Raw genomic sequence first — 57,671 nt, forward strand, 5'->3', positions numbered from 1 at the left:
GCATCGGGCGTTTTGAGACTGAAACAGGTGTAAACCTATTTCAGGACTAGACACTTCAATCGATAAGTGCAGCGTACTTACTCGTTCACATTCATGAACTTCTTCGCCCACTCAACATAGTCTCCGGGTTGTGTGTAAGTGTGGGTAAGTTCAGTCGCGTTCATGTCGCTGGTGCTGCTTAGAATCTGGCGCTGTTCTCTCAGGCAGTCATAGGTTGCCTTGATCGATGCGAAGTAAGCCGCATGGCCGTCTACGCAGATCCGTACGCCCATCTTTGCAAGACGTTCGTTGTCATGCAGTGCAGGGTTTCCGTAAGTGACCAGCATCAATGGAACGGTTACCCCTTCGGATATCTGTTCCAGATGCTCGAAATCACGCACGCCTACAATAGTAATGCCGTCAGCGCCTGCACTTTGATATTGCTGAACACGGCTGATGGTTTCCTGTACGGGAATGATCGCGGCATTGGTGCGAGCGAAGATCGACAGTTCAGGATCGACACGGGCTTCCAGTGCTGCGCGGATCTTGCCTACGCCTTCTGCGGTGGAAATCAGGTCGGTGGACTTGCGGCCAAACTGGGCGGGCAGCAGCGTGTCTTCAATGGTCAGTGCCGCAACGCCTGCGCGCTCCAGCTCAGTGATGGTGCGCATGACATTGAGCGCGTTGCCATAACCGTGGTCGGCGTCTGCAATGAACGGAAGCTCTGCGACGCGGCCGATGCGAGTGGCCTGCTCAACGAATTCGCTCAGGGTGATAAGTGCGAAGTCGGGCGCTGCCAATACTTGCAGGGAGGCGACGGAGCCGCCGAGGATACCCACTTCAAAGCCCAGGTCCGCTGCGATTCGTGCAGACATGGGGTCGAAAACCGAGGCCGTGTGATAGCAGGAACTTGAAGAGGTGAGTGCGCGAAAGTTGCGGCGCAGATCTTGATGGGAAGCCTTAGGCATAATCGCTCCAAATGTGATTGGATCAGCTCAGCGTTACCGAGGCCGATGGTTTTTCAATGCACGGTTGGTCTGCCCGTGCATTCTTTTCGTCCGAAAATCAATGCAGTAGTCATCGTGGTTTTTAAGAAAGGGTGCAACTTGAAACAGGCAAGTTGAACTTGGCGCCAGTAGCTGAAAAAAAGTGCTATCAGCAGGCCAAATCCATTAAAGGCAGCATGCTACCACAGCATAAATGAAAAGATTATGCCGAATATGCGCATGGTTATGCGGATTCTGAAACGGGGATTACAAGGTTAAAGGCCTGTGTTAGAGCCTGTTGGAAGATGACGGACGGGCGTCCGTCATCTTCCTTATCCGACTCAGGCGGCTTTGGCTTGAGCCTGGTTCAGCGAACGGTTCAGGGCGCTGAACAGTGCGCGGAAGCTGGCGGTGGTGATGTTCTCGTCAATACCCACGCCATGGACAGCACGATCACCGTTGACGCGAAGTTCGATGTAGGCAGCGGCTTTGGCCGTTGTGCCGGAACCGATGGCGTGTTCGTTGTAATCCATGATTTCCACGCTGACTGGCAGGCCGGCAACCAGTGCTTCCAGAGCACCTTTGCCCTTGCCACGCCAGTGTTGGGTTTCGCCATCGACATGCACTTCGGCATCGACCGAGCTGTTGCCGTTTTCTTCCTGCAGCTTATGGCTGATCAGGGCGTAAGGCGTGTTGGCTTGCAGGTACTCGCGACGCAGCAGCGAGTGGATCTGCTCGGCGGTCATTTCCAGGCCCAGACGGTCGGTTTCACCCTGAACCACCTGGCTGAACTCGATCTGCATGCGACGTGGCAGGGAGATGCCGTATTCCTGTTCCAGCAGGTAAGTAATGCCGCCTTTGCCCGACTGGCTGTTGACGCGAATCACCGCCTCGTAGCTGCGACCGATATCGGCCGGGTCGATTGGCAGGTAAGGCACTTCCCACAGGGCGTCGTCTTTCTGCTGGGCGAAGCCCTTGCGGATAGCGTCCTGGTGCGAGCCGGAGAACGCGGTGTGAACCAGGTCGCCGACATAAGGAGCGCGTGGGTGAACCGGGATCTGGTTGCACTCTTCAACGACCTTGCGCACGCCGTCGATGTCCGAGAAGTCCAGGCCAGGGTTGATGCCCTGGGTGTAGAGGTTCAAGGCGACGGTGACCAGATCCACGTTACCGGTACGCTCGCCGTTGCCGAACAGGCAGCCTTCGACACGGTCTGCACCGGCCATCAGGCCCAGCTCGGTGGCGGCAACGCCGGTGCCACGGTCGTTGTGGGTGTGCAGGCTGATGAGAACGCTGTCACGACGGGTGATGTTGCGACCGAACCACTCGATCTGGTCGGCATAGACGTTCGGAGTGGCGACTTCAACGGTGGCTGGCAGGTTGAGGATCACCTTGTTCTCTGGTGTCGGGTTCCACACCTCGATCACGGCATCGCAGACTTCCTTGGCGAACTCCAGTTCGGTGGCGCTGAAGGTCTCTGGCGAGTATTCGAAGGTCCACTGGGTTTCTGGCTGCTGGGCTGCGTATTTGACGAACAGCTTGGCGGCGTTCACGGCGATTTCTTTCACGCCGGCCTTGTCCTGGTTGAAGACGATGCGACGGAAGGAAGGGCTGGTGGCGTTGTACAGGTGAACGATGGCTTTTTTCGCGCCGCGCAGGGATTCGAACGTACGCGCGATCAGGTCTTCACGGGCCTGGGTCAGCACCTGAATGGTGGTGTCATCCGGGATGTGGCCGTCTTCGATCAGGGTGCGCACGAAGTCGAAGTCGGTTTGCGATGCCGCCGGGAACGAAGCTTCGATTTCCTTGACGCCGACCTTGACCAGCGTTTTCCAGAAGCGCAGTTTCTTGACCGAATCCATTGGCTCGATCAGCGATTGGTTACCGTCGCGCAAGTCCGAGCTGCACCAGATCGGCGTCGTAGTAATGGCTTTGGAAGGCCAGGTACGATCAGGCAGGTCGATGGTCGGGAACGCACGGTACTTCTTCGATGGATCTTTGAGCATGGTCATTTGATAAGTCCTTTGTACGGAATAGGCCGAAAAGAGGCGGCCAGCCATTGACGCGCAAGACAGGGGGCGAGGCACCGCAATCTAGCCTGGCAGTCGGGAACTGACCAGGCGAAGACACCGATGTTGGCGCAATAGAATGAGGGTTTGAGCGTTTTTCATGAAGCCAACCGTAACGATTGAGGTGAAAGTTGGCAAGCACCTGGAAAAAATTGAGATAAGTTCTCGAATTTCGGTTTGTGGCGAGTTTTTATCGCTGTTTAAAGGCGTTTATTGCTTGGTTATTGTGCGAGTTGAAAAGCGTGTGCAAACACCTTCGCGAATGAATTCGCTCCCACACGGTCGCCGTAGGAGCGAATTCATTCGCGAAAAAGGGTTACGGCTGAAACGCGCCAATGAATATCGCCGGGTCTACCCGCGCATCGTTCAGGCTGACGTTCCAGTGCAGGTGTGGGCCGGTGGCGCGGCCAGTGGAGCCGACTTTACCCAGCAGCCCGCCGCGTGGCACGAGGTCGCCGGTCTTCACGTCGATCTTCGACAGGTGGCAGAACATGCTGATAAGGCCTTGGCCGTGATCGACATACACCGTGTTGCCATTGAAGAAGAAATTACCGGTCAGGATCACCTTGCCTGCTGCCGGAGATTTGATCGGCGTGCCTGTAGGCACCGCGAAGTCCAGGCCTGAGTGCGGGTTGCGTTCTTCACCATTGAAGAAACGGCGCACACCAAACTTGCTCGACAGCGGCCCGTTTACCGGTTTGTCGAAGATCAGGTTGCTCGGCGTACCGGGGCTGAACACCGCATAGCCGCCCAGCAGTTTTGGCGTTTCGCTGTTGATGCGCTTGGTATCCTCGGGGTTCGGGTTGACCTGGCGCTTGTTCTGCAGAGTGATGTGCTGCTCCGGGTATTTCTTGCTGCCAACCGTAAAGCTCAGGTTGCGTCCGCCCGTCGTCAGTTGTTGTGTGCCGGGTTTGACCGTCAGCGGCAGGCCGACAATCGCCAGCCAGCGAATACCCTGCTCCTTGACCACCAGCACCGGTTTGCCCTGGAACGTGGCTTTCGGCGGCTGATTGCTGTCGCCCAGATCAATCACCGCGACGCCGCCGGGCACCGGTTTGTTGAGTGCGCGAGTGATGTAGCTATCGGCATGAGCGGGCAGGCATAGCAAAAGGGCGAGCAGCGGGGCGATAAAACGTAGCATCGATAGGTCAGTCCAGAAGAGAGAGGGTCACAGGCGTCAGGTGGTTATCCTCGACGCGCACTTGCAATTCGCCTTCGCCCAGCTTGGCCGTGAGTCGTTGGCCGGGTTGGGTTTGCGCTGCGTTTTGGATGGCATGGCCGCGTTCGTCGAGGAGGATACTGTAGCCGCGACCCAGTGTTGCCAGCGGGCTTACGACATGAAGTGTCTGAATCTGGCTTTGCAGTTGCAGTTTGCGAGTCTTGATCTGTTCTCGCATGGCGCGCGGCAAGCGTTCGGCCAGGACGTCCAGCCGCTGGCGCAGGAAGGCCAGGGTGCGTCCTGGGTGCTGGGCGGCGAGACGACTGTCCATGTTCGCAAGGCGCACTTGCCGTTTTTGCATGCCTTGCTCAAAGGCGCGACGCAGGCGCATGTCCAGATCGTCCAGACGCTGGGCTTGCTGACGCAAGCGCTCACCGGGATGGCGCAGGCGGCGAGCAATACCGTCCAGGCGCAACCGCTCGCGCATGAGTCGATCCTGCATGCGGCTTATCAGCCGACGATTGAGGTTTTCTACCCGGCGATGCAGGTCGCTGGAGTCTGGCGCCAGCAACTCCGCAGCGGCGGAAGGGGTTGGCGCACGCACGTCGGCGACGAAGTCACTGATGGAAACATCGGTTTCATGCCCCACTGCACTGACGATAGGCGTCACGCAGGCATCGATTGCACGGGCCACGGCCTCTTCGTTGAAGCACCACAGGTCTTCCAGCGAGCCGCCGCCTCGGGCGAGGATCAAGGCATCGAAGCCTCTGGAGTCGGCCAGCTTGAGTGCCCGGACAATCTGCGCAATCGCTTCGCGGCCCTGGACCGCCGTCGGAATCAGGGTCAGCTCGACTTGCGGCGCGCGACGACGGAACACGCTGATGATGTCGCGTATCACGGCGCCCGTAGGCGAACTGATGATGCCAATGCGTTGCGGGTGCAGCGGCAGCGCGATCTTGCGCTCGGCGCTGAACAACCCTTCGTCGCTGAGCTTGGTTTTGAGTGCATCGAAAGCCAGCCGCAGAGCGCCATCGCCCGCAGGCTCGACAGTATCGAGGATCAGTTGATAGTCGCCGCGCCCTTCAAAGAGGGAAACCTTGCCGTGGACCTTGACCTGCAAGCCATCCTTGAGCGCCTGTCGTACACGCGCCGCGCTCTGGCGAAACAGCGCGCAGCGGACTTGCGCACCGGAGTCCTTGAGCGTGAAGTAGACATGGCCCGATGCCGGACGCGACAGGTTGGATATCTCGCCCTCGACCCAGATGCTGCTGAACACATCCTCCAGCAGCACGCGGGCGCGGCCGTTGAGCTGGCTGACAGTAAGGACTTCCCGGTCCAGGCCGAGTCTTGCGAAGGGATCTTTAATCATGGCGGCATCATAAAGGGATTTGCCCGGCAATCACCACTGGCGGTTTTCAGGTAGCGCAGCTATATAAGCAGCGCGTGGTGAATTCAGGGAGAGTCGTGTGGCGGGCGTCGAGTTGAGCATGTGGTTCAGCCAGCTGGGCTTTGCGCCGCTGGATCTGCTGTGGATCGAGCTGGCGGTGGTGGCGGCCTATGTGGTGTTCGGCGTTGCCGGTTTTGGCACGGCGCTGGTTGCCGGGCCTGTCCTGATTCATTTCATGCCGCTGTCGCGGATCATTCCTTTATTGGTGATGCTGGATTTCCTGGCAGCGTTTGGCAATCTGCTGCCTTCCCGGCAATCGGTGGTCCGTTCCGAGTTGCTTCGTCTGCTGCCCTGCATGGCGGTTGGGTGTACCTTGGGTGTGCTGTTTCTGCTCAATCTGAAATCCGATGTGCTGCTTTTATTGATGGGGTTGTTCGTCACCGCGTATGCGCTTTACAGCCTTGCGGTGAAGGTGCGACCGACGCAACTGGCGGCGGGCTGGGCGATACCGATGGGCACGATCGGTGGTTTGTTCGGCGCCTTGTTTGGCAGTGGCGGCTTTCTCTATGCGATTTACCTTAATAGTCGCCTGACTTCCAAGGAACAGGCGCGTGCCACGCAAAGCGCGCTGATCAGTTGCAGCACCATCGTGCGCCTTGGGCTGTTCCTGCTGGCCGGGGTTTATGCCGAAATCCCGTTGCTGCTTCTGGCAGCCTGTTTATTGCCTGCCATGTTGCTGGGCTCATGGATCGGCAGATCCCTGGTGATGAAGCTGTCACGCGAAGCCTTTGTGCGGCTGGTGACCTGGCTGGTGCTGGTCAGTGGCCTGGCGCTGATCGGCCGTTACATTGCCGGTTGATGAGCCGAGGGTTGGGGCTGACCTGTTAAACTGCCGCCCCCCGATCAGCTTTCAGCGACACATTGCCATGAACACCCAAAGCATCATCGTTCCGCAAATCTCCAGTTTTCCCGGGCATGAGGCGCGGGCGCGCCTGATTCTGCGCTGGCTGGTCAAGCTCAATGTGGTCGAGCCGGAACTGAGCACCAGCGGGCGGACCTACAACAAGATGGCCTATGCCATTGCTCCGGGCGCAAGAAGGGTGGTGCAGCACCCCGACGCCTTGCCGTTCGGGCAGGCCGTCAACGGGCTGGAAATCGTGACCAGGCGCTGTATCTTCACGCCGCTGAACAACTTTGCCGAAGAAGCTGGCTGCCCTGAGTGCCGTCGGGAGATCGGTGAGGCGCTGTTCGATAGCCTGGAAGACTGGATGCCCGGCCATACCGATAACTTCATCTGCCCCGAATGCCGCCATGAAGACGATATCAACGGCTTTCTGTTCCTGGATGCCTGCGGTTTTTCCAACCTGGGATTCATCTTCAATAACTGGCTTGATGCTTCGTTCACTCAGAGCTTTCTCGACGACTTCGCCGAACGTCTGGACCGCCCGGTTTCCTTCGTCAAAGTCCGACTATAAGTTCGTTTGATATTAGGCTGAGGTTTGCATTGAGCCTGCGCGGGTGTGTAGGTATAATGGCGCGCTTCCAATTTTCCCGCCCGGGAGCCCCCGCGATGCTGCGTATCAGTCAAGAAGCCCTAACATTCGACGACATTCTCCTTGTGCCCGGTTATTCCGAGGTGCTGCCCAACGAAGTCAGTCTGAAAACCCGTTTGACCCGTGGCATTGAACTGAATATCCCTTTGGTTTCCGCTGCAATGGATACTGTCACCGAAGCCCGTCTGGCCATCGCCATGGCTCAGGAAGGTGGTATCGGTATCATCCACAAGAACATGACCATCGAGCAACAGGCTGCTGAAGTTCGCAAGGTCAAGAAGTTCGAGGCCGGTGTCGTCAAGGACCCGATCACCATCGAGGCTGACGCCACGGTACGTGACCTGTTCGAGCTGACGCGCCTGCACAACATCTCTGGCGTACCTGTCCTGCATGATGGCGACCTGGTCGGCATCGTGACTTCCCGTGACGTACGCTTTGAAAACCGTCTGGATATCCCTGTTCGCGAAGTGATGACGCCTAAAGAGCGTCTGGTCACCGTACGCGAAGGCGCAGACAAGAACGAAGTGCGCGATCTGCTGCACAAGCACCGTCTTGAAAAGGTCCTGATCGTCGACGCCAAGTTCGCGCTCAAGGGCATGATGACCGTCAAGGACATCGAAAAGGCCAAGGCCTACCCGCTGGCGAGCAAGGACGACCAGGGTCGTCTGCGTGTCGGCGCTGCTGTCGGTACTGGCAAGGACACTGGCGATCGCGTTTCGGCGCTGGTTGCTGCCGGTGTTGACGTCGTAGTTGTCGATACTGCTCACGGTCACTCCAAAGGCGTGATCGACCGCGTTCGCTGGGTCAAGGAAAACTTCCCTGAAGTGCAGGTCATCGGCGGCAACATCGCCACCGGCGCTGCTGCCAAGGCTCTGGCTGCTGCCGGCGCCGACGCAGTCAAGGTCGGTATCGGTCCTGGCTCGATCTGCACCACCCGTATCGTTGCTGGCGTAGGCGTGCCGCAAATCAGCGCTATCGCCAACGTTGCCGCTGCCCTTGAAGGCACTGGCGTTCCCCTGATCGCCGACGGCGGCATCCGTTTCTCGGGTGACCTGTCCAAGGCCATCGTTGCCGGCGCAAGCTGCGTGATGATGGGGTCGATGTTTGCCGGTACTGAAGAAGCTCCGGGCGAAATCGAACTGTTCCAGGGCCGCTCCTACAAGGCTTATCGCGGCATGGGCTCGCTGGGCGCCATGTCCCAGGCGCAAGGTTCTTCGGACCGTTACTTCCAGGATTCGTCCGCAGGTGCCGAGAAGCTGGTACCGGAAGGTATCGAAGGCCGTGTGGCCTACAAGGGTTCGCTGTCGGCAATCATCCATCAACTGATGGGCGGCCTGCGTTCTTCCATGGGCTACACCGGTAGCGCCGATATCGAAGAAATGCGCACCAAGCCCGAGTTCGTACGCATCACCGGCGCTGGCATGGCTGAGTCCCACGTCCATGACGTGCAGATCACCAAAGAAGCGCCGAACTATCGTGTCGGCTAAGGCCGACAGCTGATAGCTTCAAGCTTTAAGCTACAAGCGGTAGTTGCGCTTATGCAGCTACCGCAGATTCCGATAACTTGCAGCTTGCAGCTTAAAGCTCGCAACTGCTCATCAGAGCTCCTTCCATGGCCCTCGATATTCACGCCCACCGTATCCTGATCCTCGATTTCGGCTCCCAGTACACTCAACTGATTGCTCGCCGCGTGCGTGAAATCGGTGTGTATTGCGAACTGCATCCGTTCGACATGGACGATGAAGCGATTCGCGAATTCGCCCCGCGTGGGATCATCCTCGCTGGCGGCCCCGAGTCCGTGCACGAAGCCAACAGCCCGCGTGCTCCGCAAGCCGTGTTTGACCTGGGCGTGCCGGTCTTCGGTATCTGCTACGGCATGCAGACCATGGCCGAGCAGTTGGGTGGCCGCGTTGAAGGCTCCGACCTGCGCGAGTTCGGTTACGCCCGTGTCGACGTGGTCGGCAAGAGCCGCGTACTCGACGGCATCGAAGACCATGTCGATGCTGATGGCGTCCTGGGCCTCGATGTCTGGATGAGCCACGGCGACAAGGTCACCGAAATCCCGGACGGCTTCCACGTCCTGGCCAGCACCCCGAGCTGCCCTATCGCCGGCATGGCTGACGATACCCGTGGCTACTACGGCGTGCAGTTCCACCCGGAAGTGACCCACACCAAGCAGGGCGGTCGCATCCTGTCGCGTTTCATCCTCGATATCTGTGGTTGTGAAGCGCTGTGGACCCCGTCGCACATTGCTGAAGACGCGATTGCCAGCATCCGCGCCCAGGTCGGTACCGACAACGTTCTGCTGGGCCTGTCCGGCGGCGTCGACTCCTCTGTGGTCGCAGCTTTGCTGCACAAGGCCATTGGCGATCAACTGACCTGCGTCTTCGTCGACAACGGCTTGCTGCGTCTGCACGAAGGCGAGCAGGTCATGGCCATGTTCGCCGAGAACATGGGCGTCAAGGTGATCCGCGCCAACGCCGAAGAGCAGTTCCTGAACAATCTGGCTGGCGAAAGCGACCCGGAGAAGAAGCGCAAGATCATCGGTCGTACCTTCATCGACGTGTTCGATGCCGAGTCCTGCAAGCTCGACAACATCAAGTACCTGGCGCAAGGCACCATCTACCCGGACGTCATCGAGTCGGCTGGCGCGAAAAGCGGCAAGGCTCACGTCATCAAGTCGCACCACAACGTGGGCGGCCTGCCGGAAGAAATGAACCTCAAGCTGGTTGAACCCCTGCGCGAGCTGTTCAAGGACGAAGTCCGCCGCCTCGGCCTGGAACTCGGCCTGCCCTACGACATGGTCTACCGCCACCCATTCCCGGGCCCGGGCCTGGGCGTGCGCATCCTGGGTGAAGTGAAAAAGGAATACGCCGACCTGCTGCGTCGTGCCGACCACATCTTCATCGAAGAACTGCGCAAGGCCGACTGGTACCACAAAGTCAGCCAGGCATTCGTCGTCTTCCAGCCTGTCAAATCGGTTGGCGTCGTAGGCGATGGCCGCCGCTACGCCTGGGTCGTCGCCCTGCGCGCCGTAGAAACCATCGACTTCATGACCGCACGTTGGGCACACCTGCCTTACGAACTGCTGGAAACCGTCAGCGGGCGGATCATCAATGAGATCGAGGGGATTTCGCGGGTGACTTACGATGTTTCGAGTAAGCCGCCGGCTACGATTGAGTGGGAGTGATCCCGCGTCCGGTGTAGACCGGTAGCGCTCGCAAGAAACATCCTGAAGCCCGCTTAACTGCGGGCTTTTGGCTTCTTGGGTCTCGCAAATTCAGATAGCAGGTTTTTTTGTCGTGGCACGAGCGCCAGCTGCGCCCTGTCCGATCAGCAAATTAAACCGCCTGCACCCTGGCCAGTTGCTCGCCTTCAAGCCAGGTGCTGATGTCGCTGGCGCGCATGGGTTTGGAGAACAGGTAGCCTTGGGCCCAGGCGCAGCCGAGGTTTTTCAGGGCGTCGAGTTCTGCGGCGGTTTCCACGCCTTCGACGATGCATTCCAGCTTCATGTCCTGGCACAGGGCAATCAGTGACTTGACGATCTTGAAGCTGGCCGGGTTTAGGTGGATGTTGGTGACGAAGGTGCGGTCCACCTTCAGTTTGGTCAGCGACAGCGCGTGGATCTGGCTCAGGCTGGAATAGCCGGTGCCGAAGTCGTCGAGGGAAATGCCGCAGCCCAGTTCGCGAAACCGGCTGATTGCTCGCTGGGTCTGCAGCAGGTCCTGGATGACCGCAGTTTCGGTGATTTCCAGATCGAGGCAGGCCGGGTCGAAACGGCTGCTTTTGATCAGCTCGACGATCTGCTGGGCGGCTTCCTCCGAACCACAGTCGTGGGCGGACAGGTTGAATGACAGGCGGATACCCGCAGGCCAGCTCGCGGCTGTGTCCAGCGCCTTGCTCAGCAACGGCACCGTTAGGCGATTGACCATGCCGACGCGCTCGGCAATCGGGATGAACTCACTGGGCGGCACGTTACCCAACTCCGGGCTTTCCCAGCGTGCCAGGGCCTCGAACGCGACGGTTTGCTGGCTGTGAACATCCACAATGGGCTGGAACACCACGTGAAACTCCTCATCCAGATCGGCCCTGCGCAGGGCCTGTTCGGTTAGCCCTTCGCGATTGAGCTGCTGGCGATGGGCTGCGCTGAACAGGCAGACCGTGCCGGGGCGGTGGCGCTTGCTCTGATACAGGGCATAGTCGGCGTATTCATACACTTGCGTTGCGTCGGATGCCTGATCCGGGAAGGTCGCGATGCCCAGTGACGCACTAATCTGGATAGGGATGTCCACCAGCAGAAACGGCTCGCGCATGCTGGCGCAGATTCTGTCGCCAAACTCCCGCAACTGATCGTCGCTCATGGCCTGAGTGATGATCAGGCCGAACTCGTCGCCTCCCAGCCGGGCCAGGTGTACATCTTCGTCGAGCAGCCCGGTCAGGCGCTGGCCAACCTGACAGAGCAGTTTGTCACCAATGCTATGACCATACAGATCGTTGACCGGCTTGAAGCCATCCAGGTCGATCAGCCCCACGGCAAGGCGAATCTCCTGCTCGCGGGCGCGGGACAGCAGCGTATCGAGGCGGGAAAAGAACTGCCGCCGATTGGCCAGTCCGGTCAGGCTGTCCTGATTGGCCAGGTGAAGGTTTTCCTCGCTGAGTTTTGCCGTCTGCGCCTGCATGTTCACCAGCCGGGTGAAGTCGGCGTACTGCGCCTTGAGAATGATCAGCATGGCGATGGACACCAGCAGGACGTCAATCGCAGTGGCAATAAAGGTAATGATATTGGTGGACGCGAAGAACACCACGAACGCCGTGTTGACCACTGCTGTGGTGGCCAGGGCTGCTGGCAGCAGGTGCATCATGCAAAAAATGCAGCCGATGACGGTGATCGCCATATAAAAGGCGACATGCGCCTGGGCATAGCTGTCGCCATAGGGAAACAGCGCCAGCGACCAGGCGGTGAACGCCACGGCGACAAACGGCGCGAGCATATTGGTGCGCTTCAGCGCCGCCAGCATCTGCTCCGGGCTGCGCGTCCGCCCGCGCGTGCGCATCCATTCCGCCGCACGAATCACGCCGAACAACGTCATGATCAACGGGCAATACACCACCAGCCAGCGCGGCGCGACCGCAAAGTGGGTGCCCGCCAGCATCAGGGTGTTGATCAGCAGGATGAAATACATCATGGGCAATTGGCGAGACAGCGCGATGTATTGCGCCTTGACCAGCCCAGGATTGTCCTTGGGCACAGACATCAACGCTCGCACGCCGAGCAGTGTTTTCTTCATCAGACGACGCTCTGAAAATACAACCAGATAAATAACCGAACGGATTATCCTTTCCAGACCGGATCGAGCAGGGCTAGAAACTGCTCTCATGGGATCGTGTCGGCCAATCCTCTGATTTCTACAATCGTTACGACTAGTGGCACTTTGATTTCGTTCCGCCGGCCGGTCGTAATAGTTGTAAGCGGGGCAGGCACCGTCGAACAGCATCGACAATTAATGGCCAGTGGGCTGTCATCTGCGACGATTGGCGCTTTTCCGAAGGTGAGACGGTTTTTAACTTTTGGCTTAAGACGGTGCCTGTGGGGTTTTGGTTTGGAGGTCAAGAACTTCAATCTCAACAATACATGGCCCCCTAAATCTCCCTCCCAGCCGCACTATCAAACTGCAACCTCGCCTCTTCAACCTCCGGCAATTTCAGCAGTGTCCATTTGTGCAGCTCACGAAATGGCTGTTGCAGGCTTTGGCCTAGCGGGGTGATTTCGTATTGCACTGCCACGGGCGAAAGCGAGATGACCTGTCGGGAAACCAGTCCATTACGCTCCAGTCGTCTCAGGCATTGTGTGAGCGCCTTTTGGGTCACGCCTTCCAGTCGGCGTTTGATGGCGTTGAAGCGGTGTGGCTCTTCATCCAGAACAGCCAGAACCATCATGGACCACTTGTCTGCGATCTGATCAAACAGTGCGCGACTGGGGCAGTCCGACGAAAAACATTGTGGCTGTATTTCGAGCATCAGGTTTCCTCAGGTATACCTAGGCGACTCAAGGTGCCTAATTGACATTAAGTTTACAAAATATACTTATATGCCTTCCGAAATCAATGGATTCAACTTCGATGTCAAACCTTGATACCAGCGTTTTATTCCGTCCTTTTTCCATCGGCTCTCTGGAGTTGAAAAACAGGATTGTCATGGCTCCGATGACGCGCCTCTTCGCTCCGGAGGGCATACCGGGTGAGGCGAGTGCTGCCTATTATCGCCGTCGGGTGGAAGGGGGCGTTGGGTTGGTTCTGTCGGAAGGCACGGTCATTGATCGCCCGGCGTCACGTAATGAGGCCAGCATTCCTTTTTTCCATGGTGACGCGGCGTTGGCCGGATGGAAGAACGTGATCGATTCGGTTAAAGGTGCGGGTGGTCGCATGGGGCCGCAACTCTGGCACACCGGTGCAGTACGTAGCGACAGAGGTTGGGAGCCGGATGCGCCCGTTGAAAGCCCGTCTGGCCTCAATACGCCAAGTGATCCGCGCGGTGTGGCGATGAGCGAAGAGGATATTGCCGATACGGTGGCTGCGTATGCCAAGGCCGCTGCAAATGCCAAACGCCTGGGCTTCGACACCGTCGAGATTCATGGGGCTCATGGTTACCTGATCGATCAGTTCTTCTGGGCGGGCACCAATCAGCGTACCGACCGTTATGGCGGCCCGACCATCAAAGAGCGCTCGCGCTTTGCCAGCGAGATCGTTGCTGCCGTTCGTGATGCGGTCGGCCCCGAATTCCCGATCATCATGCGCGTCAGCCAGTGGAAGCAGCAGGATTTTGGCGTGCGTGTCGCCGAGACACCAGCGTTGATGGAAGACTGGCTGCTTCCGCTGGTCGAGGCCGGTGTCGACGTGCTGCACTGTTCGCAACGCCGCTTCTGGGAGCCTGAGTTCCCCGAGATTGATGGCGAAAACGGATTGAACTGCGCGGGCTGGGCCAAGAAGGTGACCGGGGCCGCTAGCATCAGTGTGGGTTCGGTTGGTCTGGACAACGATGTAACCAATGCCTTTGCCGGCAAGGGTTCGGCCCCTGCGCTTGCGAGTCTGGACCGGCTTGTCGAGCGCATGGAGCGCGAAGAGTTTGACCTGATCGCTGTAGGCCGTGTACTGCTGAGTGATCCGGACTGGGCGTCGAAGGTAGAAAGTGGAGAACTCGCAACGTTGGGCGGATTCAACCCCGCTTCTTTAGCCGAGTTGGTTTAAGCGTCTTGTGATGCAGCTCCCGTGTTACGGGAGTTGCTCTGCAATCGTTCGATACTCGTGAATAGGAAATGTCGGCATGCTCAAGCCCGCTTGAATACGGGCTTTTTTTCACCCCCGAATTATCTGGAAAGTCCCTGTGATGGCACGTTAATCTCATCTACCCATACCCACACAGTACCCCCTGAAAGGAATCACCATGTCTGAACGCTTCCAGTTCGGTTGTGCCTGTTGCAGTCCCCATATGTTGCCGACTTATCAGCACGATCACAGTCAGTGGCAGGACTTGCTCGCTGAAGTGGCCCAGCAGAAAGGCCCAAAAGGGTTGCCGCAGGCTGTGATCTTTCATGGCGGACATATTTATCCGGACCCTGAGCACCCCGAGCATCCTGTCGAGGCTATCGGGATCGCCAACGGTAAGGTGATCGAGAGCGGTATGCTTCATGGTGTGCGTGAGGCGATGAAAAAGTACGAGCCGGTTGAGCGGCAGCTCACGGGTGATGAGACTCTGTTGCCGGGCCTGATCGATCCGCATGCGCACCTGATCTCGAGCGCGCTCATGACCACCTGGACGGATTTGTCGCCGTTTAACGGGCAGGACCTGAATACGGATTACAGCATTGAAGTGGTCAAGGAGCGGCTCCGCAAAGCCGTCAAGGCGGCGAGCGAGTTAGCACAGCCGTGGGTGACCGGTTATGGCGTCGATCCTTCGTTGATGACGGTCTGGAAAGACATCGATGCCAAGTTCCTCGATGAGATCAGCGCCGGTACCAAGGTCCAGATTTTTCTGCTCAACGCCTCTGGTCACATCAGCTATGCCAACACTCTTGCGCTGAAGGCGGCCGGGCTCGACAAGGAATACCCGACAGGGGTCCTGACCGAGCAGCAATCCCAACTGATGATAAAAGCAATGCCGGCTACTACACCTCAGCAGATCTTCGACGGACTGAAGATCGTGTTTCGGCAGGCGAACGAGCGTGGCATCACAACCGTGTTCGATGCGAGCGTCGGTCTGATTGCAGGGACGGTTGAGGTCCCACTGATGAAAGGGCTGGCGGCGACCTCGGCGATGACGCTCCGGGTAGGCGGCGCGCTGTACGGTAATAGCAACGACTTTATGACCTGGATCGATTGCTACAAGCCCGAGTTGTCGAGTGACGGAAACAGCCTGTTTACATTGCGTGCGATCAAGCTGATCGCCGACGGCTCGAACCAGGGGTTGACCGGGTTGCAGAGCCAGCCATACCACTGCTGCGAAGAGCATTCTGTGCCAGGCGTCGGTGCCTACGGACTGTTCAACTACGATCCGGTGAGGAAACTGGCGGACGTGATGGCGTTGGCGAACTCGGCGGGCTGGCCGATTCTGACGCACGCCAACGGCGACGAAGGCATCGCCAACGTGCTGGCTGCCTATCAGATGGCACTCAGCAAGGTGCCGCCTCCGCCAGCACCCAAGCGGCCTTTCCCGACTGAACCTGCCTGGGCCGGGCAACGCCACCGGATCGAACACGCTTCGTTGCTTCACGATGATGCAATCGGCCTGATGAAGCGGATGGCGATCTCGCCAAGCTTTCTGATCGGTCACGTCGGTTACTGGGGTAAGGCGTTCAGGGACACGATTCTCGGTGCCGAGCGTGCATTGCTGCTGGACCGTTGCGCCTCGGCGTTGAAAGCGGGCCTGCGAATCAGCCTGCACAGCGACCATTTCGTCACGCCGTTCGGCCCGCTGCGTTATATGGAACAGTCGATCGGGCGTGTGATGGAGGCCTTGAAGGACAAGACTCCGGTGAACGAGGATGACAATGTGCTGAACCCGGATGAGCGTCTTAATGTGCATCAGGCGTTGCGTGCAGTGACGATCGATGCGGCCTGGCAATGCCATCTTGATCATCAGGTCGGCTCGCTGTTGCCGGGCAAGCAGGCCGATCTCGTGATCCTGGCGAAAAACCCGTTGCAGTGGCCGATGATTCACGCCAAGGGAATGCGCGACATCGGGGTACGGGAGACTTGGGTAAACGGCAGCCAGGTGTTTCCAGTCCTGCTGTGATGCCCATGTTGCTCCTGTAACCAGATGACCAAAAGAAAGCCCCTGAACTCAGGGGCTTTCCTGCATCTGGCAGATCAATACTTCCACGTCACCGAAGCCGTCAGATTCCGTGGCGCGCCATAGTTGGTGGAGCCTGCCGACTGATACAGCGACAGCAAGTATTTGCGGTCGGTGACGTTGTTCATGTTCAGCGATGTGCTCCAGTGCTCGTCGATGTCGTAGCTGGCCATCAGGTCCACCAGGGCGTAGGCCTCCTGGCTGACATTTTTGTTGGTGTCCAGCTCGGTTGAGCTTTGCCATTGAAGGCGGGTGCCGACTTTGGCCTTGGGCAGGCCGGGCAGGCGATAAGTCAGGCTGCCGCGCAAGGTATGAGTAGGGATGTACTTGCGAGCCTCCTCGCCATCGTCGTCTTCGATCCGCACAAAGTTATAGCCGCCAGCCAGTTCGAGGCCGGTCAGTACTTCGCCGGAGGCTCCCAGTTCGATGCCCCTGCTTTTGACGTTCGTTCCGCGATAGACGTATTGGCCACCCACGATTTCCCCGGTGAGTTCGGCGACGTTTTGCTGGTCTGTCTTGAATACCGCAGCAGTTACGGTCAGTCGTTCATCGAGCAGGCGACCTTTCACACCGGCTTCCATGCTTTTGCCTTCAAGTGGCAGGATCACTCCACCACTGGTGCTACGCACGTATTGAGGTTTGAAGATCTCCGTCCAACTGGTGTACAGGCTCCACTGTGGCGTGAGGTCATAAACCAGGCCGGTGTAGGGCGTTACCTTGCCGTGTACTCGGGTGTTGTGTGGCGAACCGTAGCCAGCCCCTTCGCCATCGGCGCTGAGCATGCGTGCCCCGGCGATCCAGTGCAGTTCATCGACAAGGCTGAAGCGCGCCCCGGCGAACAGGCTTTTCTGGCGGTCGGTGAACAGTTGTGTATTGAGGTCGTCGGTGTAGTTCAGTGCCGGTTGCACCACGTTGCCGGCCAGTGCATCGGAGAGGCTGACAAGCTGGTTGCCCGATGCATCTCTGTAGTGCCCGCGTTCGTCATGATGGGTGCGCCCGTAATTGGCGCCCACGGTCAATTCATGTTCCCGTCCGAGGAGTTTGAATGGGCCGGACAGCCGCGCTTCACCCGTCACCTGATGTTCCGTGCTGGTGGTGCGGTTGATATAGGCATAAGCATCGGTAGCCGTTGCCGGGATGGCGTACAGCATTTTGGTATTGGAGTCCTGGCTCATTCCTGCCAGGGTGACAGTGCTTGCCCAGCCATTGTCGAAAGCGTGTGTCAGCTCGATGAAAGCGCGTTTGGTATGGACGTCCCAGTAGGTCCACGGCTGGCCGACGCTGGAACTGCGGCTGCTGTAGTGAATACGGTTGCCCGCGTAATCGGCGATAGGCAAGGCTCCCCAGGTGCTGCCATTGGAGTAGCTGTTCTGTTGGGTAAAGCCCACGGTCAGGGTATCGGCATCGGACAGGTCAAAGGCCAGCAAACCTGCTGCCACGTTGACTTCGTGGCTGTACTGATCGAGGTAGGAGTTACCTTTGTCGTGGGAGGTGATGAAGCGTCCGCGAACGTTGCCGCTGTCTGTCAGGGGGCCGGATACATCCAGGCCCAGTCGGCGGTTGTCCCAGGAGCCGATGCTGCTGTCGATTCTGGCCTGGAAGGTATCGGTAGGCCGTTTGCGGACCAGATTGACGGTAGCCGACGGGTCACCCGTGCCGCTCATGAGCCCGTTGGCGCCATGCAGCACGTCGACCTGCTCGAATTCCGTCATGTCTTGATCGCCGACCAGCACGCCGCCCGAAAATGGCAGGCTCATGCCATCGTATTCAAAGTTTTCGATCTTGAAGCCTCGCGAGGTAAAGGCGGTGCGATCGGTTTCGAACTGTTCGACGGTGACGGATGGTGCGTTGCGCAACGCCTCTTTCACGCTGTTGAGTTTGAAGTCGTCCATTTGCTCGCGGGTTACTACGGTGATCGCCTGTGGTGTGTCCTTGTCGCTCAGGCCCAGGCGCGTAGTGCTGGAGACGGGTTTGCCCTGATAGCCTTGGCTCGGGCTGTCGTCTTGCATGGCGCGATACTGAATCTGGGTAGGACCAAGGATCACTTCGTTGCCCGCACTTTTATTGTCTGACGGGACAAGGTAAACCGTGACCGCGTCAGTGCGAGCGAAGCTGTAGCCACTGCCTTGCAGTAACTTCGTCAATGCTTCCTCGGCTGAATAACTGCCGATGACTGCGCTACTGCGCAAGGTCGCGTCCAGGTTGCCGTCGAGCAGCACGTTCTGCCCGGATTGTCGGCTGAATATCAACAGTGCCTGACGTAGCTGTTGCGCAGGAATATTGAGCGACAGCTTTTCTACAGTGCTTGCAGCGGCCTGACCTGATGCTCCGTGAGCCTGAACGGTACCGACGAGTAAAGCACACGCGAGTGCTGCGCCAAGGGCATTACGCTGCCAGCGGGGATCGGTTTTCAGGCTCGGGTTTGGTGTTTTGGCCATTCAGGTCGCTTCCTATGAAGTGCGCGCAGATATGCGAATATCAATCAGTCCCGTTAAGACGGATGAGCAATCGCGATTCCTGAAGGTGTCTTGAATTATTTATGCGCGAAGTTTCAGGCGGGGTAGATCAGCGTGACCAAGTCGGTGTAGCGAGTCGTACGCACCGACAGAGCTCTGGCAAGGACATCCAGCATCTGATCGGGCCTGTTCAGGTTGAGGATCAGGCTGACCCGGCGTGCAGCGAGTCGCTTGTCCATGATGAAGATTTTCCCTTCTCGCCATCGCTGCAATTCATCGACAACGGTGAGCAGCGGGGTGTCGAAGAATGCCAGGCGGCCATCGCGCCAGGCCAGTATTTGCTCCAGCTCGGCGTGTTGAATCGTACCGGTCTGGTTGGGGCTGAAGCGTACGGAAAAGCCTTCTTCCAGGTCTGTCTGTTGAGTGGCCGTGACGACCCGTACGTTCTTTCGAGTGACTGCCAGCCGGGCGCTTGCCTTGTCGCATGCCAGGCAGAATTCGCCTTCACGAGCGAGCACCTGGCCAGCTTCCGTATTGATCCGAAACTCAATGGCAGCAGGCACCACGCTGAAAAACGCTTCGCCCTGCAGCAGTTCCACTGAGCGTCTGGAGGATGAAAAGTCCAGATTCAGGGCTGTATCTGCGGCAAGGTCCACGGTCGAGCCATCTGGCAAGTTCACCTGACGACGCTCGCCCACGGCGGTACGCACATCTGCAAAGGGTGAGCCTGTTCCCTTGAGCCAGAAGGAGGTCGCACCCGCCGTGACGGCCACAGCGCTGGCGGCGACCCCAAGACCGACGAAGCGACGCCGGGACAGTTGAGTGCGCGCCACGGGCGGTTCAGGTTTCAGCAAGAGTGCCGATGCGGCCCATAGACTTTCCAGCTCGGCATAGGCCTGAGCATGCTGAGCAGAGGTCTCTATCCACCTTGCCAGTTCCTCGCGCTCGGCCTGAGTTGGCGATCCGCCATTCATCAACGCAAACCAGACGCTGGCCTGATGGCTTATATCATCAGGCTGACGTGCGGATTGATCGAGCAAGGGCGGTTCGGGATTCATTGGATAATCAATTCAACTGGAAAGAGTACTGGCGGGTGATTGTAATCCAGCCTGTTCACATGCGTTGGCTGTTACGACAGATACAGGCTCACTTGGACATGCCAAGCTTCAGTAAGTCCAGTGCCTTGACCATACGGCTATAGGCCGTTTTCGGAGAAATGCCGAGGCGTTCGCCAATCTCGGCATAGGTCATGCCTTCGACCCGTACCATCAGGAAAACCTCGCGACAAGGCGCAGGCATGCGTTGAATCACCTCGTTCAAGGTTGCCAGTTGCTGGTTGGCGATGGCTGCCTGTTCAAGGGTTGGCGTTCTTTGCCCGACGCTGCTCATTTCCTGGCTTTCCAGCGGCTCGCTTTTACGATGTTCCTGGCGTCTGGTGTGATCGATAAACAGGTTTCTGGCGCTGGAAAACAGATAGGCGCGGAAGTTTTCTATCCGTGTACGACCCATCTGCTCGGAGAGGCGAATGAACGTGTCCTGCGTCAGGTCGGCAGCGGTCTCTTTGCAACGCAAGCGGCGATCCAGGTATTCCTGGATTTCTGCGCGATGGGCGAGATACAGCGCCTTGAGATCTGAACCGGACATAAAGCCACCTTGGCTGACATGCAAGCGAGCGCGGGAAAATATCACAAACGAGAATCGTTTGTGTTGAGGCTTGGTATCAAAGTGCATTTTCAGCCGGCAGAGATGATGGATGGCGATCAAAGTCGAGCCATGGCGCCCCTAAAAAGGGCGGATACAACCGCTGAGTTCTATCCGCCTCTTGTTCATTTACCTCGGCACCTTCTAGCTGACATCCTTCATTCCCATCAATTTCAGCGCATCGACCAGTTGGCCCAGATTGTCAAAAGGGCGGCCGCTGATGGCCTGCCATCTAGGGCGTTCGATAAAGAACTTGCCGCGGCTGGTCTTGATGGCCGTTCGCACGATAGCGCCATCCGAGGCGCGGTGGATCAATAGCGGGCTGCCTGTATTTCTATTGATGACAAACATTCCCGGAATGATCAGGCGATTTTCTATCGTTGGTTGTGGATACACCTTGTTGATTGCCATCTGCATTCTGAAGTCGCTTTTGACGAAAGTGGGCAGCCTGCCGATCTCGCCATTCATGACCTGGCCCGGGTCAATCGAAAAGCCTTCGGGCTGGCCCAGGCTGACGTCCTCGGCTCTTATGCCTATGACCCCTTCCAGTTCGCTGATGCCGGGCACCCCTTCATAGGTATTGGCGTGTGCATTGCCGACCAGCGCCAGCCATTTGCCTTTAGGGCCTAGGTTCGGTGCATCGGCCTGGATGGTGGTGTGAGCGAAGTAGTTCATCATTTTGATACGCAGCAGCCCATCGGAGTCGTTCATGCCGACAATTCGATAACTGGCCATGCAGTCGAGGGGCTGGATACGGATGTGGTTTTCATTGGCGGCATTCACCAGTTCGAGAAAGGTGTACTGCCCCATGGGGTCTGTGTGATGACCTGTGTCCAGGTTTCGCAGGTAGGTTTTCAGATTGCCCGGCATGTTCCCCGATTCGGCAAACGTTTTCAGGTCCTGCAAATGGAAGTCGTTGAGCAGATGTTCCATATACAGCGTTCTGACATTAAGTTTTTTCAACAGGCGCATGTTATCGATCAGGAATTTCTTGCTGCCTAATTCGGCGTGGCTTTCCCCGATAACCAGGCCAGGAGCATTGGCCAGGATTTTCTGCAGTGTGGATTTACAGGTGTCGGTGGCTTCAAGCCGTGGCATCTCAGGCCTTTGCGGCAACTTTGTCTGACTGAAGAACTGGAAGGCATCCGTACGCAATCGCTCTCTCAGTGCCCTGAAATCAATATAGGGGTCTGTCCATGAATGAAGCCTGGCCCAATCCCCCTGCAAGACCTTGCGGTCTCCACCATTGGCTGCAACGGCGAGATCCTGCTTCATGTTTTCGGGGACGTCGTAGGCGCTGGCCCTGATTGGGTAATTGACTCGCGATGACCTCAGGCTTGATACCACGGGGCCTCCGCCTCTAAGGCCATTGGTCTTGAGCGTTTCCCACTGGCCGGCCGCATTGATGCGTATCGGGACATTGCGGTAGAACGAGAAAGGATTGTTCGGGTCGATAATGGCCCAGCCGTTCATCTCGTTAATGAAGCGAACGCGGTAAGTCTCGCCCTTGATCGAAACGTAGGTACTGCCGTCAGTCAGTTGATAGATACCCTGCATGCGGCCACTTTGCGCCACGGGAGAGCCGACAAGCGAGACCGTGCTCTTGAAGTCTTCAGGCAGCTCCGGCGCCTTGGCCGGTATCACTGCTGAAGCCTCTGTGATTGCAGGGGCAATGCCTGGCTCGACCTCGGTTGCAACAGGCAATGTTGCTTCGTGAGCGATAACCGGGTGTTCTGCTTCCGGAAAACCGCCGATCAGGAACAGGCTGTTGAACAGCACGTCCACTCCGCTGGTGATGGCCCCGATGACACCTGCCTTGCGCTCGGCAGTGGTGTGGCCGTTGACCGCCTGATCGATGTTCAGCCCCATGTCCGCCAGCCCGGCACCCACCACGGCCAGCGCAACAGGCCAGTCAATAGCCGCCAGTGGGCCGATGACATGGGAGAACGCATTGAGATAACCGATCCACATCTGCTTTCGCAGGTCAGAATTGGAGCGCATGGACAGATTGGCATCGGCGTTCATGCGGGTGCGTGCGCTGTCCCGAAGCCAGGTGAATGCATCCATGCCCAGGTCGCGGTCATTTTGATTGATCAATGAGGTGCTGGCAGTGGGCAGCAGATCCATCAGATGGTTGAGGCCGACGTCGTTGCTGATTTCGTTGCGCATTGAAAGCGGGAAATGCGAGAGCAATCGCGCCCGGTCACCGACTTTCGTTGTTTCGCTGACGAGCCAGGTTTTCAAGTGCTCCGGTGTATCGAAAACATGAATGGGGGTGATTTCCCCGGGGATATAGATAATTTGTCGGCCCTTGGGCGTCACGATGCGCAGGATATCGCTGGCTTCATGACCGCCGAGGTCAAAGGCCGTGACACGTACCCCGGCAGGCGCGCTGGTTGTAGCGGTCAGCATCGACAACTGGATCGGTGTGTGAATATTGTTCGCGACAGCCTGAATGATCGACTGGGTGTCCTGGGCGGATAAATGACCGTTGTGCCGATCTTCCAGGACCTTGGACAGGAAGTTGGCTTTGCTGAGGGTACGGAAGTCCTCGGCGCAGTTCTGCCAGAAGCTGGCAAGTTTTGCCTTGTATTGCGTACTGAAATCGATAGCCCACAAATCGCTCATGACATCTGAAACAAGCATTTTTATTTCAGTGTGCTCATCGTAGACATCGGCCTGCGGGCCGGCTGTGTAAAAGCCACTCATCGTTTGCAGTTCGTCTGCATAGTCCTGATCCTCTGCGTTGAAGCGATGCAGGATCAGTTGCGGCAGGGTCATTGACTCGATTGGCGAACCATAATGCTGCCAGCCACTGAAGGTGACATGGCTGCTCACCGCCGTGGTGAAGCGGTGCCAGTAGACGGTGTCTGGAGAAATCGTCAGGCCGGTGTGTTTGCGCAGGATATTCCTGGCGGTTTCCAGGGCCTGCTGGCGCATGTCGGGGCAGCTTTCTGCAAGGCGTCGGGCGATGCTTTTCAGCGTCATCCGGTCCTGGGAAAAGGGCGGGGCGGATGCGGGGGTGTTGTTCTGGTTCACAGGTTTTATCTCGTGTATGGAATCCTCCAAGCGTGTCGTGAATCGTGAGAACGTGAGCGCTAGATAGTTAGTGCGGTATTGATGCCCTTATCTTTCCCTAAACGCAGGTGTATCGTATTCGCCCCTCGCACCCACTCTCAGGTGCATCCCGCAGTCGTTCTTGAGGTTTTTTCCCCTATGTCCTTTACCCGTCGACAAATTCTCGGAGGTCTTGCCGGTCTTGCCGTGGTTGGTTTGGGCGCAGGTGGTGCTTCGCGTTACTGGCTGGGACGGCGTGGGCCGGGAGAGGGGCATGATTTCGAGCTGATTGCCGCGCCGCTGGATGTCGAACTGGTCGCAGGGCACAAGACGCCAGCCTGGGCGTTCGGTGGTTCTGCGCCGGGCACCGAGTTGCGGGTACGTCAGGGCGATTGGCTGCGCTTGCGCTTTATTAACCAGTTGCCTGTGGAAACCACCATTCACTGGCATGGCATCCGGTTGCCGCTGGAAATGGACGGCGTGCCTTATGTTTCGCAGTTGCCGGTCAAGCCGGGCGAGTATTTCGATTACAAGTTCCGTGTGCCGGATGCAGGCAGTTACTGGTATCACCCGCATGTCAGCAGCAGCGAAGAGCTGGGCCGCGGTCTGGTGGGGCCGCTGATTATCGAAGAGCGCGAGCCCACGGGCTTCCTGCATGAGCGCACGGTCAGCCTGAAGAGCTGGCATGTGGACGAAGAGGGGGCTTTCACAGAGTTCAGTGTCTTGCGCGAAGCCGCCCGTGAAGGCACGGCGGGACGGCTTTCGACCTTGAACGGCATTCCCCAGGCGGTTATCGATCTGCCTGCCGGGCAGATTACCCGGGTTCGCCTGCTTAACCTCGACAACACGGTGACCTATCGTCTCAACCTGCCGGACGCTGAGGCGCAGATCTATGCGCTGGATGGCAACCCGGTGACGCCGCGTCCTTTCGGCGAGGATTACTGGCTAGGGCCGGGGATGCGCATCTGTCTGGCAATCAAGGCACCGCCTGCGGGCGAGGAAATCGCCTTGCGCAACGGGCCGGTGCGGTTGGGGACTTTCCGTTCGGTCGCCAATAACGACGCGCCGGGCCAATGGCCGCCAGAGTTGCCTGCCAATCCGATTGCCGAGCCGGATCTGGAAAATGCCGAGAAGATCAACTTCAACTTCGAGTGGGTCGGCTCCATGTCGGTCAACACCGACAATGGCAAGCCGCCAAGCCTCTGGCAGATCAATGGCGAGGCCTGGGACATCACCGACAAGACCTGTGCAGACCGGCCTATTGCCAAGCTGGTGTTGGGCAAGAGTTACATCTTCGAGCTGAAGAACATGACTCAGTACCAGCACCCGATCCATCTGCATGGCATGAGTTTCAAGGTGATCGCGTCCAATCGGCGCAAAATCATTCCTTATTTCACCGATACCTTTCTGCTGGGCCGAAATGAGCGGGCGCGGGTGGCGTTGGTCGCGGATAATCCTGGCGTGTGGATGTTCCACTGCCATGTGATCGATCACATGGAAACCGGCCTTATGGCAGCGATAGAGGTTTCTTGATGCGGCAACCGCAAATCATTGATCGCAGTCGCGATCAGGACTTCATGCGCGAGGCGCTGGCGTTGGCCGCCGAGGGCGCGCTATTGGGCGAGGTGCCCGTTGGCGCGGTGCTGGTGCTGGATGGTCAGATCATTGGTCGCGGCTACAACTGCCCGATCAGCGGCAGCGACCCTAGTGCCCATGCCGAGATGGTCGCCATTCGCGATGCGGCCAAAGCGGTCAGCAACTATCGCCTGCCCGGCAGCACGCTGTACGTGACGCTGGAGCCTTGCAGCATGTGCGCGGGCCTGATCGTTCATTCCCGTGTGGCCCGCGTTGTTTACGGTGCGCTGGAACCCAAGGCAGGTATTGTGCAAAGCCAGGGGCAGTTTTTCACTCAAGGGTTTCTCAACCATCGCGTGTTGTTCGAGGGCGGTGTCCTGGGGGAGGAGTGCGGGGCGATGTTGAGCGAGTTTTTCAGGATGCGTCGGGCGGCCAGCAAGGGTTAGCGCCGATCAGAGTGCGGGGTTCTGCTTCTGCTCATCCGGCTGTGTAGCCTGCGTGGGTTTGGTCTTGTCTACGGCGGGGACATGCAGATTGCCTTCGGCTACCTGATTGCCTTCGAGTTGTGGCTGTGTGACCCAGGTCAGAATGTCGTAGTAGCGGCGAATGTTGGCGACGAAATGCACTGGCTCGCCGCCTCGGGCATAGCCATAGCGGGTCTTGCTGTACCACTTCTTCTGAGAAAGACGAGGCAGCATCTTTTTGACGTCCAGCCACTTGTTGGGGTCCAGCCCCTCGTTTTCGGCCAGTTTGCGCGCATCTTCCAGATGACCGCCGCCAATGTTGTAGGACGCGAGCGCCAGCCATGTGCGATCCGGCTCTTGTATCTTCTCGTCCAGTTGATCCTTTACATAGGCGAAGTACTTGGCTCCGCCCTGAATGCTTTGTTTCGCGTCGAGCCGGTTGGTAACGCCCATGGCTTGTGCGGTGTTCTGAGTCAGCATCATCAGGCCGCGAACCCCGGTCTTGGAGGTCACAGTGGGTTGCCACAATGACTCCTGATAACCGATGGCCGCCAGCAGCCTCCAGTCGACCTGCTCTTTCTTGGCCGAGGCCTGGAAGTGTTTCTCGTATTTGGGCAGGCGTTCCTGCAGGTGCTGGGCGAAGGTATAGGCGCCGACATAGCCCAATACATCGACGTGACCGTAATAGCGGTCTTTCAGTCGTTGCAGGGTGCCGTTCTTTTCAACCTTGTCCAGGTAGGCGTTGATTTCGTTCAGCAGGCTGTTGTCTTCGCCCGGAGCCACGGCCCAGCGCTGTTCACGGGCTTCGCCGAGATCAAAGGCCACGCGCACGTTGGGGAAGTAGACCTGGTTCATGGCCAGCTCGTTGGAATCGACCAGGGTCAGGTCGATCTGGCCCTCATCGACCATGCGCAGCAGGTCGACCACTTCCACGGCGTCCGACTCTTCATATTCCAGGCCGGGGTTCTGTGCCTTGAGGGCGGCCAGTTGTTCAGCATGGCTGCTGCCCTTGAGGACCATGATGCGTTTGCCTGCCAGATCGCCTGCGTCGGTGGGACGTGACTGGCCGTTGCGGTAGACAACCTGCGGCGTGACCTCAAGATAAGGATGAGAGAAGCGGGCCTGCTGCTTGCGCTCCTGAGTATCGATCAGGCCGGCTGCCGCCAGTACCGGGCCGCCAGGCTTGTTGATCTGCTCGAAAATATCGTCGAGGTTGTCAGCCGTTTCGATCTTGAGTTCGACCCCCAGATCGTCGGCAAAACGCTTGACCAGCTCGTATTCGAAGCCGGTTTCACCGTTGCGATCCTGGAAATAAGTGGCGGGGCTGTTACGGGTTACAACGCGCAGGACGCCATCCTCCTTGACTCGCTCCAGTGTGCTGGGTTTATCCACACAGGCGCTGAGCATCAGGAAGAGTCCGGTTGCGACGAGCCATTTGGCGCAACGAGGGCGGAAATCTGCTAGGGAGAACATCGGTGCAGTATACGCAAAGCACCGGTGCCGCCATATCTCGACAGCAAGGCTTGCGTCTGATAGGAGAGGGCTTTTTGGCAAAAAAGGAGGTGTTTTCTGCAAAGAAGCGACATTCGGGCGCATTCCTTGTCGCCGTTTTGGGTGCTCAAAGGGTCGGTTTAGGCTAGAATGCGTGGCCTCAAAGCACACCCCCTTCCCGAGGCTGTCCCGAAGATGTTGATCCTGCGCGGTGCTCCTGCCCTTTCTGCCTTCCGCCACAGCAAATTACTAGAACAACTGAAACAAAAAGTTTCAGCTGTCAGTGGCTTGTACGCTGAATTCGCTCACTTCGCTGAAGTCACTGGCGTTCTGTCCAGCGAAGAACAGCAGGTTCTCGATCGCCTCCTGAAATACGGCCCGAGTGTGCCGGTTCAAGAGCCGAACGGTCGTCTGTTCCTGGTGTTGCCACGTTTCGGCACTATTTCGCCCTGGTCGAGCAAGGCCAGCGATATTGCCCGTAACTGTGGTCTGACCAAAATCCAGCGTCTGGAACGCGGTATTGCCTTCTATGTAGAAGGCCAGTTCAGCGATGCCGAGGCTCAGGCCATCGCCGACAGCCTGCACGACCGCATGACCCAGCTGGTTCTGGACAATCACGAGCAGGCCGCCAGCCTGTTCAGCCATGCCGAACCCAAGCCGCTGACTGCCGTGGATATCCTCGGTGGCGGTCGCGCTGCGCTGGAAAAAGCCAACGTCGAGCTGGGCCTGGCCCTGGCTGAAGACGAAATCGATTATCTGGTCACCAGCTTCAACGGGCTGGGGCGCAACCCTCACGACATCGAACTGATGATGTTCGCCCAGGCCAACTCCGAGCATTGCCGTCACAAGATCTTCAACGCCAGTTGGGATATCGACGGCGAAAGCCAGGAAAAAAGCCTGTTCGGCATGATCAAGAACACCTACCAGATGCACAGCGAAGGCGTTCTGTCTGCTTATAAGGACAACGCCTCGGTGATCGTCGGCAATGTTGCCGGTCGTTTCTTCCCGGACCCTGAAACCCGCCAGTACGGTGCGGTGCAGGAGCCTGTGCATATCCTGATGAAGGTCGAGACTCACAACCACCCGACCGCGATTGCTCCGTTCCCTGGTGCATCGACCGGTTCCGGCGGCGAGATTCGCGACGAAGGCGCAACCGGTCGTGGTGCCAAGCCAAAGGCCGGCCTGACCGGTTTCACCGTTTCCAACCTGCAGATCCCCGGTTTCGTGCAGCCATGGGAAGTGCCTTACGGCAAGCCCGAGCGCATCGTGACCGCGCTGGACATCATGATCGAAGGCCCGCTGGGTGGCGCGGCGTTCAACAATGAATTCGGTCGTCCGGCCCTGACCGGTTATTTCCGTACCTTCGAGCAGTCGATCAGCACGCCGCACGGCGATGAAGTTCGTGGTTACCACAAGCCGATCATGCTGGCTGGCGGTATGGGTAACATCCGCGAAGATCACGTCCAGAAGGGCGAGATCACTGTCGGCGCCAAGCTGATCGTGCTGGGTGGCCCGGCCATGCTGATCGGTCTGGGTGGCGGTGCTGCTTCCTCCATGGCGACCGGCACCAGTTCCGCCGATCTGGATTTCGCTTCCGTTCAGCGTGAAAACCCTGAAATGGAGCGTCGTTGCCAGGAAGTCATCGACCGTTGCTGGCAACTGGGTGACAAGAACCCGATCAGCTTCATCCATGACGTGGGTGCCGGTGGTCTGTCCAACGCCTTCCCTGAGCTGGTCAACGATGGCGGCCGTGGCGGTCGTTTCGAGCTGCGTAATGTCCCTAATGACGAGCCGGGCATGGCCCCGCTGGAAATCTGGAGCAACGAGTCCCAGGAACGTTACGTCCTGGCCGTTTCTGCCGAAGATTTCGAGCGTTTCAAGGCGATCTGTGAGCGCGAGCGTTGCCCGTTCGCCGTCGTGGGTGAAGCCACTGCCGAGCCTCAACTGACCGTTACCGACAGCCACTTCGGCAACAATCCTGTGGACATGCCGCTGGAAGTGCTGCTGGGCAAAGCCCCGCGCATGCACCGTTCGGTCGAGCGCGAAGCTGAACTGGGCGACGACTTCGATCCGAGCACGCTGAGCATCGACGAGAGCGTGGAGCGTGTTCTGCGTCACCCGGCAGTAGCCAGCAAGAACTTCCTGATCACCATCGGCGACCGCAGCATCACTGGTCTGGTGGCTCGCGATCAGATGGTCGGCCCATGGCAAGTGCCAGTGGCTGACTGCGCCGTGACGGCCACCAGCTTTGACGTCAACACCGGCGAAGCCATGGCAATGGGCGAGCGCACTCCGCTGGCATTGCTGGACGCCCCGGCTTCCGGTCGCATGGCCATTGGTGAAACCCTCACCAACATCGCCGCTTCGCGTATTGAAAAGCTGTCCGACATCAAACTGTCGGCCAACTGGATGTCGGCTGCTGGCCATCCGGGTGAAGATGCGCGTCTGTACGACACCGTCAAGGCCGTGGGCATGGAACTGTGCCCTGAGCTGGGCCTGACCATTCCGGTGGGCAAGGACTCCATGTCCATGAAAACCCGCTGGAGCGATGAGGGCACCGAGAAGAGCGTGACCTCGCCGCTGTCGCTGATCGTGACCGGCTTCGCGCCTGTTACCGATATCCGCAAGACCCTGACTCCAGAGCTGCGTATGGACAAGGGCGAAACCGACCTGATCCTGATCGACCTGGGTCGTGGCCAGAACCGTATGGGCGCTTCGATTCTTGCCCAGGTTTACGGCAAGCTCGGCAGCTCTGCGCCGGACGTTGATGACGCTGAAGACCTCAAGGCTTTCTTCGCCGTTATCCAGGGCCTGAATGCTGATGGCCACCTGCTGGCTTACCACGACCGTTCCGATGGTGGCCTGCTGACCACCGTGCTGGAAATGGCGTTCGCCGGTCATTGCGGCTTGAACCTGTACCTCGACAGCCTGGCTGAAACCTCGGCCGAGCTGGCTGCGATCCTGTTCAACGAAGAGTTGGGTGCTGTCATCCAGGTTCGTCAGGATGCAACTCCACTGGTGCTGGCTCAGTTCAGCGCTGCCGGTCTGGAAGACTGCGTATCGGTCATCGGCAAGCCGGTGAACAACGACGAAGTGGTCATCAGCTTCGCGGGCGAGTCGGTATTCACCGGCCAGCGCCGTCTGCTGCAACGTCAGTGGTCCGAAACCAGCTACCAGATCCAGCGTCTGCGCGACAACGCCGAATGCGCCGATCAGGAATTCGATGCACTGCTGGAAGAAGATAACCCTGGCCTGACCGTCAAGCTGGGCTTCGACGTCAACGATGACATCGCTGCGCCGTACATCAAGAAAGGCGTTCGTCCTCAGGTTGCGGTTCTGCGTGAGCAGGGTGTCAACGGTCAGGTCGAGATGGCGGCTGCGTTCGATCGCGCCGGCTTCAATGCCATCGACGTACACATGAGCGACATCCTGGCCGGTCGTGTCGACCTGAACGACTTCAAAGGCATGGTTGCGTGCGGCGGCTTCTCTTACGGCGACGTACTGGGTGCCGGTGAAGGCTGGGCCAAATCGGCCTTGTTCAACAGCCGTGCCCGCGATGCGTTCCAGGGCTTCTTCGAGCGTACCGACAGCTTCACCCTCGGTGTGTGCAACGGTTGCCAGATGCTGTCCAACCTGCATGAGCTGATTCCGGGCAGCGAGTTCTGGCCGCACTTCGTGCGTAACCGTTCCGAGCAGTTCGAGGCCCGTGTTGCCATGGTCCAGATCCAGGAATCGCCATCGATCTTCCTGCAGGGCATGGCCGGTTCGCGTATGCCGATCGCCATCGCTCACGGTGAAGGTCATGCCGAGTTCGCCCATGACGACGCCCTGCTCGAAGCCGATATTTCCGGCACCGTTGCGCTGCGTTATGTGGACAACCACGGCAAGGTCACTGAAACCTACCCGGCCAACCCGAACGGCTCGCCGCGCGGTATTGGCGGCATGACCACTCGCGACGGTCGCGTCACCATCATGATGCCGCACCCTGAGCGTGTATTCCGTGCCGTGCAGAACTCCTGGCGTCCGGAAGAGTGGAACGAAGATGGCGCCTGGATGCGCATGTTCCGCAATGCTCGCGTCTGGGTTAACTAAACCCCGATGTACAAGCTTGCCTTCTTCGTGCCTGCAAGCCATGTAGAGCAGGTCAAGAACGCCGTATTCGCCGCTGGTGCAGGGCGAATCGGCGCTTACGATCATTGTTCATGGCAAGTGCTCGGCCAGGGCCAGTTCCGACCGCTGGATGGCAGTCAGCCATTTATCGGTCAGGGTGGCGTGGTCGAGACGGTCGAGGAATGGAAAGTCGAGATGGTCGTGGCCGATGAGTCTATTCATCAGGCAGTGATGGCTCTCAAGCAGAGCCATCCGTACGAAACGCCAGCTTATGAAGTGTGGCGGCTGGAAGCGTTCTAGAGTTACATCGTGCTTTTCGCGAATGAATTCGCTCCCACTGTAGGAGCGAATTCATTCGCGAACATGCGATTACGGCCGAATCTCGATCATCGTGCCGTCCTTCACCAGATCCCAGACCTCACGCATATCGTTGTTCTTCAGCGCGATGCAGCCATTGGTCCAGTCCAGGGTATGGAAATACCACTCCGGATATTCTTCGTCCACGGGCGTGCCGTGCAGCATGATCATGCTGCCAGGCTTGACGCCTTCACGGCGTGCGCGTGCTGAATCTGAGATGTTCGGGTAGGAAATGTGTATCGACAGGTTGTAGTTGTTGCTGGGCTTGCGCCAGTCAAGCCAGTAGAAACCTTCCGGTGTGCGCTGGTCGCCTTCCTGCAACTTTGTGCCCTTGGGGTTTCTGCCCAGGGAAATGCGGTAAGTCTTGAGCGCTTCGCCGCCGCTGATCAGTTGCAACTGGCGTGCGGATTTCAGCACCAGCACCTTGTCGATTTTCTTGTCAGCCAGGCTTTGGGTGTTGATGACCTTATGGTCGATGATTTTCTGTTCGCTGCCCTTGGGCACGATGGTCTGGGTAAAGGCCGCCTGCGACAGCGGAACGAAAGACATGCAGAAGAGAGCGAACAGCCAACGCATTGCGGTATCCCTGAAAGCACCTGAGTGCCGGATTGATTAGGTGTCCTGTATCGGGCGCGAGGCTGGCAGGGCGCTGGTATGCACTGGGTAAACCTGCTGGCGTCTGTCCGCGAAGAAGTATTCTAGGGTACGCCTGACTGTCATGAAAGCCAGGTCATGCCATGGAATATCGGCTTCGTCGAATAATTGCACCTCAAGGCTTTCGACCCCGGCGGCGAATTCTGGAGTGGCGAGTTCGGCGCGGTAGAACACATGCACCTGATTGATATGCGGTACGTCGATCAGCGCATACAGATGCAGGTCGGTCAGCGTGGCGCAGGCTTCCTCGATGGTTTCACGGCGCGCCGCCTGTTCGATGGTTTCACCGTTCTCCATGAAACCGGCCGGCAAGGTCCAGAAACCCAGGCGCGGCTCGATGGCGCGGCGGCACAGCAAGACTTTTTCGCCCTGCGTAACCAGGCAGCCCGCCACAATATTCGGGTTCTGATAATGAATGGTATGGCAATGCTCGCATACATGGCGCAGGCGGCTATCGCCCTCTGGAATGCGCAGGATGACCGGGTTACCGCACTGGCTGCAGAATTTCATGGTTTCGTTCGATCCGTTAAAGCAGACGCTATCCTGGCTTGCTGCAGGGCGGACCTGCAAGTTTCGCGATTGTATGACCGTCCTGCAAGGGGTTGGGCAGTTCGCCGCTTTGGTGCATGATGCCAAGAGTGCAACAGATCGAGATTTCCCATGCTGGATGAGCTACTTCTCCGTGTAAGCAGTCACACGCCAGATATTCTTGAGTCGGACCGACGGTTTCCCGAGGCGGCGGTATTGCTGCCGGTCACGCGCAGTGATGAACCCGAATTGATCCTGACCTTGCGCGCCAGCGGGCTTTCCACCCACGGCGGGGAAGTGGCTTTTCCGGGTGGACGACGCGATCCGGATGATCCCGATCTGATATTCACGGCCCTGCGCGAGGCCGAAGAGGAAATCGGCCTGCCGCCCGGCCTCGTCGAGATCGTCGGCCCTCTGAGCCCGCTGATTTCCAAGCATGGCATCAAGGTCACGCCTTATGTCGGCGTGATTCCCGACTTTGTCGAATACCGCCCCAATGATGCTGAAATCGCTGCGGTCTTCAGCGTGCCGCTGGAATTCTTCCGCCAGGACGCTCGCGAACATACCCACCGGATCGATTATGACGGTCGCAGTTGGTACGTGCCGAGCTATCGTTATGGCGGATACAAGATCTGGGGGCTGACGGCGATCATGATCGTCGAACTGGTCAATGTGCTGTATGACACGAAGATCAGCCTGCATCATCCGCCCGAGCGGTCCACCACCTGAGTGATCATTTATAACGAACCGCGCCTGTGAGTGCGGTCATCAGCCTGAGGAAAAACCATGAAATATCGCCTGGGAGACTCCCGTGTCCAGACCGATCCACAAAGCTGGGTCGCGCCCAATGCGGTCCTGATCGGCAAGGTCAAGCTGGAGGCCGGGGCGAGTGTCTGGTTCAATGCCGTGCTGCGGGGCGATAACGAACTGATCCATATCGGCGAAAACAGCAACGTGCAGGATGGCACGGTGATGCATACCGATATGGGCTCGCCGCTGAACATCGGCAAAGGCGTCACCATTGGTCATAACGTCATGCTGCACGGTTGCAGCGTCGACGATTACAGCCTCATCGGCATCAACTCCGTGATTCTCAACGGCGCAAAGATCGGCAAATACTGCATCATTGGCGCCAACTCGCTGATCGGCGAAGGCAAGGTCATCCCCGATGGTTCCCTTGTGATGGGCTCGCCGGGCAAGGTGGTGCGTGAACTCACCGATGTCCAGAAGAAGATGCTCGAAGCCAGCGCCGCGCATTACGTTCACAACGCCCAGCGTTACGCCCGCGACCTGGCCGTGCAGGAAGACTGATGAGCACTGAACCGATTACAGAAAAACCCGTCCGCTCGCCCTGCGTGAGCATCTGTGCGCTGGACGAAGACGATATCTGCACCGGCTGTCAGCGAACGGTCGCCGAGATCACCGGCTGGAGCCGCATGAGCAATGACGAGCGGCGGGCGGTGCTGGGGTTGTGTCATGAGCGGGCCAAGGCGAGTGGGGTGGTCTGGTCTGTTTCTCGGTAATGAATGTGCCGGTTCTGTTGCCGACAAGCCGCCTCCCTCATTCTGCTACCATTGCCACCCGTTTTTCCCAAGACATCTTTTTCCATGCTTTTCCTGATCGCCTACATCAGCAGTGTCGTGCTGATCAATTTCGCTTTTTCCACCGCCCCGCATCTGGACATCATCTGGTCGGCCTGGGGCGGGCTGGTGTTTGTCCTGCGCGATATGGTGCAGACCCGTTTCGGCCATGGCGCGATCCTCGCCATGCTGGTGGCGCTGCTGTTGTCTTACGTCACCAGCGAGCCTGCCATTGCACTGGCCAGCGCCACGGCGTTTGCGGTTTCCGAATGCATCGACTGGCTGGTGTTCAGCATTACCAAACGCCCGTTGCATGACCGGCTGTGGATCAGCTCTGCACTGAGCATCCCGCTGGACACCTTTATCTTTTTCGGCCTGATCGATGCCTTGACGGCGCCGGTGATACTGACAGCTCTTGGCTCCAAATTTGCGGGCGTGACGGCCGTCTGGCTAATCATGGCCTGGCGTATCCGCAAGAACGCTTGTCCGGGTTGAGCCCCTATTTGCAGGGCTTCGTGGTAAATTGCGCGCCTTTCTCCTTAGCGGTCGCTCGCATACGGCGGGCTGCCATCGATATCTGCTTCACGAGGACCTGAGATGACTCAAATCGGAACTCCACTGTCGCCTACCGCGACTCGCGTATTGTTTTGCGGCAGTGGCGAGCTGGGCAAGGAAGTAGTGATCGAGCTGCAACGCCTGGGCGTCGAAGTGATCGCCGTTGACCGTTATGCCGATGCGCCTGCCATGCAGGTCGCCCATCGCAGCCATGTGATCAACATGCTCGACGGTGCTGCTCTGCGTGCGGTGGTCGAGGCCGAGAAGCCGCATTTCATCGTTCCGGAAATCGAAGCCATCGCGACCGCTACCCTGGTCGAGCTTGAATCCGAAGGTTTCACCGTCATTCCAACAGCCCGTGCTGCGCAACTGACCATGAACCGTGAAGGCATTCGTCGTCTGGCTGCCGAAGAACTCAAGCTGCCGACGTCGCCGTACCACTTTGCCGATACCTTCGAGGACTACAGCAAAGCGGTCCTGGACCTGGGCTTCCCTTGCGTGGTCAAGCCGGTCATGAGTTCGTCGGGCAAGGGCCAAAGCCTGCTCAAGAGCGCCGATGATATCCAGAAGGCCTGGGATTACGCGCAGGAAGGCGGTCGTGCAGGCAAGGGCCGTGTGATCGTCGAAGGCTTTATCGATTTCGATTACGAAATCACGCTGCTGACTGTGCGTCATGTCGGCGGTACTACTTTCTGTGCGCCGGTTGGTCATCGTCAGGAGAAAGGCGACTATCAGGAGTCCTGGCAGCCACAGGCCATGAGCCCGGTTGCGCTGGCTGAGTCCGAGCGCGTTGCCAAGGCGGTGACCGAGGCGTTGGGCGGTCGTGGCATCTTTGGTGTCGAGTTGTTCATCAAGGGCGATCAGGTGTGGTTCAGCGAAGTGTCGCCGCGTCCGCATGACACCGGTCTGGTGACCCTGATTTCCCAGGACCTGTCCCAGTTTGCCCTGCATGCCCGTGCCATTCTGGGCCTGCCTGTACCGTTGATCCGCCAGTTCGGGCCATCGGCTTCGGCGGTGATTCTGGTCGAGGGTCAATCCACACAAACCGCTTTCGCCAACCTGGGTGCAGCACTGGCCGAGCCGGATACTGCATTGCGTCTGTTCGGCAAGCCAGAAGTCAACGGTCAGCGCCGCATGGGCGTAGCCCTGGCGCGTGACGAGTCCATCGAAGCCGCTCGCGCCAAGGCGACCCGTGCTTCGGCGGCGGTCAACGTCATTTTGTAAGTAGCCCCGCGTAGGAGCGAATTCATTCGCGAAGCCATTTTTCGCGAATGAATTCGCTCCTACCGGCGATCTTCAGAGTTCTCTGTCTCTCGTCTCTTTCAGGCACAGCACAGCCAGCAGGCTGATCAGCGCTGCTGCCGACACATACCCGCCAACCCAGCTCAAGCCGCCCATTGCCACCAGCTTCTGTGCAAAGAACGGGGCGACGGATGCGCCGACGATTCCGCCCAGGTTGTAGGCTGCCGATGCGCCGGTGTAACGCACCTGTGTCGGGAACAGTTCCGGCAACAGTGCGCCCATGGGGGCGAAGGTCACGCCCATCAGGAACAGCTCGATACACAGGAACAGCGCAACACCCCAGGTCGTGCCGTGGGTGAGCAGCGGCTCCATGAGAAAGCCCGAGAGAATCGCCAGTACACCGCCGACAATCAGCACCGGCTTGCGCCCAAAGCGGTCGCTTGCCCAGGCCGACAAAGGTGTGGCCGCGGCCATGAACAGCACCGCGAAGCACAGCAGGCCCAGGAAGGTTTCCCGGCTATAGCCCAGTGTGGAAACCCCGTAGCTCAGGGAAAAGACCGTCGAGATATAGAACAGCGCGTAGCACACGACCATTGAGGCGGCACCCAGCAGCATCGGTTTCCAGTGCTGGCTGAAGGTTTCCACGATCGGCATCTTGACCCGCTCATGGCGTGCAATGGCTTTGGCGAAGACCGGTGTCTCTTCCAGTTTCAGACGCACATACAGCCCGACCATGACCAGAGCGGCGCTGAGCAGAAATGGAATCCTCCAGCCCCACGAGCGAAATTGCTCGTCGCTGAGTGTCAGCGCCAGTGCCAGAAACAGGCCGTTGGCTGCCAGAAAACCAATGGATGGCCCCAGTTGCGGGAACATGCCGAACCAGGCTCGTTTGCCCTTGGGGGCATTTTCCGTTGCCAGTAGCGCAGCGCCTCCCCATTCACCGCCAAGCCCCAGCCCCTGGCCGAAACGCAGCAGGCAGAGAATGATCGGTGCCCAGGCTCCGATGGTTGCATAGCCGGGCAGCACGCCAATCAGGGTGGTGCAGACACCCATCAGCAGCAATGAAGCCACCAGCGTTGATTTGCGTCCGATACGGTCACCGAAATGGCCGAACAGTGCCGACCCTAGCGGCCGTGCGAGAAAGGCGATGCCGAAGGTCAGAAATGACGACAGCATCTGGGCGGTGCCGGAGGTCTGTGGAAAGAAAACCGGGCCGATCACCAGTGCCGCAGCCGTGGCGTAGACGTAAAAGTCGTAGAACTCGATGGCGGTGCCAATGAAGCTGGCGGTTGCAACGCGGGTTGGCGAGTTGGTGGGTGGTGTTTGGGTGTCGTCGTTTTCGCTGAGAGTAGCGGTGCTGGTCATGCGGATATCCCTGACAGTCATCTTGCCTGCGACGTGGGCCACGTAGCGGCAAATGTTCATTCTTGTGATTGTGGGCGCAGCACTGATCAGATTGGCCCGGTTGGGCTGGAGGGTAATGACAGCGCTCGTGGATGGGAGCGTGCCATAAAAGGTGCGAGTCGTTCAGGCTGAATGACTGGCCGTCTGCGCTGGGTGCGGGTAGCACGCGCTACGGCTGGCTGGGTAAGCGAAGGGATTATAGGAAGGGCTGTGCTCGCGAAACAAGTAGTAACATCGGGCTGTCTGAAAACTGCTGTGCTCGGTCAGGCTGTGTTTTCACGCAGCCTGAGCATTACGCTTTTCTCAGGTAAAAACCAGGCTTGGAGCGTTCTGCCACATCAGCACCCGCTTCACGCGATTATCCTCGGTTTCCAGGATTTCCAGCCGGTACGGGCCGATTTTCAGGCAGACCGGACCTTCGGGAATGGTTTCCAGCGCTTCGGTCACCAGGCCGTTAAGGGTCTTGGGGCCATCGGAAGGCAGGTGCCAGCCGAGGCTCTTGTTCAGTTCGCGAATCGACGCAGCGCCTTCCACTTCAAGGCGTCCGTCCGTCTGGCGCGTGACATGGGGATTGTTGAGGCTTTGTTCGTTCTCGAACTCGCCGACGATCTCTTCGAGGATGTCTTCCAGGCTGACAATGCCCAGCACTTCGCCATATTCGTCCACCACCACACCCAGCCGACGCTGCTGCTTGTGGAAGTTGAGCAGTTGCAACTGCAATGGCGTGCTTTCGGGCACAAAGTAAGGTTCGTAGCAGACAGCCAGCAATTGCTCCTTGGTCAGTTCGCCCTTGGGCAGCAGATGGCTGATCTGACGGGTATTGAGAACCCCCTGAACCTGATTGATATCGTTGTGATAGACCGGCAGGCGGGTGTGTCGCGAAATGATCAGGCGTTCGATGATCTGCTCGATGGGGTCGTCGAGGTTGACGCCGTCCACTTCGTTGCGCGGTATCAGAATGTCATTGACCGTGATGCTGTCCAGGGCATGAATGCCGGAGATGACATTGGCGCGTGGGTGATATTCCTGAACGCCATCGTGGCTGTGTTTCTGCGATTCGTCGTCCAGGTCTTTATCCTGGCTCGGCACTTTATGTACGCCGAAAAGGCGCAGCAGGTATTTTGCAATCGCGCTGAAGACGCAGGTCAGCGGCCAGACGATCTTCATCGGGATATGCAGCGTCCCGTTACCGAGCAACAGAGTGGCGACGGGGTAGCGGGCTGCGAGGCGGCGCGGGATGAATTCGGCAAATACCAGCATGGCGCCAGCGGTGATGAGCCAGGCAACGGTTGGGCCGTTATCGAACCAGCCATTGACTGCAATCAGCGTGGCGATGACGGTGATCAGGGTCTTGATCAGCGTATTGCTCAGAATCAGGCTGTTGAGCTCGAAGGCCAGTTCCGGAAAGGTCGCCGCCTCACTGGAGCGGCTGCCGGCGCGCAACGTCTTGAGCAGGTGATGAGCCGTCTCGACAGCGGTCAGCAGACCGGACCAGAGCATCAGCAGGGTCAGCACACCCAGAAGTGGGCCGAGGGGCAGATTATCCATGATCGACGCCCGTCAGATATGCAGAATGAATTCGCGTACCAGCTTGCTGCCGAAATAGGCCAGCATCAGCAGGCAGAAGCCGCCCAGGGTCCAGCGAATAGCTTTATGCCCACGCCAGCCGAGGCGGTTGCGACCCCACAGCAAGACGCTGAAAACCACCCAGGCCAGACAGGCGAGCAGGGTCTTGTGTACCAGATGCTGGGCAAACAGGTTCTCGACGAACAGCCAGCCGGAGATCAGCGACAGCGACAGCAGTGTCCAGCCGGCCCACAGGAAACCGAACAGCAGGCTTTCCATGGTTTGCAGGGGCGGGAAGTTCTTGATCAGGCCCGAAGGGTGCTTGTGCTTGAGCTGATGATCCTGCACCAGCAGCAGCAACGCCTGGAACACTGCGATGGTGAACATGCCGTAAGCCAGGATGGAAAGCAGGATATGGCTGAGAATGCCCGGCTCTTCAATGATCGGCTGCACCGTGCCGCTGGGGGCGTACTGGGCGAGCAGGGCAGTTATCATGCCCAGCGGGAACAGCAGCACCAGCAGGTTTTCCACGGGTATTCGCGTGGTGGCGATCAGGGTCAGAGCGATGACCGACACGGCGATCAGGCTGGCGGAGTTGAAAAAGTCCAGTCCCAGGCCTGCCGGGTGCATCAGTTGGGAATAAAGGCCGATGGCATGGGCAATGACGGCCAGGGTGCCGAGCAGTACAAGCAGCCGCTTGTCGGGTTTGGTGGTCTGATTCAGGCGTACGCCCTGATAGACGGTCGCAGCGGCATAGAGGCTGGCGGCGGCGAGGCTTGAAAGCAGACTGGGTGTTAGAGGGAACATAGATCCTGAAGGACGAGCCCGAAAGACGCTGAGTTTGGCATAGAACCGACATTTCACGAAAGACTACATAAGCAGTCAGCGTGGTGTCAGTTCCGCGGAGTCTTCGCTATAATCCGCGACCTGCTCAAGCCGCAGGCTCGCCGAGCGCCATTATTATTGCGGGCCGGGCCGCACCAACCGGGGTTCGACCAGAGCCTGAAAGGATCGCGCATGTTTGAAAACCTTACCGACCGCCTCTCGCAGACGCTGCGCCACGTAACTGGCAAGGCCAAGCTGACCGAGGACAACATCAAAGATACCTTGCGCGAAGTGCGCATGGCTTTGCTTGAAGCCGATGTCGCCCTGCCGGTGGTCAAGGACTTCGTCAATAGCGTCAAGGAACGCGCCGTAGGCACCGAGGTGTCGCGCAGCCTGACGCCAGGCCAGGCATTCGTGAAGATCGTTCAGGCCGAACTCGAAAGCCTGATGGGCGCCGCCAACGAAGATCTGGTGCTCAACGTCACGCCGCCGGCTGTCGTGCTGATGGCGGGTTTGCAGGGTGCGGGTAAAACCACCACCGCCGGCAAACTTGCGCGCTTCCTCAAGGAGCGCAAGAAGAAAACCGTCATGGTCGTGTCGGTTGACGTTTATCGTCCGGCGGCCATCAAGCAGCTGGAAACCCTGGCCAACGATATCGGCGTGACGTTCTTCGCTTCCGATATAAGCCAGAAGCCTGTGGATATCGCCCAGGCTGCCATCCGCGAAGCGAAGCTCAAGTTCATCGACGTCGTGATCGTCGATACCGCCGGTCGCCTGCACGTCGATGCAGAGATGATGGGCGAGATCCAGGCATTGCATGCCGTGGTGAAACCGGCAGAAACCCTGTTCGTGGTCGATGCCATGACCGGTCAGGATGCTGCCAACACCGCCAAGGCCTTCGGCGATGCGCTGCCATTGACCGGTGTGGTTCTCACCAAGGTCGATGGTGATGCGCGTGGCGGTGCCGCACTGTCGGTGCGGGCGATTACCGGCAAGCCGATCAAGTTCATCGGTATGGGCGAGAAGAGCGAAGCTCTGGAACCGTTCCACCCGGATCGTATCGCGTCGCGAATTCTCGGCATGGGCGACGTACTCAGCCTGATCGAACAGGCCGAGCAGACGCTCGATAAAGAGAAAGCCGACAAGCTGGCCAAGAAGCTCAAGAAGGGCAAGGGCTTCGATCTCGAAGACTTCCGCGACCAGTTGCAACAGATGAAGAACATGGGCGGCCTTGGCGGCCTCATGGACAAGCTGCCGAGTATCGGTGGCATGAACCTCTCGCAAATGGGCAATGCCCAGGGTGCTGCCGAGAAGCAGTTCAAGCAGATGGAAGCCATCATCAACTCGATGACGCCGGCCGAGCGCCGCGACCCTGATCTGATCAGCGGTTCGCGCAAGCGCCGTATCGCCATCGGTTCGGGAACCCAGGTTCAGGATATCGGGCGTCTGATCAAGCAGCATAAACAGATGCAGAAGATGATGAAGAAATTCTCCGCCAAGGGCGGTATGGCAAAAATGATGCGCGGCATGGGTGGAATGTTCCCTGGCGGCGGCATGCCAAAAATGTGATTGTGTCGCGCGCAAGAAACTTTGCGCGCATTCATTCTGGAGGCCTGGCCTCCAGCAATCCCGCGTTCTGCGGGACTCAACCGCTGTCTTACGACAGTTTCATTGCAAATCTGGATGGCATGCCGACAGGCGCCGGAAAAAGACATTTGCAAAAGTCGGGATATTCCTTAGAATATGCGGCCTTTCGGGCACCCATGCCCGCTGTGCATCTTAGATTTGCAGCACCGACTACAGGAACGATGTTCAATGCTAACCATCCGTCTTGCCCTTGGCGGCTCCAAAAAGCGCCCGTTTTACCACCTGACCGTAACCGACAGCCGCAACGCTCGTGACGGCTCCCACAAAGAACAAATCGGTTTCTTCAACCCGATTGCTCGTGGTCAGGAAGTTCGTCTGTCCGTCAACGAAGAACGCCTGAACTACTGGCTGGGCGTTGGTGCTCAGACTTCCGAGCGCGTTGCTCAGTTGATCAAAGAGCACAACAAGGCTAAGGCTGCGGCCTGAAACCTATGAACGCGACGCCTGCATCTGCCGACGATCTGATCGTCATAGGCAAGATTTTCTCGGTTCATGGCGTTCGCGGCGAAGTGAAGGTTTATTCCTTTACGGATCCGATTGATAACCTGCTGGACTACACGACCTGGACGCTGCGGCGCGAAGGGAAAGTGGAAAAACAGGTAGAGCTGGTCAGCGGACGCTTGCAAGGCAAGTTCCTGGTCGCAAGGCTCAAGGGTCTCGATGATCGCGACGAAGCGCGTCTTCTGTCCGGTTGCGAAATCTGCGTGCCGCGTAACCTGTTCCCTGATCTGGACGATGGCGAGTACTACTGGTACCAGCTTGAAGGCCTGAAGGTCATCGACACGCTTGGGCAATTGCTCGGCAAGATCGATCACCTGCTTGAAACCGGCTCGAACGATGTAATGGTGGTCAAGCCCTGCGCGGGCAGTCTGGATGATCGCGAGCGCCTGTTGCCCTATACGGAGCAATGTGTGCTGGCAATCGACCTGGATGCCGGCGAGATGAAGGTGGATTGGGATGCGGACTTCTGAATGCCATGGCTAGCATGCGCATAGAAGTCATCAGTTTGTTCCCTGAGATGTTTTCCGCCATCAGCGAATACGGCATTACCAGCCGTGCGGTGAAACAGGGGCTCTTGCAGCTCACTTGTTGGAATCCGCGGGACTACACCACTGATCGTCATCACACTGTGGATGATCGCCCATTTGGCGGTGGTCCGGGCATGGTGATGAAGATCAAGCCCCTTGAGGATGCTCTGGTTCAGGCCAGGCAGGCAGCGGGGGATGCGGCGAAGGTGATTTACCTGTCGCCACAAGGCCGCAAGCTGGATCAGTCTGCGGTACGCGAACTGGCGCAGGAGGAAGCGATTATCCTCATCGCCGGTCGTTATGAAGGCATTGACGAGCGTTTTATTGATGCTCATGTCGATGAAGAGTGGTCGATTGGTGACTATGTACTGTCTGGTGGCGAGCTACCGGCAATGGTGCTGATCGACGCGGTTACGCGACTGCTGCCTGGAGCTTTAGGGCATGTGGACTCCGCGGAGGAAGATTCCTTCACGGACGGTCTGCTGGATTGCCCGCATTACACCCGACCTGAGGTGTATGCGGATCAGCGTGTTCCCGACGTGTTGCTAAGTGGCAATCACGCGCATATCCGGCGTTGGCGTTTACAGCAGTCCCTTGGGCGGACCTATGAACGACGCGCCGATCTTCTGGAAAGCCGCTCGCTTTCTGGAGAAGAGAAGAAGCTGCTGGCGGAATACATCCGCGAGCGGGACGATAGTTAACGTATCGATGGTCGATCCAGACGGATTACCTTAGGAGCACCAGCATGACTAACAAAATCATTCTTGCCCTCGAAGCAGAGCAGATGACCAAAGAGATCCCTACCTTTGCCCCGGGCGACACTATCGTCGTTCAGGTGAAAGTGAAGGAAGGCGACCGCGCACGTCTGCAAGCGTTTGAAGGCGTTGTAATTGCCAAGCGTAACCGTGGCGTGAACAGTGCTTTCACTGTTCGTAAAATCTCCAATGGTGTTGGCGTTGAGCGTACTTTCCAGACCTACAGCCCGCAAATCGACAGCCTGGCTGTGAAACGTCGCGGCGACGTTCGCAAGGCCAAACTGTACTACCTGCGTGACCTGTCCGGTAAAGCAGCTCGCATCAAAGAAAAACTGTCCTGATACAGTCTTTCGATGCATAAAAAAAGCAGCCTTCGGGCTGCTTTTTTGTTGTGTGCTGTTTAATCATGCAACTCATCTGTCGCCATACAGTCTACGAGTGAAAATGCCTGCCATCGACCACCCCCTGATCGACCGTTTTCTGGACGCGCTCTGGCTGGAAAAGGGTTTGTCCGATAACACCCGTGACTCTTATCGCAGTGATCTGGCCTTGTTCAACGGCTGGCTGCAAGAGCGCAATGTGGATTTGATCGATGCCGGGCGCGATGTGATTCTCGATCACCTGTCCTGGCGGATGGATCAGGCCTACAAGCCTCGTTCGACTGCCCGCTTCCTGTCCGGAGCCCGTGGTTTCTATCGTTACCTTCTGCGCGAGCGGCTGATTGCGGTCGATCCGACCTTGCTGATCGATATGCCGCAATTGGGCAAGCCACTGCCCAAATCCCTGTCTGAAGCCGATGTTGAAGCCTTGCTGGCCGCGCCCGACCTGAGCGAGCCGATCGGTGAGCGTGACCGGGCAATGCTGGAAGTGCTTTATGCCTGTGGCCTGCGGGTCAGTGAGTTGATCAGTCTGACGCTGGAGCAGGTCAATTTGCGTCAGGGTGTCCTGCGAATCATGGGCAAGGGTAGCAAGGAGCGGCTGGTACCCATGGGGGAGGAGGCCATTGTCTGGGTTGAGCGTTATATGCGCGGCGCACGTGATGAGCTGCTGGGCGGACGCCCCAGCGATGTCCTGTTTCCCAGCCTGCGTGGCGAGCAAATGACTCGGCAGACCTTCTGGCATCGCATCAAGCATCAGGCCGCTGTCGCCGGCATCGGCAAGTCACTGTCACCCCATACCTTGCGTCATGCTTTTGCCACTCATTTGCTCAATCATGGTGCCGACTTGCGGGTTGTGCAGATGCTGCTTGGCCACAGTGACCTGTCCACGACACAGATTTATACACACGTTGCCCGTGCCCGATTGCAGGATATGCACGCCAGGCACCATCCACGCGGCTGAACCTTGATTTAAGTTGTGTTTGTCCGGGTCGGTGTTACAGGCCTTATGTGATAGGCTTTGCCGGTTTCACAGATTGAAGCTGGCGTCAGTCGTTTTCAGCGCCGCCGGTCTGTCCGCCTTCATAGGAGTTTTCATGCGCTTGCCTCATGTTTTTGCTGCCGCCATTGTTGCCCTGGCCAGCTCTTTCAGTGCGTTTGCCCTGGCTGATGCTGTCCCCGATCAAGCCATTCGCAAGACCCTGGAGTCGCTTCAACTGGAGCTGCCTGTAGAAAGCATCGCAGCCAGCCCGCTCAATGGCCTCTATGAAGTCAAACTCAAGGGCGGTCGTGTTCTTTATGCCAGCGCCGATGGCCAGTTCGTGGTGCAGGGTTATCTGTTCCAGATCCAGAACGGCAAGCCGGTCAACCTGACCGAGAAGACCGAACGTCAGGCGATCTCGAAAACCATCAATGGCATTCCTGCCAGCGAGATGGTGGTTTACCCGGCCATTGGCGAAACCAAATCGCATATCACCGTCTTCACCGACACCACCTGTCCTTATTGCCACAAGCTGCATGAAGAAGTGGCTCAGTTGAACAAGATGGGCATCGAAGTCCGTTACCTGGCTTTCCCGCGTCAGGGGCTGGGTTCGCCGGGCGACCAGCAACTGCAGGCGGTCTGGTGTTCCAAGGACCGCAAGGCAGCCATGGACCTTATGGTCGACGGCAAGGACATCAAGGCACCGAAGTGCGAGAACCCGGTGACCAAACAGTTTGAAATGGGTCAGTCGATTGGCGTGAACGGTACGCCAGCCATTGTCCTGGCCGATGGCCAACTGATTCCTGGCTATCAGCCGGCTGCCCAGGTTGCCAAGCTGGCGCTGGGTGCCAAATAATCCTGCATTGTCAGGAACGCCTCATGGGCATGGGGTGACGCCTTGCCGTCATCCCGCTAAAAAAATTGGAGTCGCATGGTGACATGCGGCTGTTTTCCACGGCCGACTTCGGGGCGGCCGTTTTTCGGGGAGTTCATCAGTGAAACCGGTCAAAGTAGGCATCTGTGGGCTGGGTACTGTCGGTGGCGGTACCTTTAACGTACTTCAGCGTAACGCCGAGGAGATTGCCCGTCGTGCCGGGCGTGGAATCGAAGTTGCGCAAATTGCGGTTCGTACACCAAACCCCAACTGCCAGATTACCGGTACACCCACCACGAACGACGTGTTCGCGGTGGCGGAAAATCCTGAAATCGATATCGTCGTCGAGCTGATCGGCGGCTACACCGTCGCCCGTGAGCTGGTGCTCAAGGCCATCGAGAACGGCAAGCACGTGGTTACCGCCAACAAGGCGCTGATCGCGGTACACGGCAATGAAATCTTCGCCAAGGCCCGTGAGAAGGGCGTGATCGTGGCTTTCGAGGCCGCCGTCGCAGGCGGTATCCCGGTCATCAAGGCGATTCGTGAAGGCCTGTCGGCAAACCGCATCAACTGGGTTGCCGGGATCATCAACGGTACCGGTAACTTCATCCTCACCGAAATGCGCGAGAAGGGCCGTACTTTCCCGGACGTCCTGGCTGAAGCCCAGGCGCTGGGGTACGCCGAAGCCGATCCGACCTTCGACGTGGAAGGCATCGACGCTGCCCACAAGCTGACGATTCTGGCTTCCATTGCATTCGGTATCCCGTTGCAGTTCGACAAGGCCTACACCGAAGGCATCACCAGACTGACCACTGCCGACGTGAACTACGCCGAAGCCCTGGGCTATCGCATCAAGCACCTGGGCGTTGCGCGCAGCACGGCGCAGGGTATCGAGCTGCGGGTTCACCCGACGCTGATCCCGGCCGACCGCCTGATTGCCAACGTCAATGGCGTGATGAACGCCGTGATGGTCAATGGCGACGCCTCGGGTTCGACCCTGTTCTACGGCGCTGGCGCAGGCATGGAGCCAACGGCTTCTTCCGTGGTTGCCGATCTGGTGGACGTGGTGCGTGCCATGACTTCCGACCCGGAGAATCGCGTACCGCACCTGGCCTTCCAGCCGGATTCGTTGTCCGCTCACCCGATTCTGCCGATCGAAGAGTGCGAGAGTGCCTATTATCTGCGTATCCAGGCCAAGGACCATCCGGGCGTACTGGCTCAGGTTGCAAGCATCCTGTCCGAGCGCGGCATCAACATTGAATCGATCATGCAGAAAGAAGTCGAAGAGCAGGACGGCCTGGTGCCAATGATTCTGCTGACGCACCGCGTACGCGAGCAGCGCATGAACGATGCAATCACAGCGCTGGAAGCCTTGCAGGATGTGGTAGGCCCCGTTGTGCGGATTCGTGTCGAACATCTCAATTAATTGATTAGTTGCAAGCGGCAAGCGGTAAGCGGCAAGCGGCAAGTAGAGGTCAACGTGCCTTTACTTGCAGCTTGAAACTTGCAGCTTGAAGCTTCCAGCTCAAACCAAAGGTTTGAAAAAATGCGCTACATCAGTACCCGCGGCCAGGCGCCAGCGTTGAATTTCGAAGATGTGCTGCTTGCAGGCCTGGCCAGCGATGGTGGCCTGTATGTGCCGGAAAACCTGCCTCGTTTCACTCAGGAAGAAATCGCTTCCTGGGCTGGCCTGCCTTATCACGAGCTGGCTTTCCGGGTGATGCGTCCGTTCGTGGATGGCAGCATCCCGGATGCCGACTTCAAGAAGATTCTCGAAGAAACCTACGGCGTGTTCGCCCACAGCTCGGTTGCCCCGTTGCGCCAGTTGAACGGCAACGAGTGGGTGCTTGAGCTGTTCCATGGCCCGACTCTGGCGTTCAAGGACTTCGCTCTGCAATTGCTCGGTCGTCTGCTCGATTACGTGCTGGCCAAGCGTGGCGAGCGTGTGGTCATCATTGGCGCGACTTCCGGCGATACCGGCTCGGCAGCGATTGAAGGCTGCCGTCGTTGTGACAATGTCGATATTTTCATCCTGCACCCCAACAAGCGTGTTTCGGACGTTCAGCGTCGCCAGATGACCACCATCTTCGGCGATAACATCCATAACATCGCCATCGAAGGCAACTTCGACGATTGCCAGGAGATGGTCAAGGCCAGCTTCGCGGACCAGGGCTTCCTCAAGGGCACACGGCTGGTAGCGGTCAATTCGATCAACTGGGCGCGGATCATGGCCCAGATCGTCTATTACTTCCACGCAGCCCTGCAGTTGGGCGGCCCGGCTCGCTCGGTATCGTTCTCGGTGCCTACCGGCAACTTCGGTGACATCTTCGCCGGTTACCTGGCTCGCAACATGGGGCTGCCGGTCAATCAACTGATCGTGGCCACCAACCGCAACGACATCCTGCACCGCTTCATGAGCGGCAACCAGTACGTCAAGGAAACCCTGCACGCCACGCTGTCGCCTTCGATGGACATCATGGTGTCGTCCAACTTCGAGCGTCTGTTGTTCGATATGCATGGCCGTAGCGGCGCAGCAATCGCCGGCCTGATTGACACCTTCAAGCAGGGTGGCGGTTTCAGCGTCGATGAAGACCGCTGGACCGAAACACGCAAACTGTTCGACTCGCTGGCCGTCAGTGATGAGCAGACCTGCGAGACCATCGCCGAAGTGTTCGCACAGACAGGCGAAGTACTCGATCCGCACACGGCAATCGGGGTCAAGGCCGCGCGTGAGTGCCGTCGCAGCCTGGATACGCCGATGGTGATCCTGGGAACGGCCCATCCGGTCAAATTCCCTGAGGCAGTGGAGAAGGCAGGCGTAGGAAAAGCGCTTGAGCTGCCTGCACATTTGTCTGATTTGTTCGAGCGCGACGAACGCTGCACCGTTTTGCCAAATGACCTCAAAGCCATGCAGGCCTTTGTCAGCCAGCACGGCAACCGCGGAAAACCGTTATAACAGAAGCGTTGTGTAACAACTTAAGGCCCGCCACCCGGCGGGCCTTCTCATTTTCCCGTGCCAAACTTTGGAGGTTTTTGAGTTCCTACGGGTGAGTCAGTGGTTGTGAAACAGGCAAGTATGCAAGGTGTGGTCAGGGCGACCGGCAACCTGATTATCGGGCGTGCATGGCGCACGATTTTGGTCCTGTTGATGCTGTCTTTCGGCCAGTCCGCAAGTGCAGCGCAGGATTTGCCATTTACGCTGAGTGCGCCATTTCTGGCATTGGACGATTTGCCCCTCGATGCGGCGGATCGACAGTGGCTGGAGCAACGCAAGGCTCTACGGGTCGGCATTGCCATTGCCGATTATGAACCTATCGATATCACCAGCGACCGTAATCGTTATCAGGGCATCAGCGCCGATTACCTCAGCCTGATTGGCGACAAGTTGAACATGCCGATCCAGGTGATTGGCTTTGCCGAACGCGATCATGCGATTGCCGCATTGCGTAGCGGCGCCGTCGATATTCTCACCAGTGCCAACGGTTTCGAGCGTGCCGTGAAGGGGTTGGCATTTTCCCATGAGTACATGCCCGATCGTTCGATGGTGGTCGGACGAGGCAGCGACCCGTGGCCGTCGTTGGGGCTGGCAGGCAAGAAAGTCGTATTGCTCGATGGGTATGCGGACTCAAGCACTGTCCATAAAGCCTATCCCGAAAGCGAAATCATTATTGCGCCCAATCTCTACAGTGCTCTGGAGGCCTTGAGCCAGGGAGAAGTTGACGCTTTTATCGGCAATGAAGTGATTGTGCGTTCCTATAACGCCTTGCGGCCTTACCTGGGTTTGCAGATCAAGTTCGAGAGCGCATTGCCGCCTGTGGGCTTTGCGTTTGCCGTGCGTGAGGACGAGCAGCGGCTGTTGACCCTGATCAACCGGGCCTTGAGCAGCCTTGAGCCATCCGTCGCCCGTGAGGTGCTGGGGCGCTGGACGCTGGGGCTGGGTGCCGATGTGGTCGGGCAACGGATCACGCTCTCCAGAGCAGAGCGGCTCTGGGTGAGCAAACACCCCAGCGTGACAATCTCCACCACACAGCATCCGCCCTATATCTACAAGGACAATAACGGCCATTGGGTCGGGCTGAATATCGATGTGCTGGCGCGGATTTCCCGCATGACCGGCCTGCAGTTCGTTCACAAGGAAGTACCTTCGACCCAGATGAGCATCGAGGTGCTGAAGGCCGCAGAGGCGGAGATGAATACAACGCTGGCCGAAAACGCCGAGCGCAGGCAGTTTCTGGATTTCACCTATTCGTTTGGAGGTAATAGCTGGGTCTTTGTCGTGCGCTCCGAAAACTCTTCGCACGTTTCCCTGGGCAACCTGTCCGGCCGGGTACTGGCATTGCCTGCAAAGCATGCGCTGGAAGAGGAGATCCGCCGCAACTTTCCCGAGGTCCAGTTGCAACTGGTTTCGACTTATGCCGAAGCACGCAACCTGGTGGAAACCGGGCAGGCGGATGCCACGATCCAGAACGAAGCCGGCGCCTACCTCTTTCCGCCCGGCAATCTGAAAGTGGCGCGCAGTGTCGACGGCAAGTGGTCTCCCGACCAGTTTTCAGTGATCAAGTCGCAACCTGAACTGCTCAGCATCCTGAACAAGGCTCTGGAGGCATTTCCGGTGGCCGAGATGCGCTCCATCCGCATGAAATGGCTGGGTTCGGTATTGCCTCAGCCCTCTCTCTGGAGCCGTATCCCGCAGTGGGTGTTCTGGGTTGTGGTACTGGCATTGTTGCTGGGGCTGGTATCCCTGGGCTGGAGCAGCCGGCTCAAGTCCCAGATTCGCCAGCGGCTCAAGGCCGAAAGGCAACTCAACGACCAGTTGGCTTTCAAGCACGCGCTGTTCGATGGCATTCCCAATCCGATTTACGTCCGCGATCTCAAGGGACGGCTTATTTCCTGTAACCGTAGCTATGAAGAAAGCTTCGGGATCAGCTTTGAGCAAATGAATGGTCGCCGCCTGATCGACGTCGATCTGATCCCGCGCTCCGTGGCCGAACAGATGCATGCCGACTATCTCAAGTTACTGGAGACCAGACGTCCGATATTCGCCGACAGGACCATGGAGCTGTTTGGCAAGCATGTCGATGCCTGGCAATGGACGACGCCTTTCTTTGGTGCCGATGGCCAGTTGCAGGGGCTGTTGGGCGGCTGGATAGATATCACCGAACGCAAGCGGCTGGAGATTCAGCTTGAAGAGGCACTACGGCATGCCGATCAGGCCAGCGAGGCCAAGAGTGCGTTTCTGGCGAGCATGAGTCATGAGATCCGCACGCCGATGGGAGCCATCATCGGCCTGCTGGAGCTGGAATGTGAGCAGGCACTGCGTCGTGGCGAGACACCTTCCCAAGGTTTGCAAGTGGCTCATCAATCGGCAAGGGAGCTTGTCGCTCTGATTGGCGACAGCCTTGATCTGGCCAGAATCGAGGCGGGCGGGATTCAGTTGTCGTTGTCCGCGACTTCGCTCCATCCGTTTTTTGAAGGCATTGTGCAGTTGTTCTCGGCCCAGGCTGAGCAGAAAGGGTTAGAGCTGAGGCTGGATTTTGCAGAGCAGGCCCGTGGTGATTATTGGCTCGACCCGTTACGGCTGCGTCAGGTGCTGCATAACGTGCTGGGCAACGCCCTGAAGTTCACACAACAAGGTTCTGTGGTGATCAGTGTCAGTGTGCTTGAGGAGCACAGCGAGTCGCGACGCCTACGGATAATTGTCCAGGACAGCGGAACGGGGATCGATCCCCAGCGTCAGCAGCAGATATTCCAGCCTTTCATTCAGGCCCATGACGATATTGCGGTCCGCTATGGCGGCAGTGGGTTGGGGCTGAGTATTTCCCGGCAGCTTGTAGAGCTGATGAACGGGGAAATCAGCCTGTGCAGTGAACCGGGACATGGCACGCAAGTGACTGTCGATGTGGCGCTCGCCAGAGTGAAACGCCTGACCGTGCAGCAGGATGAAACCCGGATGCAGAGCCGCAATCCGGGTGAGCGCAGTTTGCGTTTGCTGGTGGTGGACGATATGTCGGCCAACCGTCTGGTGTTGACTCAGCAACTGGAGTTTCTCGGCCACCAGGTCGTGCCCGCCGAAGGTGGTGCCCAGGCCCTGGATATGTGGCGCGAGGAGGCGTTCGATGCCGTCATCACAGACTGCAACATGCCAGGGATTACCGGTTACGCACTGACCGAAGCAATCCGCAATATCGAGTCTCAGGAACAGCTCCCGCGTTGTCCGGTCATTGGCTGTACGGCCAATGCCATGACGGATGAGGCCGAGCGATGCGAGCGCATCGGCATGGATGGATTGCTGGTCAAGCCGTTGTCTCTGGAGCGCTTGTCAGAGGAACTGGCCAAAGTCATTCGTGAGCAGACATTCGATATTCGTACCTTGCGGCGCATGACTCAGGCCAACGAGGAACAGATACAGCGCCTGCTGGGAGAGTTGTGGAAAAACCTGCGTCATGAGCGTGAGGTGATGCAGCCAGCGGTCGGAGCCCATGACTGGAAGACTTTAAGTGCCTCCCTGCATCGTTTGAAAGGCGCAGCCTGTCTGGTGGATGCCGTGCCGCTGGCCAAGGCCTGTGCAGCGCTCGACGCCAGCGTGAAGAGCGAATCCGGTGCTGCCTTGAGCGAGCGCTGGCCGGTACTGGATGCTTCCATTGAAAGCCTGCGGGCAGATATTGAATTGCAGCTGGCACAGGTGCCCTGAATTTTAGGACTTGTCTTATGGGGGGCAGCCAACAGGAGATCTAGAGTGCTGTCACTTTCGGCCTGAAGGCTGTGATCTGGAAAATGACCGTGCGCTCTCTCAAAGTTCTGATCCTTGAAGACAATCCTTTTCAATTGATGGCCTTGCACCAGATGCTCAATGCCAATCAGGTATTCGACGTGCTGACCGCAGACAGCGTCGAAGCTGCAAGGCAGTCTTTGCTCAATCGGGGTGAGGTCGATATCGCCATCTGTGATCTGCAGATGGAGGGGCCTGATGGCCTGGAGTTGATTCGTCATCTGGCGCAGAGTGGCCAGGCCAGGGCGCTGATCGTTCTCAGCAAAGTTTCGGAATCGGTGCTTGATGGCGTGGTTCAATTGGCCCGCAGTCAGGGGCTGGAAGTATTGGGGGGCTTGCAGAAACCGGCCTCGGCGGCCCGGCTGTGCGATTTGCTCGAAGCCTATGATCAGTCCGCCTCGATACCCGGCCAGAGCGTGCCGGATACCCAGCCTCAACCTGTCTTTTGTGCCGAGCAATTGCTTGTCCCGGCAGCAGGCCGGGATTGTCCGGATCTGGCAGTGCTGGCTGAGCAGTGGATCACCTGCTTTCAACCCAAGGTCAGCGTCGATGGCGATGTTCTGGGCGTCGAAGCGCTGGTCCGTTGGCAGCATCCATTGCACGGTCTGTTGGCCCCTGGCAGTTTCATGCAGGCGATTGAAAGCGCCGGGCTGCTGGTGCCCTTGACCTGGCACGTGCTTGAGCAGTCTTTGCAATTGTCCGCAGATGTCCGCTGCAAGCAAGGCGAGGCGTTGCCTGTTGCGGTGAACATTGCTCCGCGGGTACTGGAGCAGACGGACTTTGCCACGCGAATCATGGCGCTTCTTGTGCTGTATGAGTTACCGGCAAGCATCCTCACCCTGGAAATTCTCGAACATGACGCCCTGCAACCCGAGGCATGGCAACTGGAGGCGTTGCTGCGCCTGCGCATGCAGGGCTGCACGCTGTCCATCGATGATTTCGGTATGGGAGCCTCTAACATCATGCGGCTTTTGCAGCTCCCGTTCTCTGAGCTGAAGATCCCTGCCGAATTCGTGCGTGGCATGGCGGACGATCCTCGCAAGTCGGCGGTTGTTGCCGGGGTGATGTTCATGGCTCGACGCCTGTCGCTGGATGTCGTGGTGGAAGGGGTGGAAACAATCGATGACTTTCACAGCCTGCTGGTGCTGGAGACTCCGGCCATTCAGGGCTATTTCGTTTCCCGCCCCCTGTGCGTGGCAGATCTGTTGTGCTGGCTCGACGAGCGCAAAAGGTGCAGTCCGAGGCCGGTATCGCGAAAGGTAGCGGGTCAGGAGAGCCCGTGTTCCTGTAGGTAAATGAAAAACGCTGCTTCGTTGCTCAGGCCGAGTTTGCGCATGGCGCTGACTTTTTGTGCGCTGACGGTCTGTTTGCTGCGGCTCAGTTGGGTGGCGATCTCACCGACGGTATTCCCGGCAGCCAGCAGGCGTACGACTTCCAGTTCTCTGGGGCTCAATTGCTCAAGCGGTTTCAGCCTGTCTGCCCCATGATCCTCGGCTTCGAGCAGGATTCTGTGTACCGAGTCGGCCATGAACACTTCCTTGCGCCGGATGCTCCTGATTGCAGCAGGCAACTCGCCCACCACACTGGCCTTGCTCAGCAATCCTTGGACATTGAGCGAAAGCATCGCTCGAAACAGTCCGGCATTGCTCAGGGTTGTCACCACGATAACCGGTAGCTGCGGGAAGTGGCGATGAATGCGCTGCAGCAGACGTAAACCATCGCTTTGCCGTTGCGCCGGCATCATGAAGTCCGTGACCAGCACATCACACTCATGGTTCTTGAGTTCCTGAAACAGTTCGTTCGGGCTACAGGCCTGTGCGACGACACGGGCTGCATTGTCTTGCTCGATCACCACGCGCAGGCCGATCAGAAAGATCGGATGGTCATCCGCCAGGATGATGCGCAGGGGGCGATCAGTGGAAGCGCTCAAGGTATTGCTCCATCGAATGGCAGCTAACGTCATTGCATACGATGTTGCTGTTTGGGTATCACCTTGATCTATAGGAAATTTGTAGGATGTTGGGTGTAGATGGTGGTGAATGTTCCTATAACTAATGAGCGGATCTGATCTCCGGTTTTTTTTTTGTCATATTCGACAGGCATGCTCGGTTATCAGAGCCGTCCAATGAACCTCGCAGGCCAAAGAACTTTCCGCGCTTGCCGATGGTCAGTGATAAGCACCTTTGCATTCAAACTGTTGAGTGGTGATCCAGATGGAAAATATCAGCTTACTGCTAAGCGAAGCGCTGGCTCCTTACCAGGCCAGCCTCAGCCCGGAAGGCGCACGTGGAGAGCGTCTGGTAACACTGAAAGATGCTACTGGTGCCATTGTGATCGAGCGCAGTTTCACTGCCGATCAACTGCGCGATAAACGTCAGCTCACAGATGTCGTGGACGGTTTGCACCGGGATTTGATGGTTGCCGAAGGCCGGATCGAGCCCTGCGTGATCGCTGCGACGCGCCATGCCGCACTGGCCCGTGCGTTCACTGCGCCCGCTTTTGCCTGAGCGAGCCAGGAACCTTATTCCTTGAGAGCGTTCACATAGGTTGTGGCAGTTTCGATCATTGTGCTCCGGTGATCGAAACCTCCCAGGTGTTTGCCCCGGGTAGCTCTCCCCTCTGCCCGGGGTTTCTTTTTTTGAAATGTATCTGCGCATCGGTGATGCTGCGTTGAAAACAGGCTCACCTTCGTCGTACAGCGCTTAGTTAGTCTCAAAAAACGCCTTGGCATCCTCTATGTACTGCGCCCGCAATTCCGGGTCCAGCCAGTTTGCATAGAAATTCAACAGGCTGGTTTCGCGCAGGGTACGCATTTCCCGGTTGATGATTTCCATGGCTTGCCTGCCTTGTGGCGTATCCGAGCAGCCAATGTGGGTGAACTGGTATTTGGGGGTGTCCTTGACAGGCAGGAAGGTCAGTTCCTCGGGCCTTATCCCCTGTAGCAAGGCATGGGCGCGGGCTTCGGGCCAATAGCTGATCAGTGCCTGCAGACGTCCCAATCGCTCCATTTGCAGCAGGCTGCCGACGGCATCGTTGCCATAGTGCTCGCTCAACTCCTGCCTGGGAGTGTGGCTGAGCGTTTCGTCGATCACAGCTCCATAACTGCGCTCTGCAACGACACCCAGCTTGATGGTCTTGCTGGCCATCAGCGCGCGCAGGTCGATATGCCCGTCGGCGATGAACGGGGTGAAGCGCTCAAGGTCATCCTTGCGCACCACCAGCCCATTGCTGAACACGATGTAGGTCGGAATGGAAAAGACGATGGTCCTGGCCCGTGTCGGGGTCCACAGCAAAGTGGGGTCGCAGGTCAGCGAAGTGTCGTTCAGCATCTGTGTGCTGCGGGCCCGATTGACCCGCATCAGCACATGTTCATACTCGGGCATGCGGGCTATCAGCACCGGCATGAATTGATCGATAGCGCCTTGCCCTTGATAAGGGCCGGAAAATATCGTCGCTGGCGGCATGTCGCGCAGAAGCCAGATCAACGTCTCTTTGGCCTGGCTGATGCAAGGTAATCCCGATAGCACCAGTGCCAGCAGCAACCTGGTCAAATACGATCTTGCAGACGGCGAGGCGAGAGAAGACATTCTCTGGTTTCATCCCGAAAAATAGTATTCAAGTGAATGGACCGTGATTGGATCGTTGCAGTGACGATGGCGTCACAAGTGCTTCAAATCCTGACATCAGGGTCAATATGGTTGCCTTTTTCGCAGTCGTAAATTGCATCAATGTCTGCAATCAAGCCAGTGGATTTTGCTTGCCGGGGCAATGTGGTCGTTCCCCGGCCCGGTATCGGTTAGACTTGCGCCTTTTCCCCGACACTAGAAGCCCGTTCATGGCACAGCCCTCCACGACCTACAAGTTTGAACTGAACCTCACCGATCTTGACCGTGGGGTCTATGAAAGCGTCAAGCAGACCATCGCCCGCCACCCGTCCGAGACTGAAGAGCGCATGACTGTGCGTCTGCTTGCCTATGCCTTCTGGTACAACGAGCAATTATCGTTCGGGCGTGGCCTGTCTGAAGTAGACGAACCAGCCCTTTGGGAAAAAAGTCTCGACGACCGTGTTCTGCACTGGATCGAGGTTGGCCAGCCCGACGCTGATCGCCTGACCTGGTGTTCGCGTCGTACCGAGCGCACCAGCCTGCTGGCCTATGGCAGCCTGCGCGTCTGGGAAGGCAAAGTGGTTCCGGCCGTCAAGAACCTGAAGAACGTCAACATCGCGGCGGTGCCTCAGGACGTTCTGGAAGCGCTGGCCAAGGACATGCCACGGGTCATCAAGTGGGATGTGATGATCAGTGAAGGCACTGTTTTCGTGACCGATGACCGCGGTCAGCACGAAGTACAGTTGCAGTGGCTGGCAGGTGAGCGCGGCTGATAGCCGTGCCTTGACCGACCCGCTCAGATTGTTGAATACACAGAGAATCACCTGAACCGCATGCGCATCGAACCTCGTCTGTTGCCCGACACCCTGCCTTTTCTTGGCGATCTGCCGCCTTTGCTTACCCGGCTGTACGCCTCAAGGGGCGTGATGTCCGAAGCCGAACTGGATAAGGTTCTGAAGCGACTGATTCCGTATCGGCAGCTCAAGGGGATCGATGCGGCCGTAGACCTGCTGGTGACAGCACTCCGTGAGCGCCAGCGCATACTGATCGTCGGAGACTTCGATGCTGACGGCGCGACGGCCAGTACGGTCGGTGTGCTGGGGCTGCGCCTGTTTGGCGCGGCGCATGTGGATTATCTGGTCCCCAACCGCTTCGAGTACGGCTACGGCCTGACCCCTGAAATCGTTGAAGTGGCCTTGCAGCGCAAGCCTCAATTGCTGATCACCGTGGATAACGGCATCTCCAGCGTCGAAGGCGTGGCTGCGGCCAAGGCGGCGGGGCTGCAAGTGCTGGTGACCGATCACCACTTGCCCGGTCACGAATTGCCGAAGGCTGACGCTATCGTCAACCCGAACCAGCCCGGTTGTACCTTCCCGAGCAAGTCTCTGGCGGGCGTGGGGGTGATCTTCTACGTCTTGATGGCCTTGCGCGTGAAGTTGCGTGATATCGGCTGGTTCAATGAGCACGCCGAGCCCAATCTGGCTGAACTGCTGGATCTTGTTGCCTTGGGCAGCGTGGCCGATGTGGTGCCGCTGGACGCCAATAACCGCATTCTGGTGCACCAAGGCCTGCTGCGTATTCGTGCCGGCCG

The 57,671-nt window shown here is 58.1% G+C and carries 45 protein-coding genes and 3 pseudogenes (1 of these 48 running past the window's edge); 29 read left to right on the forward strand and 19 right to left on the reverse strand.

The genetic code is table 11. From position 1 onward, the window contains the following. Positions 1-77: 77 nt before the first annotated feature. The 4 genes from ACODS3_RS23845 to xseA all read right to left on the reverse strand — a co-directional run bounded on the left by ACODS3_RS23845 (position 78) and on the right by xseA (position 5,562). Entirely contained in the window at positions 78-947 is an 870-nt protein-coding gene (locus ACODS3_RS23845; protein WP_201017953.1) for an isocitrate lyase/PEP mutase family protein, read from the reverse strand. A 359-nt stretch (positions 948-1,306) separates the two neighbouring features. Beyond that, a complete protein-coding gene (gene leuA, locus ACODS3_RS23850; RefSeq protein WP_201003753.1) occupies positions 1,307-2,977 on the reverse strand; it encodes a 2-isopropylmalate synthase in 1,671 nt (556 codons plus the stop codon). A 373-nt stretch (positions 2,978-3,350) separates the two neighbouring features. Next, complete coding sequence (locus ACODS3_RS23855) at positions 3,351-4,175, reverse strand: peptidoglycan DD-metalloendopeptidase family protein (RefSeq protein ID WP_201003751.1); 825 nt, start codon at positions 4,173-4,175, stop codon at positions 3,351-3,353. A gap of 7 nt (positions 4,176-4,182) precedes the next feature. Further along, positions 4,183-5,562, reverse strand: a complete 1,380-nt coding sequence (xseA, locus tag ACODS3_RS23860; protein ID WP_489036573.1) for an exodeoxyribonuclease VII large subunit — start codon at positions 5,560-5,562, stop codon at positions 4,183-4,185. Between the two features lie 118 nt (positions 5,563-5,680). Here xseA and ACODS3_RS23865 point away from each other — a divergent pair, with 118 nt between their 5' ends. The 4 genes from ACODS3_RS23865 (at position 5,681) to guaA (ending at position 10,323) form a co-directional block, all read left to right on the forward strand. After that, positions 5,681-6,439 (forward strand): sulfite exporter TauE/SafE family protein, encoded by a 759-nt coding sequence (locus tag ACODS3_RS23865; protein WP_489036574.1) that lies wholly within the window; start codon positions 5,681-5,683, stop codon positions 6,437-6,439. Positions 6,440-6,506: 67 nt separating this feature from the next. After that, on the forward strand, positions 6,507-7,055 hold the full coding sequence (locus ACODS3_RS23870; protein ID WP_489036576.1) for a sugar ABC transporter ATPase: 549 nt from the start codon (positions 6,507-6,509) through the stop codon (positions 7,053-7,055). A gap of 95 nt (positions 7,056-7,150) precedes the next feature. Next, on the forward strand, positions 7,151-8,620 hold the full coding sequence (gene guaB / locus ACODS3_RS23875; RefSeq protein WP_201017949.1) for an IMP dehydrogenase: 1,470 nt from the start codon (positions 7,151-7,153) through the stop codon (positions 8,618-8,620). 125 nt (positions 8,621-8,745) lie between these two features. Further along, the gene (gene guaA, locus ACODS3_RS23880) at positions 8,746-10,323 is read left to right on the forward strand and encodes a glutamine-hydrolyzing GMP synthase (RefSeq protein WP_200985828.1); all 1,578 of its coding nucleotides are present in this window, start codon (positions 8,746-8,748) and stop codon (positions 10,321-10,323) included. A 151-nt stretch (positions 10,324-10,474) separates the two neighbouring features. Here guaA and ACODS3_RS23885 read toward each other — a convergent pair whose 3' ends face one another. Both ACODS3_RS23885 and ACODS3_RS23890 read right to left on the reverse strand, forming a co-directional pair. Next, positions 10,475-12,421 carry a putative bifunctional diguanylate cyclase/phosphodiesterase gene (locus ACODS3_RS23885; protein ID WP_489036579.1) on the reverse strand — a complete coding sequence of 649 codons (1,947 nt, stop codon included), beginning with the start codon at positions 12,419-12,421 and terminating at the stop codon, positions 10,475-10,477. Positions 12,422-12,773: 352 nt separating this feature from the next. Beyond that, positions 12,774-13,151, reverse strand: a complete 378-nt coding sequence (locus ACODS3_RS23890) for a winged helix-turn-helix transcriptional regulator (RefSeq protein WP_201003731.1) — start codon at positions 13,149-13,151, stop codon at positions 12,774-12,776. 101 nt (positions 13,152-13,252) lie between these two features. Here ACODS3_RS23890 and ACODS3_RS23895 point away from each other — a divergent pair, with 101 nt between their 5' ends. Together ACODS3_RS23895 and ACODS3_RS23900 are read left to right on the forward strand one after the other, a co-directional pair. Then, the gene (locus ACODS3_RS23895; protein WP_201017946.1) at positions 13,253-14,377 is read left to right on the forward strand and encodes an NADH:flavin oxidoreductase; all 1,125 of its coding nucleotides are present in this window, start codon (positions 13,253-13,255) and stop codon (positions 14,375-14,377) included. Positions 14,378-14,573: 196 nt separating this feature from the next. Beyond that, positions 14,574-16,421 carry an amidohydrolase gene (locus ACODS3_RS23900; protein WP_489036582.1) on the forward strand — a complete coding sequence of 616 codons (1,848 nt, stop codon included), beginning with the start codon at positions 14,574-14,576 and terminating at the stop codon, positions 16,419-16,421. A 74-nt stretch (positions 16,422-16,495) separates the two neighbouring features. On the opposite strand, the gene ACODS3_RS23905 is transcribed toward ACODS3_RS23900, so the two are convergent. The 4 genes from ACODS3_RS23905 to ACODS3_RS23920 all read right to left on the reverse strand — a co-directional run bounded on the left by ACODS3_RS23905 (position 16,496) and on the right by ACODS3_RS23920 (position 23,674). After that, complete coding sequence (locus tag ACODS3_RS23905; protein ID WP_489036584.1) at positions 16,496-18,916, reverse strand: TonB-dependent siderophore receptor; 2,421 nt, start codon at positions 18,914-18,916, stop codon at positions 16,496-16,498. Positions 18,917-19,029: 113 nt separating this feature from the next. Continuing rightward, the gene (locus ACODS3_RS23910) at positions 19,030-19,992 is read right to left on the reverse strand and encodes a FecR family protein (RefSeq protein WP_201017944.1); all 963 of its coding nucleotides are present in this window, start codon (positions 19,990-19,992) and stop codon (positions 19,030-19,032) included. A gap of 88 nt (positions 19,993-20,080) precedes the next feature. After that, the gene (locus tag ACODS3_RS23915; protein WP_201017943.1) at positions 20,081-20,578 is read right to left on the reverse strand and encodes an RNA polymerase sigma factor; all 498 of its coding nucleotides are present in this window, start codon (positions 20,576-20,578) and stop codon (positions 20,081-20,083) included. Between the two features lie 201 nt (positions 20,579-20,779). After that, entirely contained in the window at positions 20,780-23,674 is a 2,895-nt protein-coding gene (locus tag ACODS3_RS23920) for a dermonecrotic toxin domain-containing protein (protein WP_489036586.1), read from the reverse strand. Positions 23,675-23,851: 177 nt separating this feature from the next. On the opposite strand from ACODS3_RS23920, the gene ACODS3_RS23925 reads away from it, so the two are divergent. Together ACODS3_RS23925 and tadA are read left to right on the forward strand one after the other, a co-directional pair. Continuing rightward, a complete protein-coding gene (locus tag ACODS3_RS23925) occupies positions 23,852-25,225 on the forward strand; it encodes a multicopper oxidase family protein (RefSeq protein ID WP_489036588.1) in 1,374 nt (457 codons plus the stop codon). Next, positions 25,225-25,713 carry a tRNA adenosine(34) deaminase TadA gene (gene tadA / locus ACODS3_RS23930; protein ID WP_201017940.1) on the forward strand — a complete coding sequence of 163 codons (489 nt, stop codon included), beginning with the start codon at positions 25,225-25,227 and terminating at the stop codon, positions 25,711-25,713. The genes ACODS3_RS23925 and tadA overlap by 1 nt, the downstream gene beginning before the upstream one ends. Before the next feature lie 6 nt (positions 25,714-25,719). Here tadA and mltF read toward each other — a convergent pair whose 3' ends face one another. Next, positions 25,720-27,204, reverse strand: a complete 1,485-nt coding sequence (gene mltF / locus ACODS3_RS23935) for a membrane-bound lytic murein transglycosylase MltF (protein WP_201017939.1) — start codon at positions 27,202-27,204, stop codon at positions 25,720-25,722. 213 nt (positions 27,205-27,417) lie between these two features. Between mltF and purL the strand changes: the two genes are divergently transcribed. Then, the gene (gene purL / locus ACODS3_RS23940; protein WP_489036619.1) at positions 27,418-31,314 is read left to right on the forward strand and encodes a phosphoribosylformylglycinamidine synthase; all 3,897 of its coding nucleotides are present in this window, start codon (positions 27,418-27,420) and stop codon (positions 31,312-31,314) included. Positions 31,315-31,320: 6 nt separating this feature from the next. Continuing rightward, positions 31,321-31,632 (forward strand): YqfO family protein, encoded by a 312-nt coding sequence (locus ACODS3_RS23945; RefSeq protein ID WP_201003716.1) that lies wholly within the window; start codon positions 31,321-31,323, stop codon positions 31,630-31,632. A gap of 69 nt (positions 31,633-31,701) precedes the next feature. Here the strand turns inward: ACODS3_RS23945 and ACODS3_RS23950 are convergent, their stop codons facing one another. Both ACODS3_RS23950 and ACODS3_RS23955 read right to left on the reverse strand, forming a co-directional pair. Then, positions 31,702-32,265 (reverse strand): L,D-transpeptidase family protein, encoded by a 564-nt coding sequence (locus ACODS3_RS23950; protein WP_201003713.1) that lies wholly within the window; start codon positions 32,263-32,265, stop codon positions 31,702-31,704. Between the two features lie 36 nt (positions 32,266-32,301). After that, positions 32,302-32,853 carry an NUDIX hydrolase gene (locus ACODS3_RS23955; RefSeq protein WP_304575038.1) on the reverse strand — a complete coding sequence of 184 codons (552 nt, stop codon included), beginning with the start codon at positions 32,851-32,853 and terminating at the stop codon, positions 32,302-32,304. A 150-nt stretch (positions 32,854-33,003) separates the two neighbouring features. Here ACODS3_RS23955 and ACODS3_RS23960 point away from each other — a divergent pair, with 150 nt between their 5' ends. The 5 genes from ACODS3_RS23960 (at position 33,004) to purT (ending at position 36,230) form a co-directional block, all read left to right on the forward strand. Further along, complete coding sequence (locus ACODS3_RS23960; RefSeq protein WP_201003709.1) at positions 33,004-33,600, forward strand: CoA pyrophosphatase; 597 nt, start codon at positions 33,004-33,006, stop codon at positions 33,598-33,600. A gap of 57 nt (positions 33,601-33,657) precedes the next feature. Further along, complete coding sequence (locus tag ACODS3_RS23965) at positions 33,658-34,182, forward strand: gamma carbonic anhydrase family protein (protein WP_201003707.1); 525 nt, start codon at positions 33,658-33,660, stop codon at positions 34,180-34,182. After that, on the forward strand, positions 34,182-34,394 hold the full coding sequence (locus tag ACODS3_RS23970; protein ID WP_201017938.1) for a DUF1289 domain-containing protein: 213 nt from the start codon (positions 34,182-34,184) through the stop codon (positions 34,392-34,394). The genes ACODS3_RS23965 and ACODS3_RS23970 overlap by 1 nt, the downstream gene beginning before the upstream one ends. 84 nt (positions 34,395-34,478) lie before the next feature. After that, the gene (locus tag ACODS3_RS23975; protein WP_201003703.1) at positions 34,479-34,946 is read left to right on the forward strand and encodes a VUT family protein; all 468 of its coding nucleotides are present in this window, start codon (positions 34,479-34,481) and stop codon (positions 34,944-34,946) included. Positions 34,947-35,048: 102 nt separating this feature from the next. Then, positions 35,049-36,230, forward strand: a complete 1,182-nt coding sequence (gene purT / locus ACODS3_RS23980) for a formate-dependent phosphoribosylglycinamide formyltransferase (protein WP_201017937.1) — start codon at positions 35,049-35,051, stop codon at positions 36,228-36,230. 72 nt (positions 36,231-36,302) lie between these two features. On the opposite strand, the gene ACODS3_RS23985 is transcribed toward purT, so the two are convergent. The 4 genes and pseudogenes from ACODS3_RS23985 to ACODS3_RS24000 all read right to left on the reverse strand — a co-directional run bounded on the left by ACODS3_RS23985 (position 36,303) and on the right by ACODS3_RS24000 (position 40,025). Then, a complete protein-coding gene (locus tag ACODS3_RS23985) occupies positions 36,303-37,613 on the reverse strand; it encodes an MFS transporter (RefSeq protein WP_122320872.1) in 1,311 nt (436 codons plus the stop codon). A 342-nt stretch (positions 37,614-37,955) separates the two neighbouring features. Continuing rightward, a pseudogene (locus ACODS3_RS23990) lies at positions 37,956-38,690 on the reverse strand (transporter associated domain-containing protein); the annotation flags it as partial. A 62-nt stretch (positions 38,691-38,752) separates the two neighbouring features. Beyond that, positions 38,753-39,200: pseudogene (locus ACODS3_RS23995) on the reverse strand (DUF21 domain-containing protein); the annotation flags it as partial. Positions 39,201-39,212: 12 nt separating this feature from the next. Beyond that, positions 39,213-40,025 carry a cytochrome C assembly family protein gene (locus tag ACODS3_RS24000; RefSeq protein ID WP_201017934.1) on the reverse strand — a complete coding sequence of 271 codons (813 nt, stop codon included), beginning with the start codon at positions 40,023-40,025 and terminating at the stop codon, positions 39,213-39,215. A 210-nt stretch (positions 40,026-40,235) separates the two neighbouring features. Between ACODS3_RS24000 and ffh the strand changes: the two genes are divergently transcribed. From ffh to ACODS3_RS24055, 11 genes and pseudogenes are all read left to right on the forward strand, one after another. After that, positions 40,236-41,612 (forward strand): signal recognition particle protein, encoded by a 1,377-nt coding sequence (gene ffh, locus ACODS3_RS24005; protein ID WP_201003693.1) that lies wholly within the window; start codon positions 40,236-40,238, stop codon positions 41,610-41,612. A 246-nt stretch (positions 41,613-41,858) separates the two neighbouring features. Continuing rightward, entirely contained in the window at positions 41,859-42,116 is a 258-nt protein-coding gene (gene rpsP, locus ACODS3_RS24010; RefSeq protein WP_025258884.1) for a 30S ribosomal protein S16, read from the forward strand. Between the two features lie 5 nt (positions 42,117-42,121). Further along, a complete protein-coding gene (gene rimM / locus ACODS3_RS24015) occupies positions 42,122-42,661 on the forward strand; it encodes a ribosome maturation factor RimM (RefSeq protein ID WP_201017933.1) in 540 nt (179 codons plus the stop codon). A 5-nt stretch (positions 42,662-42,666) separates the two neighbouring features. Further along, entirely contained in the window at positions 42,667-43,419 is a 753-nt protein-coding gene (trmD, locus tag ACODS3_RS24020) for a tRNA (guanosine(37)-N1)-methyltransferase TrmD (RefSeq protein WP_201003689.1), read from the forward strand. Positions 43,420-43,463: 44 nt separating this feature from the next. Further along, positions 43,464-43,814 (forward strand): 50S ribosomal protein L19, encoded by a 351-nt coding sequence (gene rplS, locus ACODS3_RS24025; protein ID WP_025258887.1) that lies wholly within the window; start codon positions 43,464-43,466, stop codon positions 43,812-43,814. 103 nt (positions 43,815-43,917) lie between these two features. Further along, positions 43,918-44,814, forward strand: coding sequence for a site-specific tyrosine recombinase XerD (xerD, locus tag ACODS3_RS24030; protein WP_201003687.1), 897 nt, complete (start codon positions 43,918-43,920; stop codon positions 44,812-44,814). Between the two features lie 133 nt (positions 44,815-44,947). Then, positions 44,948-45,688, forward strand: a complete 741-nt coding sequence (gene dsbC / locus ACODS3_RS24035; RefSeq protein WP_201003685.1) for a bifunctional protein-disulfide isomerase/oxidoreductase DsbC — start codon at positions 44,948-44,950, stop codon at positions 45,686-45,688. Between the two features lie 139 nt (positions 45,689-45,827). Then, positions 45,828-47,132: a homoserine dehydrogenase gene (locus tag ACODS3_RS24040; protein ID WP_201017931.1), complete on the forward strand. Its 1,305-nt coding sequence runs from the start codon at positions 45,828-45,830 to the stop codon at positions 47,130-47,132. A gap of 120 nt (positions 47,133-47,252) precedes the next feature. Further along, positions 47,253-48,662 (forward strand): threonine synthase, encoded by a 1,410-nt coding sequence (gene thrC / locus ACODS3_RS24045; protein WP_489036597.1) that lies wholly within the window; start codon positions 47,253-47,255, stop codon positions 48,660-48,662. 192 nt (positions 48,663-48,854) lie between these two features. After that, positions 48,855-52,397: an ATP-binding protein gene (locus tag ACODS3_RS24050; protein WP_489036621.1), complete on the forward strand. Its 3,543-nt coding sequence runs from the start codon at positions 48,855-48,857 to the stop codon at positions 52,395-52,397. An 89-nt stretch (positions 52,398-52,486) separates the two neighbouring features. Then, a pseudogene (locus tag ACODS3_RS24055) lies at positions 52,487-53,663 on the forward strand (EAL domain-containing response regulator); the annotation flags it as partial. A 79-nt stretch (positions 53,664-53,742) separates the two neighbouring features. On the opposite strand, the gene ACODS3_RS24060 reads toward ACODS3_RS24055, so the two are convergent. Next, positions 53,743-54,405, reverse strand: coding sequence for a response regulator (locus tag ACODS3_RS24060; RefSeq protein ID WP_201017928.1), 663 nt, complete (start codon positions 54,403-54,405; stop codon positions 53,743-53,745). Positions 54,406-54,688: 283 nt separating this feature from the next. On the opposite strand from ACODS3_RS24060, the gene ACODS3_RS24065 reads away from it, so the two are divergent. Beyond that, on the forward strand, positions 54,689-54,982 hold the full coding sequence (locus ACODS3_RS24065) for a DUF3509 domain-containing protein (RefSeq protein ID WP_201017927.1): 294 nt from the start codon (positions 54,689-54,691) through the stop codon (positions 54,980-54,982). Positions 54,983-55,177: 195 nt separating this feature from the next. Here the strand turns inward: ACODS3_RS24065 and ACODS3_RS24070 are convergent, their stop codons facing one another. Next, positions 55,178-56,014, reverse strand: a complete 837-nt coding sequence (locus ACODS3_RS24070; RefSeq protein ID WP_489036623.1) for a TIGR02285 family protein — start codon at positions 56,012-56,014, stop codon at positions 55,178-55,180. A 296-nt stretch (positions 56,015-56,310) separates the two neighbouring features. Between ACODS3_RS24070 and ACODS3_RS24075 the strand changes: the two genes are divergently transcribed. Beyond that, positions 56,311-56,853 carry a YaeQ family protein gene (locus ACODS3_RS24075; protein ID WP_201003674.1) on the forward strand — a complete coding sequence of 181 codons (543 nt, stop codon included), beginning with the start codon at positions 56,311-56,313 and terminating at the stop codon, positions 56,851-56,853. Between the two features lie 60 nt (positions 56,854-56,913). Continuing rightward, positions 56,914-57,671 carry the beginning of a single-stranded-DNA-specific exonuclease RecJ gene (recJ, locus tag ACODS3_RS24080; protein WP_489036599.1) on the forward strand. Its footprint extends 952 nt past the window's final position, so 758 of the gene's 1,710 nt are visible here — the first part of the coding sequence; the start codon lies at positions 56,914-56,916; its stop codon lies beyond the right edge, outside the window.

This window comes from Pseudomonas sp. FG43 (assembly GCF_057809175.1).

What these genes read in the sequence shown, in the direction of transcription:
- ACODS3_RS23985 (WP_122320872.1), bottom strand. Translation starts at nt 37,613, where the DNA reads ATGACCAGCACCGCTACTCTCAGCGAAAACGACGACACCCAAACACCA.
- ACODS3_RS23905 (WP_489036584.1), bottom strand. Translation starts at nt 18,916, where the DNA reads ATGGCCAAAACACCAAACCCGAGCCTGAAAACCGATCCCCGCTGGCAG.
- purT (WP_201017937.1), top strand. Translation starts at nt 35,049, where the DNA reads ATGACTCAAATCGGAACTCCACTGTCGCCTACCGCGACTCGCGTATTG.
- ACODS3_RS23900 (WP_489036582.1), top strand. Translation starts at nt 14,574, where the DNA reads ATGTCTGAACGCTTCCAGTTCGGTTGTGCCTGTTGCAGTCCCCATATG.
- tadA (WP_201017940.1), top strand. Translation starts at nt 25,225, where the DNA reads ATGCGGCAACCGCAAATCATTGATCGCAGTCGCGATCAGGACTTCATG.
- xseA (WP_489036573.1), bottom strand. Translation starts at nt 5,562, where the DNA reads ATGATTAAAGATCCCTTCGCAAGACTCGGCCTGGACCGGGAAGTCCTT.
- guaB (WP_201017949.1), top strand. Translation starts at nt 7,151, where the DNA reads ATGCTGCGTATCAGTCAAGAAGCCCTAACATTCGACGACATTCTCCTT.
- mltF (WP_201017939.1), bottom strand. Translation starts at nt 27,204, where the DNA reads ATGTTCTCCCTAGCAGATTTCCGCCCTCGTTGCGCCAAATGGCTCGTC.
- ACODS3_RS23865 (WP_489036574.1), top strand. Translation starts at nt 5,681, where the DNA reads ATGTGGTTCAGCCAGCTGGGCTTTGCGCCGCTGGATCTGCTGTGGATC.
- ACODS3_RS23925 (WP_489036588.1), top strand. Translation starts at nt 23,852, where the DNA reads ATGTCCTTTACCCGTCGACAAATTCTCGGAGGTCTTGCCGGTCTTGCC.
- ACODS3_RS24050 (WP_489036621.1), top strand. Translation starts at nt 48,855, where the DNA reads ATGCTGTCTTTCGGCCAGTCCGCAAGTGCAGCGCAGGATTTGCCATTT.
- thrC (WP_489036597.1), top strand. Translation starts at nt 47,253, where the DNA reads ATGCGCTACATCAGTACCCGCGGCCAGGCGCCAGCGTTGAATTTCGAA.
- trmD (WP_201003689.1), top strand. Translation starts at nt 42,667, where the DNA reads ATGGCTAGCATGCGCATAGAAGTCATCAGTTTGTTCCCTGAGATGTTT.
- ACODS3_RS23885 (WP_489036579.1), bottom strand. Translation starts at nt 12,421, where the DNA reads ATGAAGAAAACACTGCTCGGCGTGCGAGCGTTGATGTCTGTGCCCAAG.
- leuA (WP_201003753.1), bottom strand. Translation starts at nt 2,977, where the DNA reads ATGACCATGCTCAAAGATCCATCGAAGAAGTACCGTGCGTTCCCGACC.
- xerD (WP_201003687.1), top strand. Translation starts at nt 43,918, where the DNA reads ATGCCTGCCATCGACCACCCCCTGATCGACCGTTTTCTGGACGCGCTC.
- ACODS3_RS23915 (WP_201017943.1), bottom strand. Translation starts at nt 20,578, where the DNA reads ATGTCCGGTTCAGATCTCAAGGCGCTGTATCTCGCCCATCGCGCAGAA.
- ffh (WP_201003693.1), top strand. Translation starts at nt 40,236, where the DNA reads ATGTTTGAAAACCTTACCGACCGCCTCTCGCAGACGCTGCGCCACGTA.
- ACODS3_RS24000 (WP_201017934.1), bottom strand. Translation starts at nt 40,025, where the DNA reads ATGTTCCCTCTAACACCCAGTCTGCTTTCAAGCCTCGCCGCCGCCAGC.
- guaA (WP_200985828.1), top strand. Translation starts at nt 8,746, where the DNA reads ATGGCCCTCGATATTCACGCCCACCGTATCCTGATCCTCGATTTCGGC.
- rpsP (WP_025258884.1), top strand. Translation starts at nt 41,859, where the DNA reads ATGCTAACCATCCGTCTTGCCCTTGGCGGCTCCAAAAAGCGCCCGTTT.
- ACODS3_RS24065 (WP_201017927.1), top strand. Translation starts at nt 54,689, where the DNA reads ATGGAAAATATCAGCTTACTGCTAAGCGAAGCGCTGGCTCCTTACCAG.
- ACODS3_RS23965 (WP_201003707.1), top strand. Translation starts at nt 33,658, where the DNA reads ATGAAATATCGCCTGGGAGACTCCCGTGTCCAGACCGATCCACAAAGC.
- ACODS3_RS23890 (WP_201003731.1), bottom strand. Translation starts at nt 13,151, where the DNA reads ATGCTCGAAATACAGCCACAATGTTTTTCGTCGGACTGCCCCAGTCGC.
- ACODS3_RS23895 (WP_201017946.1), top strand. Translation starts at nt 13,253, where the DNA reads ATGTCAAACCTTGATACCAGCGTTTTATTCCGTCCTTTTTCCATCGGC.
- rimM (WP_201017933.1), top strand. Translation starts at nt 42,122, where the DNA reads ATGAACGCGACGCCTGCATCTGCCGACGATCTGATCGTCATAGGCAAG.
- ACODS3_RS23960 (WP_201003709.1), top strand. Translation starts at nt 33,004, where the DNA reads ATGCTGGATGAGCTACTTCTCCGTGTAAGCAGTCACACGCCAGATATT.
- ACODS3_RS23945 (WP_201003716.1), top strand. Translation starts at nt 31,321, where the DNA reads ATGTACAAGCTTGCCTTCTTCGTGCCTGCAAGCCATGTAGAGCAGGTC.
- ACODS3_RS23910 (WP_201017944.1), bottom strand. Translation starts at nt 19,992, where the DNA reads ATGAATCCCGAACCGCCCTTGCTCGATCAATCCGCACGTCAGCCTGAT.
- ACODS3_RS23855 (WP_201003751.1), bottom strand. Translation starts at nt 4,175, where the DNA reads ATGCTACGTTTTATCGCCCCGCTGCTCGCCCTTTTGCTATGCCTGCCC.
- purL (WP_489036619.1), top strand. Translation starts at nt 27,418, where the DNA reads ATGTTGATCCTGCGCGGTGCTCCTGCCCTTTCTGCCTTCCGCCACAGC.
- dsbC (WP_201003685.1), top strand. Translation starts at nt 44,948, where the DNA reads ATGCGCTTGCCTCATGTTTTTGCTGCCGCCATTGTTGCCCTGGCCAGC.
- ACODS3_RS23970 (WP_201017938.1), top strand. Translation starts at nt 34,182, where the DNA reads ATGAGCACTGAACCGATTACAGAAAAACCCGTCCGCTCGCCCTGCGTG.
- ACODS3_RS23955 (WP_304575038.1), bottom strand. Translation starts at nt 32,853, where the DNA reads ATGAAATTCTGCAGCCAGTGCGGTAACCCGGTCATCCTGCGCATTCCA.
- ACODS3_RS23975 (WP_201003703.1), top strand. Translation starts at nt 34,479, where the DNA reads ATGCTTTTCCTGATCGCCTACATCAGCAGTGTCGTGCTGATCAATTTC.
- ACODS3_RS23845 (WP_201017953.1), bottom strand. Translation starts at nt 947, where the DNA reads ATGCCTAAGGCTTCCCATCAAGATCTGCGCCGCAACTTTCGCGCACTC.
- ACODS3_RS23950 (WP_201003713.1), bottom strand. Translation starts at nt 32,265, where the DNA reads ATGCGTTGGCTGTTCGCTCTCTTCTGCATGTCTTTCGTTCCGCTGTCG.
- ACODS3_RS23870 (WP_489036576.1), top strand. Translation starts at nt 6,507, where the DNA reads ATGAACACCCAAAGCATCATCGTTCCGCAAATCTCCAGTTTTCCCGGG.
- ACODS3_RS24075 (WP_201003674.1), top strand. Translation starts at nt 56,311, where the DNA reads ATGGCACAGCCCTCCACGACCTACAAGTTTGAACTGAACCTCACCGAT.
- rplS (WP_025258887.1), top strand. Translation starts at nt 43,464, where the DNA reads ATGACTAACAAAATCATTCTTGCCCTCGAAGCAGAGCAGATGACCAAA.